Genomic DNA, 57,671 nt, shown 5'->3' with positions numbered 1-57,671 from the left:
TCAACTGCTGCTCGGCGCCGACACGCTCCGTCTTGACCCGCGTCTCCGACTGGCGGAGCATCTCCGCCCTATGCTGCTCAAACACACCAAGCAAGGCGTCCTCATGCTGCTTTATAATCCCATTGCCCTCAGCCCTTGCCTCCTCCATCGCAGCCTCCTGCAAATGTGAAATCTTATCATCAATCGTCAAGTACGTCACCCCACATTCCAACTCCGGAATAAACGGTCCATGCCAACTTCGCCGGCACAGCCTGCTATCCCCCGGAAACATTTACAATTTCAGTCCAATCGCCTCATTTACATAAGAAGTGATAAAATCTTTCTTACGCCCAGTCCCATGCCTGTCCGGAATCTCAATCAGCAGCGGCATGGTCCGCAAAAGCTTAATCTCGTCAATCAAATCCGGAAACTCCCTGCCAAACTTCTCCGTCAGCAGAATCACGCCGATGGACTTATCATTCATCGCATTCTCAATCGCCGTGCGAAGCTCCTCTCTCTCATGGACAACAATCCCGTCAACGCCCGCAAGCCTCATGCCTGTCAGCGTATCCACATTATCACTAATCAAATACATCTTCATCTTACAATTTACCCAAAATCATAAACGAAATAATCAACCCGTACAGGCAGACACCTTCCGCAAGACCAACAAAAATAAGAGATTTACCAAGGGCGCTGGAATCCTCGCTAATCGCCCCAAGCGCCGCGCTCGCCGCGCTGGCTACGGCAATACCGCCGCCGACACAAGAAAGCCCAGTAGACAGCGCAGCTGCAAGATACCCGAATCCGACCGCATTAGAAGCCGTCTGGGCCGCGTCTGCCGCCTGCGCCGGCGCGCCACCGAACAACATGATCCCTGCAATGGCAAACGCCCCGAAATAAAAGAATGCATTCACCCCGATTGCCCTCTTATAACGCTTCTTCGTCTTCTCTCCAATCAAAAAGTATCCAAAAGGAATGATAATACTAAGCACCAGCGCCGCAATAAGTAACAATTTCACCGTTAAAGTCATGACCTATATCCTCCTCATATCTATTTACTCTGTTTGTTAAATGGTTTAAATTCCCGTCCGCTTCCCTTATAGAAACGGCTGAACATCTCATAATATTCCAGCCGGAGCACCTGAATCCCGACAATCAGCCCCTCCAGCGCGCACACGATCACATTTCCCAAAATAACGCCGAACAGGTTTGGCGTCCCGTTCTCAGCCCCCGACAGCATCAGCACCACTTCCATAATCGCCGCATGGCTCACCGCAAACGCCCCGATACGCACATAGGACAGCGTATTGGAAAAATAACTCAAAAGCGTCTCGAACAGCTCGAAGAAGCCCTGGACCAAAAACATTGCCTTGCTCTCTTCCATCTTCTTATGGTTATGCTCCACCAGATTCGTAAGCGGCTCCTTGAACACGAAGAGCAAAATCGGGATTCCAAGGAACACAGCCATCATCACATTTCCCGGAACCTGATGCCCGGTCATATACAGCACGATCGTCAGCACCAAAAAACCATAGAAGACAAGTCCCGCAACGCCATTTGTGGAAAACCACAGATTCTCCGTATCATGAGACTTCGCCGCGTTGATGATCTGGAAAATCATCACCAGAATATTAAGGGCCATACCAAAGGCAATGGCAATGATGAACACCGTATTCAGCTGGCCGATGAAGGGCAGATTCGTCATAGCCTCAACAGGCCGCATCCAGACCGCAGGAATCAAATCCTCGAACCCAAAGACACTGCCGAACATCACGCCAAAGACCATGGAAAAAATACCCGCAATCGACACAATTCCCGCCAGGCTCATCTTTTTCTTGAGATAAACCAGCCCGCCGATCAGAAACAGACAGAAACCTTGTCCCACATCACCGAACATCGCGCCGAAGATAAACGTATACGTCAGGGCCACGAACATGGTCGGGTCCATCTCGTCATGGGCCGGAAGCCCGTACATCTTGATGAACAGCTCAAAAGGCTTGAAAAATCTCGGATTCTTGAGCTTCGTCGGCGGTTCCCCGAAGAACTTCTCCCGGTCTTCCTCCACGACGATGAATACCCGATCATCGTCCTTCGCTTCTTCCATCAGAGCCGCCACGTCGCCTTCACCCATCCAGCCGCAGAGAATATAATAATCTTCCTTCGTATCTCCCACGTCTGTGCGCGCCGCCATCTTCCGGACGTCAAAATTATTGGACAACTCTTCAAGACGTTTCCTTGCCCCTAAGATTTTTGCGGCATGGCTTTCTACCAGCTCCTCAATCTTGCGGTCAATCTCCTCCATCTGCCTGCGGTTTTCCTCAATATCCTTCTGCAAGCCAAGGCAGGCATCCTTAGGCGTCCCGATAAATTCCGAAGGAATCGTGATCCGCTCAAAATGCAGGGAATTAAACGCCGAATCTACCTTGCTGGTATCCACATTCGACACAAAATAACAGCCGTAGACATAATTCTCATTCCTCGTACCCTCTAAGAACACAGCCTGTAAATCGCCGAACAGGTACTTCTCTAATTTCTTATAATAATCCACCCCGATCCTGCCAAAACGAATCTTCATATACTTATAATGCATCGTCTTATGCAGATCCAAATCAAGAGGGGCAAAAGGCTCCAACACATTGAGGCGCTCCCGCACATCATTTTCCTTCTTGCCAAGCAGCTCCTTCTTCTCCTGCAGATCCAGATAATCATGGTTAATCTCCCGGATAAACGCAAGCATCTCATCCTTGGACATGGACTGGTCGAGACGCTCCGTATCCTTCGTCAAAAGAGCTGCGAACTGCTCCGCCTTTGCCAGCGCGTCCTTATACGGGTTCACCTCCACAAAAGGCAGGAGATTATCTGTCGTTTTAAGCTCAGTGACCGCATTTTCAAGCTGCATCTCATATTTAGACAGATATTTGTCGCACACGCGGTCGATATCCATTCTCGGGCCGCTGATGCTCAAAAACTTCATCTTAACAATCATTGCATCACACCTCCTAAGTATCCTAACGTTTCTCTTGAAGATAAACCGTAGCGGATACATTCAAGGGCAGTAGTTAGTTTATAAATCTCTTCTTCCTTTAAAAACAGATATGTATTCACAGTGGCAATCGAATAAGGGTCGCGCCTCCGGTCAATCATATACTGCTGCCGCAGACATTCCTTATACGTAGCCTCAAGCGTCTTCCCGCTGATATCCGCATATCTCCTTGCATAATAGGTTTCATCCAGCCGCTTCTCATACTCCTCTACGGTGGGAGTCTCCACAAGGCTCTTGAACTCATCTACACTAAGCCTGTACTGAACAGGAATCGTCATAGAATAAATATCCGGCGGCAGCTTATTATAGTACTTTTTTGCCCGGTAAATCCACTGGATATTCAACAGGTCAATCTTCATGCCGATATCCCGCACATACATTTCCCGCTCCTTGCCGCTAAGGATACGCCGGTTCTTCCTCCACATTTCGGAAAAATAATACAAGTCAAGAGTCAGGTCATAATCGAACAGCGTCGCCCCTTCCATCTCCCTGACAGCCTGAAGCGGCGCATAATATTCCGTACCCTTGAGGTTATCAATCAATTCCTCCACATTCCGCGACGTAATCAGCTTATCAATGGAAATCTGGGAATATTTATCAAAAAATTCCTTCTTATAAGCAATATCAAACGGCATATCATAGTGGTTAAATACAATACGGAGACAATAATTAATCAGGTCAATCTCATACCTCTTCCAGTATACTTTCAGGAACTTCTTCTGCTCCATCCCTGCAAACCGGAAAATCCTCGTATAGTCGTCAAACAAAGACTGATACAGAATCTTCTCCATGTTCCCCCTATGATACAGCGAAATGTCCATCTGTTCCACATATCTTGTATAGGCAGGTTTCCCTTTCAGATACTCAATGGCTTCCGGCACGCTTTTCAGATTCGCAATATTCTCATAATCCCGGCTGGTAAGAAGCTTCGCCTGCATCGCCCGTATCTTCGTGGTAAGCCCGCTGTATGACATCACATTTCCCATGCCCTACACCTCTACAATATGCGCCAGGATCTCTCTGGCATAGGCAGTATGGTTTTCCTCAAATTCCTTCTTTAAATTATCGATCGTCGAAGAATTCTTCTCCCTCTGCTCCTTGAGGATTCGCTCCATCTTCTCCTCCGCCTTCTGCCTGATCTGCGCTAACTGCTTCTGAGTCTTGTCCTCAAGTTCCCTGTCGAACTGATCTCTCTGAGCCTGAATCTTCTTCTCAATCTCACTCTTCTGAGCCTGCGCATGCTCCACAATCGCTTCCGCCGTTGCCTCGATATCCGCCAGTTTCTTAACAACCGTGTTCATTGAGCCGCCTCCATTCCTCTAAGATTCTTATCTGTGCAACATATCATATCTCTTACAGCCGCCCGCCGATACAGACAGACAAAAATAACATGGTTTTTGCCAGTATATCCCGCTGATTTGCACACAATTATAATATACTCCATTTTTTTCAAAATTCTATAGTAAAAATCAACAAAAAAACCTTTAATTGTTACGTTTTTCACACACTTATATTTAATTGACATTTTCCATCCCCCATTATAAACTAAGAAACATACAGAAACGCTTGAAAACAGGGGGAATCGCATATGCGTCTTAGAAATATACCACGCGCTGAAAGCGTGCTGAAGGAATGTAAAGAAGTTGTTAAAAATGAAGCGGACTGCCAGGGGAAATGGTGTGAAGTTTTCGGGAATACCAATCCAGTCCATATGGAAATCGGCATGGGGAAAGGGCAGTTTCTTCTGGCTCTTGCCGCACAGAATCCAAAGATTAATTATATCGGCATCGAACGGTACTCAAGCGTCCTTTTGCGGGCAGTGGAGAAACTTCATGAAATCCAGCCGCCGCTTTTAAATATCCGCTTCATCTGCATGGATGCCCGCAGCGTCACAGAAGCCTTTGCTCCCGGGGAAATCGACCGCATCTACCTGAACTTTTCCGACCCATGGCCCAAGGCAAGGCATGCCGCAAGACGGCTTACGTCCAAAGAGTTTCTCGCCCGTTACCATAATGTCCTGACAGATGGGGGTACGATAGAATTTAAGACAGACAACCGCCTGCTCTTTGATTTCTCCGTCACAGAAGTAAACGCTTCGACGGATTTTCGCCTGGATGGGTGTACCTACGATTTGCATCATGATACGGAAATGAACCAGGGGAATATTATGACGGAGTATGAAGAAAAATTTTCCTCACTTGGGAATCCGATTCATAAACTAATTGCCATACGGGAACACTAATTGTTTATAATTTTATTCACACTCCACCCTCCCCCCGCATATATAATATAGAAGAACTTATGTCTGGAAGCATGCACATGGGACACAAAAAAAGGAAGAAAAACCTCCGGCAGAAAATATGCGAATTCACCTACCACAGAAAAGGGCTCCACAATAAACTCCTCTGCCTGAAAAAATCCATGGATGAAGTATACCGCACCCTGAATCCCGGCTGCTGACTGGCAAAGAACATTCTGACAACAAGGAAGGTGTAATCAATGCAGCATTTAACATCCCAAAATTTCTCCACAGAGACAACACGGGGACCGCTTCCGGTCATCGTCATGTTCTACGCCGTCTGGTGTGGAAAATGCGCCATGATGAAACCCATCGTAGAAGAAATAGAGAGAAAATACCGGGGGCGGATTCGGTTCTGTGAGGTAGAAATCGACGAATCCCCTCTGCTCGCCGCCGATTACGATGCGGACACCGTTCCCACATACGTCTTTTTCCGGAACGGGAAATTCCTTGGCAGCATGCAGGGGATCATAGATGAAGACGTGTTTGAACGCCGCCTACAAAAAATCTTTAGAAATAGTTAAGTCTTATTTCATTTGCAAATACAGAAGAATGTGTTATATTAGGGGAGATTCAAAGCAGAATACTCAGACAAAAAGGGGGTATCGGTGGTCAAACACCAGACAATATGAAAAATATAAAAAAAATAATACCAATTATCACAGCAGCCGCACTCACCTGCGCCAGCCTTCCCATGGCGGCACAGGCAGACGGAGCTAAGGTTGTCACAATCGGGGCAAACCTGACAGACGAACAGAAAAAATCAATGTACGACTACTTCGGAACCACACCCGAGGCTGTGAATACCATCGAAGTAACAAACACCGACGAACGGAAATACATGGAGGGCATCGCCTCCGAAGCCCAAATCGGGACGCAGACCTATAGCTGTTCCTACGTAGAGCCCACCACCAGCGGCGGTATCCAGGTCAAAGTAGGGAACCTGACCTTTGTGACAAGCTCCATGATTGCATCCACCCTGCTGACCTCAGGTGTAGAGAACTGCAACGTCGTAGCAGCCGCCCCATTTGAGGTATCCGGCACAGGCGCACTGACCGGAATCATGATGGCATACGAGAAAGCCAGCGGAGAGACTTTAAGCGAAGAACAGAAGTCCGCCGCCACGGAAGAGCTGGTAACTACCGGCGCACTTGCCGACGCAATCGGCAAAGAAGACGCCGAGAAACTGATGAACGAAGTGAAAAAAGAAGTCATCGAGAATGACCTGACCGATGCCGACAAAATAAAGGATGCCGTTACAGACGCAGCAAAAGACAAGGGCATAACACTGACCGAAGAGCAGATGGCACAAATCAGCGCACTGATGAAGAACATTTCCCAGTATGACTACGATGTGAACTCTCTGAAACAGACCCTTGATAATCTGGAAGGCAAAGTCAATGACAGCGGATTCTTCCAAAACCTGTGGACTTCCGTAAAGAACTTCTTCACAGGCGGTTCCGATAATGGCGACGGCGGCATCATCAACGATACCAAAGACGAAGTACTTGGAGAAAACGCAGTAATCGACAGCACATTGGAAGCCTCCGGCAAAGACAATGAAGCCGACAAAGACGAGGACGAAGGCGGATTCTGGGATAAAGTGACAGGGTTCTTCAAGAATCTCTTCGGCGGCAGCGACAAAGACGAGGACGAATCCAAAGAAGACACCGAGAGCATGGAGGACGGCGAAGACAATACAGAAAATGCATCCGGCAATTCTGACAATACAGACCAATCCGGCGATTCTGACAATACAGACCAATCCGGCGATATGGCCGACAACCAAGCTCCTGATAACAGCAGCAACGGAATCACACCGACAGATGAAGAAACCGGAAATGATTCCGACGATTCGGCAAATGCCGCAGAAACAAGCAACAATACAGCCGATACCGAAAATGGTACAAATGCCGACGGAACCGGAACAGATACAGAAAACGCACAATAATGTATACCCAGGCATACCCTAATTTATGCCCCTGCCGGGGCAGGAGGCCTTCGTACACAAATTTAACAACAACCGACGCTATCCCGCTGTGGAACTGCCGTGAAACACCTACTTTCCGCCAGTTCCACAGCGGGATGTTATCTTGTGAAAATCTCTCTACCGAAATAAATACCCATACTTCCGCCTCTGCTGCAAAAGAACCGTAAACACCCGCTGCTTCACCTGCTCCGGATACACATCCTCCTTCTCCAGCAATTCCCGTACCTCCTTCTCCCCAAAAGAAAAGTGCATCCCATCTCCATACAACGTCTCAGCAATATCTAGCTGTTCTTCAAAAGAACGGCAGAAACTCTTTGCTTCCACCCTATGCATAAGTTCAATCACGTCCTGCCCCATCGGATAATCCATGGCCGTATCCGCAAGAAGCGCCGCTCCTTGATCAAAAATTGGACAGTAGCCATACCCCACGTCCCCATCCCACATTACGGCAATGTTATGCGTATGCCGATCCTCATTCAAGAATAACGCATCGACGGTCAATAGCTTACACATATATCTGCCAAAACCCGAAAGCCCGGTAATCCGTTCCACCTGCTCCACCACAAACTTCAATCGCTCTTCATGCTCCCTGATTCTGAAAATACTCCTGTACAGACTTTCTCCATAGTAACTGTAGAACAATCTTTCCAGCGTAATTATCTGCCAGTTCCCAGACTTCTTTGTTGAGGGCGCCTTCAAAAAATCCCGGCTTCTACATCCGGTATAACATTGATTCCTGTACCGGATTTTCTCCGTATCATACCTGACAAACTCTTCCCGTCCCAGAGACGAATATCCCAGTAAATGCGATACCATGTACTCCGCAAGCCCCTCATACCCCGTATAATCCGCTTTATACCAGTACTCCCCCTGATTCCACTTCAACTGATTCCCCTTAGAGGAATGCCTCGTTTCTTCCTTCCTGTCCTGCTCAAATAACTCTATCATCCATTACCTCTCAACCCGTATCCAGAAATCGTCCTCTGCCATCCTGCCTTCCGTCCTCTCGATAATCATCATAGGATCATAGAACGGAATATCATACTCACGGAGCACGAGCTTCATCTTATCCCGCGTAGGCGGAAAACATCTGGATTCCAGAAACTCTTCATACTGCTGATAAGATGGCTTCTCAATCTTCCCGAATGCACGCTTCAGCAGATGCCTCGTATAATTAACCACCTCCACATCCCGATTTCTCTCATCCACATCAATCACGGTACATAACTCATCCCGGAACATATAAGACAGCCTAAGCCTTGTCTTTCTCTCAGGTATCTTTCTCTCTTCCTCAATCTGAGGGTGTTCTCTCAAAATATTCACGAGTGTCACAATCGGTCCGCTAATCGGAGTCTTGCTGTACTCCCATCGCTCCACTGTCTTCTTTGAAACATTTGCAAACCTTGCAAAATCTTCCTGAGACAGTCCAAGTCTTTTTCGGCACTGCCTGATCTCTTCACCCGTCACCTGATGTTCCAATGCATACTTCTCCATTTTGCACCCTCCTTTCCTTACTTTGTCTATTTTTATTTATATTATACCCTCATTTTTAGGTTAATTCAATTATTTTGCTTATTTTTTATATTTACATCTCATAATCCGTTACATTTCACACCCACGCCATCTGTATAATAAAAAAGGTTGCTGCTTTGGCGTTAAGCTTTAGCAACAACCTTTTCCTGTTTTATTTTGGGCGGGCGTTTCCGTTCATATATTTCTGATATCTTCTGATATACATCTACATTTTGTGAGCGTAACAAATAGACTATGCTTAAGCCATTACAAATATCGTTTAAACTTTCTTGGCTCCGCAGAGTAATTGCCTGCTTCTGTTTTCGTTTATAGACTCTTGCCAATCTTTCACATAGGGAATTATTGGCTGGAACCCGTTTGTCATGCAGGAACAATAATTCGCTTTCTTTATATTCCCTTAACCGGAGAAATAGATTATACCCTTCCCTATAATACTCCGTCGGCGGCTCATCCTGATATTCTTTCTCCGCCTTGTTCAGGATTTCGTCATACCTTTTCTCGAATCCCTCAACAATTATCGGATCAAGTTCTTTCTCCCCCAACCCATTTCGGTAATGCAGCATCTCCTGGAACAATCCGTGCATCTCCTTGTTCCATTCCAGCTGCGGCTCATTCTGCTCGCTGCCGATCAGATAGCGGCAGTCATGCTGGGTACACTCCTGATGTTTTGTTCCATAATGGTAAAATGTCTTGTCATGGTCATGCAAGACAATCCCAACATAATTCTCCAGCGGCGTTCCTTCTATTCCTTTATGCCCTTTTTTCTCCCTGCCTATATAAAGTGCCACATCTGCAATCGGGGATGCAAGTATAAGGACCTGCGCACTGTGCCCATTTACAGATGCGTTTGTAAAATCTGCATTCATGACCGGAGACTGCATTAGTTTCTTTATAATCTCTTTTTTCTCTTCCGCTGTTTTCGCTGAAAATTCCCTGGTAAGACCATTGATCATGCCGTCGGACAGTTCGATCTCGCCTTTTGTCAATTCTGAGATTAGCTTTCTTATTTTTCCATGGGATACGTTGCATTCATTGCTCAGGAGAAAGGCAAGTGCCTTCACCGTCCCGTCATAGTTCACTTCATTGATATATCCTTCTGGAAATGGAGCATGTACACGGGCTCCGGTTCTTTTGTCACGGTATTCCTTTGTCGTATATTCCATGACCGCTACAGACATCTGGATGACCACTTTCTGTTTCCGAATGATTTTTCCCGTCTCATAATAATTCTCTTTATCCAGGTATTTTGCAGGTGCAGGGATTTCATGTGTCTCTGTTACGGCATGGAGCTTCCTGCGGTGTCCGGCATGGCCTGGCTGTCCGCCCGGTTTCCGGTCAGTTTTTACCCGGCTGTTCGGGATTTTTTTCCTGCCGGGTTTCTGCTGGGAAGAGGGGATGGATGAATTCTCAAAATCCATATTGACCTGCGCAGTCAGTTTTTGGTTCAGGCCTTTTTCTTCCTCCAGTTCAGCCCCTACCCTGTAGAATTCCTGTCTTATATCACGGCATTTATCTAATGCTTCATCTCTCTGGCGAACAACTTCCAGATTCTCTTTTTTGAGCTTTGCAATGAGACGGTCTTTCCTGTCAAGTTCTTTTTGGCATTCGTGGTAAAGATCATCATTTGCTTCCATCCATTGATTACGGACAGACCGGATCTCCTTACGTGCCTGTGCTAATTCTTGTTTTAATTCCCGGATATTTTTTTCAAGTTTCCGAATAATACTCTTATATTCTTCTTCTAATTTTTGGTATCTCTCGCCGGATTTAAATTCGGCGATCTGCTGTGCCAGTGATTTCACTTTGTACTGTAATGCACTTGTATATTCAAATGGATTCATCTGTAATCTCCTTTGATGAATTAGGGCGGGAATCTAATACCTGTGCCATCGTTCTGCTTAATTCTATTGTCTCTTCCAGTTGTAATGTCAGCATGGAAATATATTCTTCTTTCTGTTCAAGAAGCTCTTCCGAAGTCCGAATACATTTTTCCTGGATTCGGATTACATTTTCTGCTTCTTTAAGAGCATTCTCCAATTTAGAAATCTGTAATTCATATTTTTTTATAAGTGATGTTTCTTTACTCATTGCTGCCTCCGCACTTGTAATAAAAAAAGTATAGCAGAAACCTGGAAAAAAAGCGAATGAATGAAATCTGGCATTCGTCATTTTGCCAGGGATAAATTGTTGATTTTTCAAGACAAATGGATATTAAACCACGCAGAAAGAGATGTGAGAAGGGGGGGGTTTAAGACGAAAAACAGAAAAGAGGAAATGTTATCCACAAGAAATATCTGAGGACAAAATGTTAATAACATTTTGTCCTCAAATGTATCATTTACTGTGGATAAAATTTTTTTTAATTTCAGCACATTTACCAACACTTTCTAAAAAGCCTATTACTGGCGTGGGTGTGAAAAGTAACCATAATCCCCTGTCGGCAGTCTCCTTCCAATAAGGAAACAATAAGAATAATAAAGCCTGAGACAGCAAGCTCTCACGCCAGCTATCTCAGGCATTTTTTCACTTAGGAGTCAATATCCTCTAAAATTCAAAAATCGCAACCCCATACGGCGGCAGCTTATAAGCAAATGAAAACGGCCTTCCGTCACATTCTTTCTTCACGGCCTTATAAATTACAGGTCTTTCCTCGCCTTTCCCGCCATACTGCACATCATCACTGTTCATAATCAGTTTATACTGCTTCTTACGCGGCACACCCACTCGGTAATCATCCCGCGGCATCGGTGTAAAATTACATACAAACAGCAGATTCTTCTTCTTTCCTCTCGAATGTCTCACAAAACTAAAGATACTCCTGCTGGCATCATCCGCATTAATCCACTCAAAGCCTTCCCAACTGTCGTCCAGCTCATACATCGCCTTATTGCGCCTGTAAAGATGAAGAAGATCTCTCACCCAGTTCTGCATCTGCTTGTGTTCATCCTCCCCAAGCAAGAACCAGTCAAGTTCTCTCTCCTCGCTCCACTCCCGCAGCTGTGCGAACTCCTGTCCCATAAACAGAAGCTTCTTCCCGGCATGTCCCATCATAAACGCATAACCGACCTTCAGGTTCGCATATTTATCAAACCCAAGCCCAGGCATCTTATTCAACATAGAACACTTCAGATGCACTACCTCATCATGGGACAGCACCAGAATATAATGCTCACTATGGGCATAACTCATAGCAAACGTCATCTGGTTGTGATGATCCTTTCGGAAATAAGGATCTAGCTTCATATACTCCGTAAAATCATGCATCCAGCCCATGTTCCACTTGAGGCTGAACCCAAGGCCGTCATCCTCCACACTGCCCGTAACCATCGGCCAAGCCGTAGATTCCTCGGCAATCATAACCACCCCCGGATTCCGTCCAAGCATCACCGAGTTCAGATGCTTAAAGAAATCAATCGCCTCTAGGTTCTTATTGCCGCCATATTTATTCGCAATCCACTGCCCGTCCTGTTTCCCATAATCCAGATAAAGCATAGACGCCACAGCATCTACCCTCAGCCCATCCACATGGAACTGCTCTACCCAGTACAAGGCATTGGAAATCAGGAAATTACGCACTTCATTCTTCCCATAATCAAAAATCTTCGTCCCCCAGTCAGGATGCTCTCCTTTCTTAGGATCTGCATATTCATAAGTAGGCGTACCATCAAAATCAGCCAGTCCATGGATGTCCCTGGGGAAATGCGCCGGAACCCAGTCAAGGATTACCCCAATCTTATTCCGATGGAAATAATTCACCATCCATGCAAAATCTTCCGGCGTTCCATAACGGGAAGTCGGTGCAAAATACCCAATAACCTGATATCCCCAGGAACCGTCGAACGGGTGCTCCGCAATCCCAATTAGCTCCACATGCGTATACCCCATATCCTTCAGATACTTGACACATTCCTTCGCAAACTCCCGGTAATTATAGAACCCTTCATCTTCCCTTCCCGGATGGCGCTTCCATGACCCGATATGCGCCTCATAAATCGACATCGGCTGCTCCGTATGTTTCCATGTCTTACGGTTCTCCAACCATACATTGTCCGTCCATGCAATCTTCGTAAGGTCGGCAACCCTGGATGCCGTTCCCGGTCTTAACTCCGCATAATTACCAAACGGATCTGCTTTAAAAACAAACTCTCCCTGGAACGTCTCCACACAGAACTTGTACAGAGCATACTCCTGCACATCTGGAATAAAACAAGTGTATATGCCAAGAGGCTCTTCCCTCACCATCGGATTCGCTTCCATATTCCATTCATTGAAATCACCCACCACAGACACGGAACGCGCATGAGGCGCCCACACTGCAAAATACACGCCTTCCTTCTTGCCCTTCTTCACCTTATGGGCGCCGAGCTTCTTATAAATCTCATAATGATTGCCTTGCCCAAAAAGATACTGATCAAGTTCACCGATTTCATATGGTTTTGGTTTTTTTACTGCCATATAGTCATCCCTCACATTCTGTTGCGATATTACTCTTATTATACTTTAGACTGGAGCAAAAATAAAGGGTTTTGGCTAATCTTACCAGCCAAAACCCCTTTTTTCTTTCCGCGGACGCAAAATCAGATTTTAAAGTCTTCCTCTTTCAAGATAATCCTGTCAGATTCATCCGTACTCTTACCAAACACCCTTCTCGCCAGATGCTTGACATTCGCCTTCTGGGAATGCTCGATTGCTTCATCCATGATATCCTTGACCTCTGCAACCGAAACCGCATGATCCTCCCGCTGCATCACATCGATCCTGCTGTACAGTGCAAGGATTCCCATCTCATCCAGCTTATAGCCATTCTCCTTCGCATAAGTCTGCCCGAACGTAACCAGCTCGTCATTAATGAATACGGGAAGTTCCAGCCTGGAAGTAAACTTCTTCTTAAATTCCGGATTTGCCGTCAGAATACGCTCCAGCGGTTTCCTCTGGTCTTCCAGTACAAACAATAGCTCACCCGTCTTCTTCTCCATTAAGTGATTCAGTTCCTTAATCGTCCTGGAATTCAATTTACCAGCCTTCTCGATGATAATCGCACCGCCCCGAAGTTTCTGTATGATATTCGTCAACTCCTTCTTATTCAGCGACTCGCCGGTCACAATTGCCACCTTGCCCTGTTTCAGATTCCTCTGTTTCTGGATAGCCTTCACAATATCAACCGCAAGCACAGTCTTCCCGGAACCTTTTCGTCCAACTACCAACAGGTTGCCCGTCTTGGAAGTTCCCTCTTTCCTTGCTCTCCGGTCATTATCCAGTACCTCAACAAGCTGCTCGCTCATACCTCTGACCGGGACAAAATAGGAGAACAATTTCTTTTGTTCCTCCGTAAGACCCGCTTTCAGACCAATCTCACTGGTTGCGCTCAAATCATACCGGCCCGTAACAACGAATCCCGTATCAAACGGAACGCCTTTTCCTTTGGACTTCTTGATTCTAGCCTGAATCTCCGCCTCTGACGGTTCCTCGATTTCAAGCTCACCATCATCGTCGAATTCTTCCTCCTCGAAGTCCTCTTCCTCCTCAAGTTCTTCTTCTTCAAACTCTTCTTCTTCAAATTCTTCCTCCGAATCCTCCTCGAACTCATCTTCGTCGAATTCTTCCTCGTCAAATTCATCCTCGCCATAATCCGCATCAGAATCTTCGATGTAATCTCCTACATCATCAAACTCATCTTCGTAATCCTCTTCCTCGAAGTCCTCTTCCTCAAACTCTTCCGACTCTTCCTCGAAGTCCTCTTCTTCCTCAAAATCGTCCTCTTCCTCGAAATCGTCCTCCTCCTCGAAATCGTCCTCTTCCTCGAAATCGTCCTCTTCCTCGAAATCGTCTTCCTCGAAGTCCTCCGTTTCATCCTCCCCGAAGTCTTCTTCCTCAAACTCCTCAGACTCTTCCTCGAAGTCTTCTTCCTCAAACTCCTCCGTTTCGTCCTCGAAGTCTGATTCTTCCTCTCCGAAATCCTCTTCCTCAAACTCTTCCGACTCTTCCTCGAAGTCCTCTTCCTCAAACTCTTCCGACTCTTCCTCGAAGTCTTCTTCCTCAAACTCCTCAGACTCTTCCTCGAAGTCCTCTTCCTCAAACTCCTCAGACTCTTCCCCGAAGCCCTCTTCTTCCTCAAACTCCTCCGTTTCGTCCTCTCCGAAATCTTCTTCCTCGAAGTCCTCCGACTCTTCCTCTCCGAAATCTTCTTCCTCAAACTCCTCAGACTCTTCTTCTCCGAAATCTTCTTCCTCAAACTCCTCTGTTTCGTCCTCTCCGAAATCCTCTTCCTCGAAGTCCTCTGATTCTTCCTCTCCGAAATCCTCTTCCTCAAACTCTTCCGACTCTTCCCCAAAGCCGTCTTCTATATCGTCCTCTGCAAAATCAGCCTCATCAAAATCTTCTTCTATATCTTTCAGCGCTTCCGCCTCAATCTCTCCTTTTCCACCGCTGGCTTCTTCCGCAAATTCTTCCTCGAAATCGTCCTCCATCTCATATTCGCCGTAATCATCTACGCCAAGGTCATCCTCGTCAAAATCACCATCGTCAATATCCTCTTCCCCCTCCTGTCCTTGATATCTATTCTCAACGATTTCACTAATCAACTCTTCATCTGCTGCCGGTTCTCCGAAAATATCCATATCTCCGAATTCAGCTGAATTTCCTCCAAGTTCTTCCATCAACCTGACAATATCATCCGGAATCCTCTGCGTCTTACCGCCAGCCACAATAACCGGCTTATCTTCCGGCAGCTCCGCCGCAATATTTTCTTTCGTAGTCTGCTTAACCTTTTTCTTTTTTGCCGCCTGACGCTTCGGCTCTGCCGTTTTTCTTGCAGCTTCTTCTACTGCCTTCTTCGCTGCCTCTTCTTCCTCTGCTATCCGGGCGGCTTCTTCCTGTATCGCCTTTCTTAAAGCCTCTTCCTCTGCCGCCTTCCGAGTTGCCTCTTCCTCCGCTGCCTTTCTTGCCGTCTCTTCCTCTGCCGCCTTCCGAGTTGCCTCTTCCTCCGCTGCCTTCCTGACTGCCTCTTCTTCCGCTGTTTTCTTTGCCGCTTCCGCCTCAGCCGCTTTCCTGACCACTTCTTCCGCAGCCCTCACTTCCGCAGCCCTTCGTGCAAATTCCCTTGCAGCCCTTTCTTCTGCCGCCTTTTTTGCCGCCTCTTCCTCTGCCGCCTTCCGAGCCGCCTCTTCTTCTGCACTCTTCTCTACAACTTCCTTTTCTTCTTTCTCTGTCTCGGCTTTTTCCGCTACTTCTTCCTGTATCGCTTTTCTTAAAGCCTCTTCCTCTGCCGTCTTCTTTGCCGCTTCTTCCTCCGCTGCCTTTCTTACTGCCTCTTCTTCTGCCGCCTTTCTTGCTGCCTCTTCTTCCGCCGCCTTCCGAACAGCCTCTTCCTCCGCTGCCTTTCTTGCCGCCGCTTTCGCTGCCTTTCTCGCGGCTTTCCGGGCTGCCTCTTTCCGGATCTCCTCTTCCTCTGCCGCCTTTCTTGCCGCCTCTTCTTCCGCCGCCTTCCTCGCGGCTTCTTCTTCCTCTGCCTTCCGGGCCTCAGCCTCTTCCGCCGCCTTCCTCTCAGCAGCTCTTCTCAAAGCTTCCTTCTCCGCAAGCTTCTGCAGGCCTTCCGGCGTAATCCTCTGAGTCGCGCCTGTCTCCAGCGCCTTTCTCTCCTCCTCCGCCTTCCTTTCAGCCTCACGGCGTTCCAATTCCTTACGCAGACCGATCTCATCCCGCTCCCTGCGAAGCCTCTCATCGTCTTCCTCTCTCTGACGCTCAATCGCCTCCGCATTGGCCTTCTGCTTCGTCTCCCACTCCTGCAATATTTCCTCAATCCGCAGCTGGCCGGTCGCACGAAGCGCATCTGTCTTCTTATCTAATGGTCTTGGCGAAGGTCTTCTTGAAGCCCTGACAGCTCCCGGAGCCTGGGCTGCAGGGGCAGCCGGTTCCTTCCTCTCTTCCCTTACTTCCGCCTGAACCGGTTCCTTCTCTGGCTCCGGTTCAGCCTTCCTGGCATCTGCCCCACGCTTCTCTACAAGCGCGTCCATATGTATCTGGCCGGTCACTTGACGGATTCCCTCTTTCACCTTTGCAACCGTCTTCTCCACACTACGGATTCCATTGGCAAGCGCCATCCCATTGGCAAGCGCCTCCTGCAGCGTCGCTCCCTTCACGACCTTAGAAATGGACTTCGTCTTACCAAGTTCAGACGTATTCTGCCTTACGCTTGCTTCCCCTTCCGTAAGCTCATCCTTTTCTTCCTGCGCTTCTTCCGCCTCTAACGCCTCCTGATCTGCCCGAAGAGCCGTCTCCGTCACCCTCCTAAGCACCTCTTTTCTGACCGGAGCCTCCCCGCGGATCACTTCCTCCAACGGAACCGGCGTCTTCGCCGTAGTATTCCGTTTTGCAGCGCGGGACTTCTTAGAGGCTCCCGGACGTGAGTCATACTTCTCCTGCTGCAGCGGAGTCAGCGGCTTATACTGCATTTTCAGCTCCATCGCCTGATACACATACCGCCCCTCACTGAACCACAGAATCAGGTCGTCGCACTCCTCCAGACACTCCGCCGTCATCCCCGCCTCATGGTACAGCCTCGCCAGCTCATACGCCCACTTTTCGATATATTCCGCCTTCTTAAAATCCTCCAAAGCGGCAATCTGGTCGCTCAAAGGCGCACCCTGAGCCCTCAAAATCTTATATTTCAAAATATACTGATTCGGATCTTTCGGAGCCAGCTTCACAAACTCCTCATAACAATCCGCAGCCTCTTCAATATCACCAATCCGCAAAGCCAGAAGCCCAAGGCGATACGCGATCTTCCTGCTCCCCGGAGACCGATCGAACGCAACAAATAAAATATCCCGGCTCTTCTGGTATTCGCCGTTATACTCATAAATCTCACTTACCGTATTCAGAGTAGAAACATTCTTGACCCTCCGCCAGTCAATCGTGTCGGCAATCTCCATCGCCTTCTTGTACTGCTTCTTCTCCATATGCTCCTGCATCTGCTCTGTTTTCACCCTATATTCATATTTATCCAAACTTCTCACCTCAAAAAATTTGTTAAAACTGCAATATTCTACACTTTTACGTTTATCATTCTATCATACGCCATGTACAATGTCAAAAAAAAGCGCATTTTTTCTCCTACTATATAAGATATGCTTTACCACATGCAATGAGACAATACTTTTTACAATCGAGTAGGGAAGATTCCTCTTCCCCTACTCGCCGCGCGGGGTGCGTGCAGCAAAGCTGCCAATTATCATATGCGCCCCTGCACACACACAATAAAAGGCTGCCATATCGCTACAGCAGCCCTAATCTCTATGAAATTTTATTATATACATATATTAAGCGGAGGATTCCTCTTGATTCAAGTTCCCACTCACTCTCCTTATACCCTTCTATCCCATATACATTCCTTACGGAATCAATGGTTCCACCCCTCTGGTATAAATCCGATTCGTTAGCTAATGTCCCTTCCTGACATATTCTAACATCATTCAAATCTTCCTGAACTATAATGTGGTATCTTTTCAATATGCCTGCAAATGTGAATCTTCTTCTATATCCGGCTCTTTCTTCTCCGACTTTTTTATCTCATTCAAATACCGGCTTATCTCTGTCCTCTATAGTCAAGGCTTATTCTCTGGGAACCTTCATCTGCCATACCACTGACATATTGAGTAATTGTTTCTTTTACATTGTCCATTGGATTAAGCCTCCTTTTCTAAATATTATCCACTTTCTTTGGATTGGTTATATAATACCACTCCAGCCCATATTTGTCAACACTATTTTAAAATTTTATATATTTAATTTATTTATTCATTTATATATCTATAATTTTCTGATTTTTGTATTTATTTCTCACAATTTGCACAATATATCCATTTTAATTGTTAACCTTGTATTTTATATGGTTGACAAATTGTTTTTTATCCCATATACTACAAATTAATAGGAGAACCACCGTGCAGCGGTGCGGCACGCCAGACTCCCGCGCCTTGCAGGCGGTATGTCAGATTTCAATGCTTTGAAGCAATGTATCGGGTTCCCGCAAACCTCTCATAAAGTATCAAGTTCTCAAGTATCTTTCTTTAGGCGATACATGGGATTTCTGTATATACCGGTTCTCCTATTATTCTACATAAGAAAGGAGCAATGCTGCCGTCCCATGGCAGCCAAATACTATGAAAAATCTAATAACCAATACTTCAGGCAACACATCCCGGCATTTTACCACCCAAAGACTTGTCCTCATTGCAATGGTGACAGCAATTACCTGTATACTTGCACCATTCTCCGTACCGATTCCAATCAGCCCCGTACCGATTTCGCTTACGAATCTGGTTCTCCTAATCAGCGTCTATGTGCTCGGCTGGAAAGACGCTACCGTCAGCTTTCTCATTTACCTTCTGATAGGCGCTGCCGGATTGCCAGTCTTCTCCGGTTTCGCAGGCGGCCTTGGCAAAATCGCCGGGCCAACGGGAGGATATCTGGTAGGCTTCATCTTCATGACCATAATTGCCGGATTATTCGTCGGGCATTTTCCGGATAGACGTTCCTTAATCGTGATAGGCATGGCGCTTTCAACCGCCGTCACCTACCTCTTCGGAACCGCATGGCTTGCCTTCCAAATGGAGATTCCCTTCACTGCAGCGTTGTCCATAGGCGTACTCCCTTATCTCCCAGGGGATACCGCCAAAATAATCCTTGCTGTGGTCACAGGCCCGATTCTCCGTTCCCGTCTGCATTCCCGGATGACCAGTACTCCATTCGGCTAGAAATTGTACTCCTGAGCTGTCTGGTCCGCACCATTGCGTCGTTAAAAGTTCTAGTCGATGCACCTAAAAAGGAAGCCCCGCACTTGGAGCTTCCTTTTTAAATACAACTTAAAGAATCAAATCATCCACCTTCTGATAATCCTTCAAGCTATAGGCCTCGATAATATTTCCCTGAATCACATAGAGTGTATCTTCTATATAAATACCTCTCGGATTGCGCATTGCGTTTCCATTAATATCCTCTTCCATGTTACAGATAAATCCCTTATCTTCATCATACGAAAAGAGGAAATACCGCTGCCCGCCTTCCGTGTAACCGGAGAAACCAATCATATTCCGGTTAAAATCAACCAATGCCGACTTATAATCATAAGCCACATCCGTACTATATACATTTTTCAGTACATATGTGTCCTTCTCCTTCACATCCGTCTTATCCGAAATATCGAACATGGTAATCTTAGCGCCGTCCGTGGTCATCGTCTTTTCATCCACATTCATACCAATTCCCAAAAGACGGTCCTCCCCATAAAAATGAAGGTACTCTGAGAACCCCGGTATTTTAAGCTCTCCGATAATCTTAGGATTCTTCGGGTCGGAAAAATCCACGCTGAACAACGGGTCAGTCTCCCTGAATGTTACAAAATATCCCGTATCCCCCATGAACCGCGCCGAATAGATCCGCTCATCCTTCGCCAGATTCTCAATCGCCCCTATTTCCTCAAGTTCTCCATCCAGCACATACACCGAATTGGTATCATCGTCCGTCGTGACTACCCTGAGATTCCCCTCATGCTCATCAATGGAAAACGAATCATTCAGATAGCCGTCGAATTTCCCCTGCGCCTTAGCTTCCAGCTTTCCATCCTTGTACGCCACCTTCCGGATTGTGGTAACACAGCCGTTCCAATATCCCCACTCCGTCTCATAGAAGTAAATATTCTTATTGCTTACATAGACCTGGCCGCCCTTGGAGAAAATGGCCTTGCTGTCCATCGTCTCGTCCGGCTTCTTGAGGTTCACCGATGTAATCACCTCATACATATTCGCCTGTTTGATTGGAGGAAGATAAATATTCTTTTCTGAAACAGGCTCGCCGTTAATCAAAGGCACATACATCCTTGGCTCATTCTGCGCCACCTCTCCCCAGATGTACACCTCACTGAATAAATACAGGAAACCATTCACCATTCTCGACGAACGGTAATCCCCGCTCTGGGTCACCTTTCCTTCTTCCTTTGGTTCCTCCGGGTTCTGGATATCGTAAGTGACTGCTATCGTCACACCACTGTTGCCAATACCCCCATTAGTATAAAGAGGATCCACAAGCATATCTCCTGCGCCCTGCTGCCCGCAGACCACCACCATCTTCTTCAAATCCGGTACGACATAGAATTCCTGAATATACTCCTTTTCATCAACTTCAACGGATGCAGCCTTCTTCATCTTTCCATCCTTGGTATCAACGACGGCAATCTCACGCCCATTGTCTTCAAGAATATAGAGATACCTTCCATCCGTCTTCACAATATCTGCCTCGTCCACGCCCTCCTGCCGCACATTTGTCTGGGAGTAATCGGCAGCCATATCCCCGGCTTCCGCCGTTGCTGCCGGCGCGTCTATGGCGTCCTCTACGATTGCCATCTCCTCCCCGGAAGACTTTGTGCTGCCGGAACTTGCGTTTGACTCGGCTTCTCCTCCGGCGCTCTCGGCAATCAGCTCTCTTCCCATATCTGCAGCGTCCATCTGATACGACGCCTGCTCTTCTTCCATTTTCTTACGGTATGCTTCATAGTAATCATAGATTTGCTCATAACTTTCCGCTTGGGCAATCGTCTTACTGATGCTGATTTCCTCCTCGTCCTCTGAGCTGTTTCCCTTGTTATCCCTTACATTCTCCATAGTCACATGCTCATTTCCGGCGCCCAACATGCTCCACGCCGCAAACCCAACCACAGCCGTCAGGCAGGCAGCCGTCAGAAGCCCCGTCTGCCACGCTCCCCATCTTCTCCGTTTTCCCGGAGCCGCCCCTGCTCCCTTTGACGCCTCCTTCTCTTCAAGCATCCTTTCGACAGCATCCGGTTCAAGGCTCTTAGGCGCTTCCACATCCGCAGTCTTCTGCCTGATCAAATCTAATACTTCCTGTTCTCTCTTATCCATACAGCCGCCTCCTTAAACTCATCTCAATACACATTCCATCTTTTGCAGCGCACGGCTCCTCTTCGAGCGCACCGTATTGGGATTCAGCTTCAGCGCATCCCCAATCTCCTGACTGGTATATCCTCCGAAAACAGACAGGCCGACAATCGTCTGCTCCTCGTCCTCCAGAAGAAAAAATGCCTTCCGCACATCCAAAGCTACTCCTATGTCTGGCTCCTCCGAAGCCGCGGAAAATAACATTTCCTCATCGGAACGTGTCTCCTCCCTCGCCGCATTTCTCCACTTCTTCTTGCAAATGTTGGACAGAATCGTAAATATCCAGCTCTTAAAAGCATCCTCCTTCTTTAGCTTTCCGATATTCTCATAAGCCGCCACCACCGCCTCACTTACCGCATCCTCCGCATCCTGCGGATTCCTCAACATACACAGGGCAAACCGGTACAGGTCTTGATAAACCGTCTCATACATTTGCGCAAATGTCTTCGTGTCGCATCTCATATCTTCTCCTCCCTGCTTAAAACCGCTCTATGATTCCTTTCATAAATAAGAGTCAAAAAAGGGGGCTGCTGTTGCAGCCGCCCCATATTTTTTTCAAGTTATCCTCTATAATAATTAATCAGGCATCCCTTCCGGATAATTTCACGCTCTGCATCCGTCATATCACCCAGCTTCAGAGTAATCTCCTTCCATGACTCTCCTGCCCCGACCACATAAGCCTTAATCTTCGCCGCCTTCTCTTCCACAGCCTTTTTAATCTCCGGCACAAAGAGATAGTCGCCGTTTTTGAAGCTCAGCTTCTCATGGCCTTCCTCCGTAATAAACGGAAGCATTCCCCAGTTAATCAGGTTCGAGCGGTATCGTTTGGTGGCATACTCATTGGCGATATTCGCCCATCCTCCAAGAACCTTCTGGCAGGACGCCGCCTGTTCCCTCGCCGAGCCATCCCCCGGCTTCACTGCAAATATCGTACTACCAATCCCAAGATTCGTCCGGTCAATGTCCGGATACGTCTCATGAATCTTCTCCATCACAGGCCTAAGCTCGTCCAACGCTTCTACCGGACACTGCCCCTCTTCAATCGCCTTCTCTGCCTTTTGAACCTCTTTCGCACGCCCCACATACGCCGGGTCTTTCCTTGACAGCGCAAACTCTGCCAGACCAAGCGGGTTGGAACGATAGGAAGACGTCTCGCCGGAAGGAATCAGCTCATCCGTCGTCGTAACCGGGTCATGAATCTCAGACACCACTTTCAGAAGCAGGTTCTCGGGCAGTGGGGCCATCTTAGGCCAGTCCTTGATATTCGGGCCAAACTTAATCTTGACTGACGGGTCCGCCTCACCCTTGCTGTCAAATACACGGTTTGCATAAATCTTCCCGTCAAAATGATATTTCGGCCCCGTAAACTCCACATCCAAATCCGTTGCCGGAATCAGGAATCCCTTGTTCGCCGCCGTCGCCGCAATGGAACGCGCATCCATCAGCGCGACAGAGGCAATCTGACCGCTCTGCAGCTTGGAACCTTCACGGTTCGGGAAATTCCTCGTAGAGTGGCGGATAGAAAACGCATTGTTCGCCGGAGTATCCCCCGCGCCAAAGCAAGGCCCGCAGAACGCCGTCTTCACAATCGTTCCCGCCTGCATCAAGTCCGCGACCGCACCATTCTTCACCAGCTCCATATAAATCGGGGTACTCGCCGGATATACGCTGAATGTAAATTCATCCGCTCCGATATAATGCCCACGGATGATGTCCGCCGCCGCGCAGATATTCTCAAATCCGCCTCCGGCACATCCTGCAATGATTCCCTGCTCCACATATAATTTTCCGTCAACCACCTTATCCTGCAAAGTATAATCCACAGCGCCGTCAAGGCTTACCAACGCTTTCTGCTCTACGTCATGGAGTACGTCTTTTAAGTTCGCATTGACCTCCTCAATGGTATAGACGTTTGACGGATGGAATGGCATCGCAATCATCGGCTTGATTTCGCTCAGATTCACATACACCATGCCGTCATAATAAGCCGTCGCTCCTGGGTTCAATTCCTGATAGTCCTCCGCCCTTCCATGAATCTCATAGAATTCCCGAATCTTCTCATCCGTCTTCCAAATCGAAGACAGACAGGTTGTCTCTGTGGTCATAACGTCAACTCCAATACGGAAATCCGCACTCAGCTTCTCCACGCCAGGACCTACGAACTCCATGACCTTATTATTCACATATCCATTTCCGAATGTAGCTCCGATGATTGCAAGCGCCACGTCCTGGGGGCCTACTCCCTTCATAGGTTCGCCGTCCAGATAAATCCCTACCACGCCGGGCATCTTGATATCATAGGTCTTATTCAGAAGCTGCTTTACAAGCTCCGGACCGCCTTCTCCCATTGCCATAGTTCCTAAGGCCCCATAACGCGTGTGGCTGTCGGAACCCAGTATCATCTTGCCGCCGCCTGCAAGCATCTCCCTGGCATACTGGTGGATGACTGCCTGATGAGGCGGTACATACACGCCGCCATATCTCTTGGCACAAGTAAGCCCGAACATATGGTCATCCTCATTAATCGTCCCCCCCACCGCACATAAAGAATTATGGCAGTTGGTCAGCACATAGGGAATCGGGAACTTCTCAAGCCCGGACGCCCTCGCCGTCTGGATAATCCCCACAAACGTAATGTCATGGGAAGTCAGCTTGTCAAACTTAATCTGAAGCTGCTCCATGTTTCCGGATGTATTGTGGTCTGCAAGAATCCTATATGCCATCGTCTCCTTTGCCGCCTCGGCAGGAGATATCTCCCGCCCAGTCTTCTGGCTTATCTCTCGGGCGTCTTCCACAATCTCTGTTCCATTTAACAGGTATACGCCCTTATCATATAATTTCACCATATTTTCTTTCCTCCTGATATCATACAATCCATTAAAGACCTATCATCTATGCACGGCCGAATAACTCTCCATGTATTTCATATGATCTGCCACCATCATTGCAATCTTGAACGTCAGTGCATCTGCAAATACCCTGACGTCTAAGCCTGTCCGCTTCTGAATCTTCTCAAGCCGGTATACCAGCGTATTCCGATGGACATACAACTGCCTTGCCGTCTCGGAAATATTCAGGTTATTGTCAAAAAATGTATATACCGTAATCAGCTCCTCTTCCTCAAACTGATCTGCCGTATTCCCCTCGAACACCTCATTCAGGAACATCTCGCACAGAGAAGCCGGAAGCTGATGTATCAGGCGCCCGATTCCAAGCTCATTATAAGCAAGGATATTCTTGTCCGCATAGAATACACGTCCCACTTCCAATGCCATACCCGCCTCTTTATAGGACTTGGACACATCCTTCAATTCATTGATAATCGTCCCATATGCAATCCGGACGCTTACCATTGCCTCCATATTCAGTGTATCCACCAGCTCCCGTGCAATCTGCTCCAACTGTGGGTAATCATCGGTATTCTCCAATGCCCTGACCAGAATCACATGCTTCTCATCTACTGCCGTCACAAAATCCTTCGTCCCCGTGGCATACAGACCTTTCAGCGTCTCAAGAATCAGGTTCTCTCCTTCATTCTTGGATTCGACCAGGAACACCGACCTCCTGAGTTCCACAGGGATCTTCATCTTCTTCGCCTGATTATAAACATCCACCAACAGCATATTGTCCAGAATCAAATTCTGGATAAAACGGTTCTTATCCATCTTCTCCTTGTAAGCAAACAGAAGATTCTCCAACTGGCTGACTCCAAGCCTGCCCGCCATCTCCATCTGCGGACATCCCCCTTTCAGCACAAGGATGTAACATGGGTCCTCGTCGTCATGCACAAGAAACATCCCCAAATCTTTCTCTATGCGGAAAAGAAGCTCCTCCGCCGCTACCGTCGGCGCCGCTTCTCCAAAAGACGCCACAGCCCCGTCAAGCCCCGTCATCCTCTCGTTCGTCATGACAAGGCAGATTCCCTTCATATCCCATATCGCACATTCTAATCCGGTAATTCTCTTAATATCCTGTACTGCTTTATGTAGTATCTGATTCGATAACACTGGAAATCCCTCCTGTTCTTTGGCATATACAAGTTTTATTCTATCATAGGATGGCCGGGATGTACAAGAGTATCCTTTGTTTTCACACTGTTTTTTGGTTCTTGCGGAACGCATCATAAAAGCCAGACACCCATCGGTGTCTGGCCTCTTTGTCAGAATAAAATTACTAATTTGTGATTGTGTTCTCTGTCTCTTTATCGAATACATGGATTCTGTCAGCATCCAGAGCAAACTTAACGGTATCGCCTGTTCTTGCAGTTGTTCTTGGATCAACTCTTGCTGTCATGGTAGAACCTTCGTAATCGAAGTGCAGGTAAACTTCCGCACCAAGCATCTCGTATACACGGATCGTAGCTTCGATAATCGTGTTCGGAGACTTAGCAAGGAAATCTGGCTCATCATGTACATCTTCCGGACGGATACCAAGTACAACAGTCTTTCCGTCATATCCGCCGTCAATCAGCTTCTTAGCCTTAGCTTCCGGAAGCTCGATAGATGCCGGTCCAGCAATCAGAGATACCTTCTTGCCGTTAACCTTACACTTAGCGTCTACAAAGTTCATCTGTGGTGATCCGATGAATCCTGCTACGAACAGGTTGCACGGACGATCATACAATGTCTGCGGAGTATCAACCTGCTGAACAACACCGGCGCTCATAACTACGATTCTTGTACCAAGCGTCATAGCCTCTGTCTGGTCATGTGTTACGTAGATAATCGTTGTGCCCAGTCTCTGATGCAGCTTGGAAATCTCAATACGCATCTGTCCACGCAGCTTAGCATCCAAGTTAGAAAGAGGCTCATCCATAAGGAACACCTTAGGATTACGAACGATTGCACGTCCCATAGCAACACGCTGTCTCTGACCACCGGAAAGAGCCTTCGGCTTACGGTCTAACAATGCTTCCAAGTCAAGAATCTTAGCAGCCTCACGTACCATCTTATCAATCTGGTCTTTCGGAACCTTTCTCAATTTCAGTCCAAAAGCCATGTTGTCATATACTGTCATATGTGGATACAGAGCGTAGTTCTGGAATACCATCGCGATATCTCTGTCCTTAGGCTCTACATCGTTAACCATCTTGTCCCCAATCCATAACTCTCCTGAGGAGATATCTTCCAGACCGGCTACCATACGAAGTGTTGTTGACTTACCACATCCTGAAGGGCCTACGAAGATGACGAATTCCTTATCTTCAATCTCAAGGTTGAAGTCTTTTACAGCTTCAAATCCGTTCGGATATGTCTTATTAATGTGTTTTAATGATAAACTTGCCATTTTGGGTTTCCTCCATTTGAAATAAATATATTCTTTGTATCTGTGATACCGTCTTGCTTAAATAAAAGTATATAAAAAAAGTCCCGTTTCGGGTATACCCAAGTTGAACAATAATTTCACAAAATTTTATACAAGTTGACCAACGCCTGATAGATTTCCCGTTTACTGACTCCCCGGTCTTTCGCCACCTGCTTCATAGCATCCTTTTTCTCCATACCTTCGCCCATATAGAACTCCATATGTTCCTCGATGCTCATCTGCGCCCATTTGTCCCTCTCTCCTGCCTGAATCTCTGCGCGGCTCTTCCCTTCTATTACAATGACACATTCTCCTTTCGGCTCGTGTTCCTTATAATACAGGACGGAATCCGCCAGCGCCGACGCAAACACCGCCTCATGTTTCTTCGTCAGCTCACGGCATATACTGACCCTCCGGTTGCCCAACGAATCAAGAAGCGTCTCCAATGTCCTCACAAGCCTGTGGGGAGCTTCATACAGCACCATCGTCCGCGTCTCCTGCTTCATTTCCTCAAGAATTGCCTGCCGCTCCTTCTTATCTGCCGGAAGAAACGCCTCGAATGCAAATCTTCTGGTGGGCAGTCCAGATATGGTCAAAGCTGTCACACATGCGGCGGCTCCCGGAACTGCCGTCACGGCGATCCCAGCCTCACGGCACATCCGTACCAACTCTTCGCCGGGGTCTGAGATTCCCGGAGTCCCCGCATCCGTAATCAATGCAATATCCTCTCCGTCCAGAAGCCGCTCCACTAACTTGCGTCCTTTTTCTATCTTATTGTACTCGTGATAACTGGTCATAGGAGTCCTAATCTCAAAATGATTCAGAAGTTTGATGCTGTTGCGGGTATCCTCCGCAGCAATCAAATCTGCTTCCTTTAAAATCCGGATACAGCGAAACGTCATATCCTCCAGATTGCCGATTGGCGTCGCACATAGATATAATGTTCCTGGCATGGTAATTTCTCTCCTCTACTTCTAATTTTACTGCCGCATACCGTAAATTCCCAGCAGCTCCTCCGTATAACGCCCGTCCTTTTCATACACGACCAACGGCGGCTCCACCTTCATCCGGGGATTCCCGCCCCTTAGTCCTTCCACCAGTACCATATTCGGCTCCTTGTCAACATAGGGATGCACCAACCGCATCCGTTTCGGCTCAATCCGGTATGCCGACATCTTCGCCAGTATCTCCGGCAGCCGGAACGGTCTATGGACCATATAGAACCGTCCCTTAGGCGTCAGGAGCCTCGCGCTCTCCCGCAGCACATCGTCAAGCGTACACAACACCTCATGCCTTGCGATATACAACGCTTCATTCTCATTTTTCAAGCCATGTTTCCCTATCATATAAGGCGGGTTCACGGTAACGACCTGAAAAGAAGCCGCCCCGAACAGCCCCGATGCATTCCTGATATCTCCCGCCTCCACATCTACCTTATCCTCAAGCCCATTATACTCAATGCTCCTTCGCGCCATATCCACGCTCTCTTTTTGAATCTCAAGCCCTGTATAATGCTCCCCTTCATTCTTCGCTTCCAGCAAAATCGGCAAAATTCCAGTCCCCGTCCCAAGATCCAAAGCCCGCTCCTGCTTCTTTATCTTCGCAAAAGAAGATAGGAGAACCGCATCCATCCCAAAACAGAATTTCCCGGGGGTCTGTATAATCCCATACCCCTTAATCTGTAAGTCGTCCAGGCGTTCTCCCTCTTTTATATATCTGCTCTTCCTATTATCCATCACTTCATCATTCATCATCCAGCTTCGACGCCGCGTTCTTCTCTTCCAGCGCCCTAAGCTCCGCCAGTTCTTCCCGGGACAGCTTCATATCCTTCTTCCTCCGCCTCGACTTGAACCTAAGCTCCTTCGCCTTGTACTCGCGGATCTCCTTCTCGTCGTTATCAAGCGTCACAATCACCTTCACAAGCTGACGCAGCACATTCACCGACTGCACATCACCCTTCAGCCCATCCGGTGTCGTCACACGGTCCCCGTTAGACGGCAGGCGGCTGTTCAGCTCCTCGTAAGTCTCCTCCTCGTTGGTCAGGCAGCACATAAGCCTGCCGCATACGCCCGAAATCTTAGACGGATTCAGGGACAGATTCTGCTCCTTCGCCATCTTAATAGATACCGGGGCGAATTCTGTCAGGTAGGTATTGCAGCATAACGGACGCCCACATATTCCAATTCCGCCGCGGATCTTCGTCTCGTCCCGCACACCAATCTGCCGCAGCTCAATTCTTGTACGGAACACGCTCGCCAAGTCCTTCACCAGCTCCCGGAAATCGATCCTCCCGTCCGCAGTAAAGTAAAAAAGCACTTTATTATTGTCAAATGTATACTCCGCGTCGATTAGTTTCATCTCAAGTCCATGCTTGCGGATCTTCTCAAGGCATATGCCAAATGCCTCCTTTTCTTTTTCACGGTTCTTCTCTTCCTTGCGGATATCCTCCTGCGTCGCAATCCGGATCACGGACTTCAAAGGCTGCGTAATCTTATCATCTTCCACATCCTTAGGTCCCGTGACCACAGAACCAAACTCCACGCCTCTCGCCGTCTCGACGATGACCTTATCTCCCGTATTGACTTCATATTTTCCCGGCGCAAAGAAATAAATCTTCCCTGCCGGCCTAAACCTCACTCCAATCACTCTCGTCATTTGATTAATTCTCCTTCATTGTCAGGAACAAAAGCTCCATGACCAAATCAAAATTCACATTCGCCTTTAAGCGCGCCTTAGCCTTATCAAGACTGCTGATAATCAACTGGATTCCCTCGTAAGAACTCTTCCTCGCCTGCTCCCGGATATCGTCAATCTGATCCTTGAACACGACCGTATCCATGTCCCTCGTCGCCTTATACAGCAAAACATCCCGATACCAAACCGCGATGATATCCAGATAGTCCGTAATCTCCAACTTAAACGCCGTAACGCTGTTCACAGCCTCCACGATCTCACTCAGTTCCATATCATGGACATGCCGCAGAAGATGTACCGCCGCCTCGCGAATCTCATTAAAATGCTCCGAATTCGCAAGCATAATCGCATGTCCCATATTCCCCTGGGCAAATGCAGTACACAGATCCGCCTTGTAATCCGGCACTTTCAGACTCTCCATCAGATACTTCTTAATCAGCTTGTCCTTGATATAGCGAAGCCTCAGCATGACACATCTGGAGTTAATTGTAGGAAGAAGCGCCTCCGCATTCTCTGTCAGAAGCATGAGTACCGCATACTGAGGCGGCTCCTCAATCGTCTTGAGCAGTGCGTTCTGGGCCTGTGGAGTCATAAGATCGGCATGGTCGATAATATAGACCTTGTACGGTCCCTGATAAGGCTTTATCATAATCGTATTATTAACCTGTTCCCGGATGTCATCCACACTGATAGAATTCGGCTTCTCATGGGTGACTCTGATAATATCCGGATGATTGCCCGTCTCCGCCTGGCGGCAGGAATGACAGGTATTGCAAGGCTCCTCTCCTCCCTCCTCGCACAACAGCGTCATGGCGAAAAGATATGCCAGAAGCTTCTTCCCGGCGCCCCTTTCCCCATTCATGATGTACGCGTGGGATACCTGATCCATCTTCACTGCATTCTTGATATAATTGATTATGTCTCTGTGTCCTACCACATCTTTAAAGCTTCCCATGTTGTATTTCCCCTATCATCTCTTCTAAGCATCTAGTTCCGTCATGATTCAGGATTCTTTTGGTAATCCCATACCTTGCAAGGTTCTCTTCGGAATAATCCTCGGAATCTGCAAGAAAACGCCTGCACAGTTCCTTATAATCCGGGATCTTCCGTATCTCCTCCCGCCCAATGGCACGTTTCAGCCGTTCTCCGTCCTCCACTTCGATATAAAGCGGAACTACGTTATCCTCTCCATAGTATTCCCGCATCCTGCCATAAGATTCCAGCGTCCCGATTACAAGATAATCCCCACTCCCAAGCTCTACCTGCCCGTCATCGACCGTCGCATACCTCCATACCCCATGTACCGTATTGTAGGCGCGCTGCTCAATCACCCTGCCCTGCTCCTCGTATACATTTAATGTATCCTCCGACACAAAAAAGTATTCCACACCGTTTCGTTCCCCGTCCCGTTTCGGCCTGGTGGTGTAGGGCGTTATGGTCTTTAGTTCCGGCAAGGCTTCTTTGAGTTCTTTCTGCAAGGTATCTTTTCCGGAAGAGCTTTTTCCCATCATATAGTAAATCTTACCCATGCGTCAAAACCTCTATATAAGAATCCCTCTTCAAACCTTCAATCGAAAATCCCATCTCATAATACCATTGTAACACATTTACCGCCTCTTGTGATACCCTTTCTCCCGGAACAATGAAAGGAATTCCCGGGGGATACAGATATGCGTACTCCACTGACACATATCCTGCACAATCCCTCCAATGACGGGATTCCACCGGACAATCCATCTCTTGTATTTCCGAACTATTATATACCATATCAGGGGGCGGAAGGCAAGGAATATTCTTCCTTTTCCGCAAATCTCCCGCTGCTTTTTCCTCTCTGTGGACCTTTACATCTTCTTTCCAGTTCCTTTCCTCTGACGGATAAGAGCCGTCTATCTCCTTCAAGGCACAGCTAAGCCTTCGGAAACCTTCCGGCGTATCCCCGACGGATGTCATGGCAAGCGCATACCCGCCAGCCGACATCTCCATTTGAAGATGATATTTTTCCAGCAAAATCCGGGAAAGGTCCCTCCCCGTAAGTCCTGTATTTCCCGCAGAAATCACCAATTTAGAAGGATCATACCGATTCGTATGCACCAATTTCAGCCTCCTAAGCCCCGCCAGCTCTTCCCTGAGTCTTTGCAGATTCTTTGCATAAGGCACAAACAGCTCATCTCTTCTATTTTCGAGAAGAGCAATACAGGAATCTATACTTGCCATCAACACATAAGAAGGGCTGCTGCTCTGGAGCATATGAAGATATCTGCGAACCCTCTCCCGCCTGACAAGACTTCCATTCATATGCAGAAGGGCAGTCTGGGTCAATGACGGAAGCGTCTTATGCAGGCTGTGAATCACGATATCCGCACCTTTCCGGTTAGAATTCTCCGGAAAATATGGATGAAATCCAAAATGCGCTCCATGGGCTTCATCAACAATAACTGGAATTCCCTTCTCATGGACCGCTTCCGATATTGCTTCCACATCCGACACCACCCCTTCATAAGTCGGCGACACAATCACGGCTGCCCGAATCTTAGGATTCTTCTCCAAAGCGATCCTGACATCTTCCGCGGAAATCTCCGTATTCATATACTCAGACACATGAAATCCCGGCGCCAGATACACCGGGTTCAATCCATTCATCTCTATGGCATGATACACAGACTTGTGGCAATTTCTTGCCACAAGTATCGTATCACCTCTTCGCGTCACACCTGCAACGGCGCTCAGGATTCCCACACTGCTCCCATTAACGAGGAAATGTGTCTCCTCCCCATGGTACACCTTCGCCGCCCGTTCCTGAGCTTCTTTCAGAATCCCGTCCGCATGGTGAAGGTCGTCAAACCCTTCAATCTCCGTAATGTCAATAGCGAAGGCTGGCTCGTCTCCCAACATATTGAACCGCCTCTTATGCCCCGGCATATGAAAACCATAGTAATCCGACCTTCCATACTCCGATAGCCTGTCATATAAGCTGCCCATTATAACCTCTTCAGAAGCTCTTCTCTCTCCTTCTCAAATCCCGGTTTTCCAAGAAGCGCAAACATGTTCTTTTTGTAACTCTCCACGCCCGGCTGGTTAAATGGATTCACACCAAGAATATATCCGCTCACGCCGCACGCAAACTCGAAGAAATAGAACAACTGTCCCAATGAGAACTCGTCCTGCTTAGGAATCTTAACCACCAGATTCGGAACATTTCCATCTGTATGGGCAAGCATCGTCCCGTTCATTGCGCTCTTATTGACAAAATCAACCGTCTTTCCTGACAGATAATTCAAACCGTCCAAATCCACCGGCTCTTCTTCAATCACGATTTCCTCTGTAGATTCTTCCACATTCAGAACCGTCTCGAACATGATACGGCTTCCGTCCTGAATGAACTGCCCCATCGAATGCAGGTCTGTAGTAAGGTCAACAGACGCCGGGAAAATTCCCTTCTGATCCTTGCCTTCGCTCTCGCCGTAAAGCTGTTTCCACCACTCGGATACATAATGGAGGCTTGGCTCATAATTGGCAAGAATCTCCACTGCTTTGCCCTTCCTCAGCAAGACATTACGTACTGCCGCATACATTACCGCATCATTCTCCTCATAGGCATCCTTCAACGCATGCTCCCTCGCGTCTGCCGCGCCTTCCATCAGCTTGTCAATGTCTGCGCCGCTGACCGCAATCGGAAGAAGCCCAACTGCCGTTAATACGGAGAAACGTCCTCCTACATCGTCCGGTACAACAAATGTCTCATATCCTTCCTCGGTCGCCAGGTTTTTAAGCGCCCCTCTTGCCTTATCTGTGGTCGCATAAATCCTCTTCGCCGCCCCGTCTTTGCCGTACTTTTTCTCCAGCATTCCCTTAAAGATACGGAAAGCAATCGCAGGCTCCGTCGTCGTCCCGGACTTAGAGATGATATTTACAGAGAAATCCCTATCCCCGATTACATCCGTCAGATGCTTTAAGTAGGCGCTGCTGATGCTGTTGCCCACGAAATAGATCTCCGGTGTCTTGCGTATTTCCTTCGATACCATGTTATAGAAATTGTGACGCAGGAATTCAATCGCCGCCCTTGCGCCAAGATAAGAGCCTCCAATACCGATTACCAGAAGAACTTCCGAATCTCCTTTGATTCTTTCCGCAGCTTCCTTAATCCTTGCAAACTCTTCCTTATCGTAATCTACAGGAAGATCAATCCATCCAAGGAAATCATTCCCCGCACCTTCTTTGCCAAGAAGTTCGGCTTTCGCGTTCTCTGCAATCTTCTTCATTGATTCAATCTCATGCTCTGAAATAAATGTCTTTGCTTTAGAATAATCAAATGTAACTCTGCTCATTTTAGGGCTCCTTCCTTCTATGCGGTGAAATCTGCCGCCGGCATGTCTCCCGCTTATTATATGGTAATTTTATACATCTATTATTTTACCAAATCAGACGGCTATAATCAAGCCATAAACTTTTCGGCTCAGCACTTCCAGTGTCAATCGGAAAAGTAATATTTTTGAGCCAGCCATCTTGCCATGCTTCATATAATTATTTATAATGTAAGAACAATAAAGAGACAATTTCTACATAAGGAGGCACTATATTGTGGGAACAGATGAGAATCCAACCAAAGATAAAGCTACTGCAAATAAGAATGCCGCCAAATCACAAGAAACAACTTTTATTAGTAGAAAAGACCAATTAGTAGAAGAAGCGAGAAGTTTTAATCTTCTAAGCAATGTTTTTATGAGCGTTGCGTTAAACGACATTCCAGCCTGTCAACATGTTATCCGTATTATAACAGGTCTGTCCGACTTGGTTGTGAAGGAGGTAAGGTCACAGCACAGAATTTCAAAAATTACGGCACATGACGCCATCCTTGACATACTGGCAGAGGATAGCCACAGACGATTAGTGAATTTGGAAATCCAAAGAAAAGACACGATTGAACATGCTAGAAGAACCCGATTTTATGCAGCAATGATTGATAGTGAATGTTTACAAAAAGGAAAAGAATATGACCAAATGCCGGATGTCCATATCATATACATTAGTGAGACGGATTTATGGGCGGCAGGAAGAGCTCTCTATAAGGTAGAAAAGAAATTTAAAGGAACAGAAATTACGTATGATGATGGTATCTATGTAACATATGTAAACGCTGAGATAAACGATGGCAGCGATATTGCTAAATTAATGGATTATTTTAAGAAGGCTGATCCAGAGGATATGAGCCAAGGAGATTTGTCCGCAAGAGTCCATTTTTTGAAATGTGAGGAAGGAGGTTATCCGGAAATGTGTGAAGTTTCTGAAAAAATTTATAAGGAAGGGATCATCGAAGGTAAAAAGGAAGGGATCATCGAAGGTAAAAAGGAAGGGATCATCGAAGGTAAGAAGGGAACTGCATTTAATATGAAAAAAAAGGGATATTCAGATGCCATAATTGCAGATATTTTAGAAGTTGGTTTAAATGTTATACAACAATGGTTTGCAGAAATCTCCCCCAATTCCTGACACCTGCTTTAAACAGCGGCGGTATGTCACCTCTTCAATGGTAAACATACCGCCGCAGTCATTATACTCCCAAATCAGGCATCCATAATCAAGCCATAAACTCCTCGAGTATCCTCCTGATTACTACATCCCGGTTCACCTCATCTTCATTTTTTTCTTTTTTCGGCATCCGTTCCTTCTGCAATGTCTGCCGGCTTTGGGTGTTCTTTACTGAGCTTGACGGGGTTGGTGGCTCTGGCGAATCGATTACTATGGAATTCATGGCTTCCCCAGACGACTCTGGAATTGGGATTTCCACAATGTTCTCCCTGCGTTTTTCCCTTCCCTTCGGAGTTTCTATTTCCACCGACTCCTTTTTCCTGGTTTCCGATGCCCGAAATAATTCCGTTCCCTCACCCTGTCCGGGTTCTGGCATCCGAAATGCACTGATTCCGTCATTTTGTTCCGTCCCTTGCCCGCGAAAGCCTCCTCCTTTCCCCTGTGTCGATTCCGCCATGCGAAACGCATTTGCCACTTCGTCAACCCTCAGGTCAGCCGTCCGGAATGCATTGACCGCCTCATTCTCCCCTGTCTCAGGAGCCTGGAAAAACGATTCCCCAGCTTTCAATTCTGCCGCAAGAAATGCGCTGACTGCACTCTGTTTCTGTATCGGCTCATTTGACGCATATGTTTTTTCATCTGATAGTTTCTGGCTTTTTGCCGCATAGAGGCTGTCGTCCGCCTGCTCAAGATTCCTTACCGCAAATAAATCCTCCGGAGTTTCCTTCTTTCTCACCGCATATTTATCTGCGCCATTGGCCTGCCCATCGGCCGGAATTGCTCCAAACTCCGCTGACGAGCCATCCTGCGTCAATACCTTAATTTCTTTCTGGTAAGACTTCTCAAATCTGTGACGGCATACATTTTCCAAAAAATCCACCATATAATTCCGGACTGCCTCTAACTGGTATTTCTCATCTGTCAAAAGATGTACCAGATATACAAATGCAGCAAGCCCTCCTCCGACTGCTCCTGTCTTCCATACCAAATCACTCATCCCATTTACACCGTATTCAAGTCCTGCACCCACTGCTCCGGCAAACAGGCATAACGCTGCAGCCGCTTTCTCCATTCTCGTCCAACTGTGGAGACGTAATCCCAGCACCTTATACTCATACAGGTACTTTTCCACAAATACACTCACATTCTCTACTTTGTCACTGACCATGCTGGCGTGTTCAAATTTGGCACGTACCAGGCGCATCAGCGGATGGGTGCTTTTATTCATATTTCCCGCTGCACGTACCAAACGTTTCAAAGAGACGTTAACAATAAATTTACTCATAATCCCTACGGCTGTCAGGATTCCCATTAGCACGAATATCATGTGCCTGTCCAACATTGTTTCTAACATAAAAAGCCCTCCTTCTGAATAGAATTATAACTGAAATTCCAAAGGAGAGCTTAAAAATCGTTCTACAGATTCCGCAATCCGGGATGGGAGAATCTGTCATATCCCAACGGATTGTGAAACCTGTTCTTTCTATATAATTGTCAGTAATTCCTTTACAAGCCTTACACTGTGGGCGATTGCCTGTTGTTCAAAGGTGGGATAGTCTACATGGGCGCTGTTGTCAGCTTTGTCCGAAATGGCACGTATTATGACATACGAAACTTGATTCAGGTATGCCGCCTGGGCGATTCCCGCCCCCTCCATCTCCACACACAAGGGGTGGAAGTTCTTGACAATCCGCTCCTTTACCTCCCGGGATGCAATGAACTGATCGCCGCTTACAATCCTTCCGGTAAATGTGTGAATATCCGGATTCGCCTTCTCGCTCGCCTGTACAGCCTTCTTCACAAGCGTTTCATCCGCCGGGAAAGAAAGCACGTCCATCCGCGGCACCTGCCCAAGGGCATCGCCAAACTCGGAGGCATCCATATCATGATGCAGGGCGTCCGTCGAGATTACCATGTCCCCGATATCAATCTTCGCATCCAGAGAACCGGCAATCCCCGTATTGATCAGGACGTCCACTCCGAATCTATCCACTAGAATCTGGGCGCAGATTCCCGCATTTACCTTGCCAATCCCACTTCTTACGACCACGACCTCCTTGCCGCACAACATACCCTTACAGAATATCATAGAAGCCTTCTCTATGGTTTCCTGAACTTCCATAGCTTCCTTCAATGCCGCAACTTCGTCTTCCATTGCTCCGATAATTCCTATCATTGCCTCGTTATCCTCCTGTATCCATTCATTTTTATGGTTATTATAACGAAAAACGGGGATGATTTCAATTCAAAATGGAAATACTTTGTTCCAAAGGTATACAAAGGTATAAAAATCTTGATACTGCCATTTTAATTGTTTATAATATAGACATTAAATGAGGCATAGTTATTTATGCAGAGGAGAGATGACTTATTTATACAATTCTTGTACTTGAAGACGATTTAGAATTAAATCAAACGATTTGCACAGCTTTACAAAAAGAAAACTATCGTGTATATAATGCTTATACTTGTAAAGACGGACAAGCTATCGCAATCAATCATACCTTTGATTTAGCAATATTAGATATAAATTTGCCTGATGGCGACGGATTTCATTTTTGTAAATGGATAAAAGCACGAAATAATGTTTCGATATTGTTTCTTTCTGCACGAGATTTAGAAGAAGATATTCTAAATGGTTATGAAATAGGAGCAGATGACTATGTGACAAAGCCCTTCTCCATGAAAATTTTGTTAAAGAAAATATCCATTATATTGTCAAGGGAAGTTAAAAAAACAAACATATACGATGACGGTTTTCTAAAGATTGATTTTGAATTAGGAGTTGTACAGATTGAAGAAAAAAGTTGTCCTATTACGCCTACCGAATACCGTATTTTGAAAAAATTGATTGATAATAAAGGACAATTACTAACTTATTCTGTTTTGTTGGATTCCTTATGGGAAGAAGGAATTGAATTTATGGATAAGCATACTCTTGCAGTCAACATTAACCGTTTGCGAAAGAAAATTGAAACAGACAAACATAGTTATATTTCAAACATATACGGAATGGGATATATATGGAAATAATTTACATTCTTATTATTGTGTTGTTCATAGGGATTATTATAAGTCTATTATGGAAAAATCGCTGTCTGAAACACGATATTTATGACTTTACAGAAAAATTAGAAAATAGTTTAAATGAGTTATTAAACAGCAGAAATTTAAACAAAACAATCTGTGAACAAGATGACTTATGGGGCATGGTTTATGAAAAGCTATGTCGTATTTCTGATATGTATACGCATAAAAATCAAGAACTGTTCAAAGAAAAAGAAAATTTAAAAGAGTTAGTTTCTGACATATCCCATCAAACCAAAACACCTCTTGCGAATATTAAATTATATCAAGAAATGCTTTTCGACAAAGTAAATAAATCAGAAAGCACAGAGCATTTAATAAAAATGAGCAAGCAAGTGGATAAATTGGATTTTCTTCTTCAAAACATGATAAAAATGTCACGATTGGAAACTGGAACAATCAAAATACAGAAATCAAAACAGTTTATAGCAGAAACTCTTGCATTGGCGATTGGAGCAGTTGTTCCAAAAGCAGATAAGAAAAACATTCAGATTCATGTTACATATGATGAAACACTTCAACTTGAGCATGACAAAAAGTGGACAGCAGAAGCTATTTTTAATATTCTTGATAATGCAGTTAAATATACGAGCGTAAATGGCAGTATCAACATAGTCGTAAACAAAGAAACCATTTTCACAAAAATTAGCATTACCGATACGGGAAAAGGGATTCCTTTAGAAAGACAGGGAATGATATTCAACCGTTTTTACCGTGAGCCAGATGTTCATAATACAGAGGGTGTAGGTATTGGATTATATCTGGCACGAGAAATTATCTGTATGCAAAAAGGATATATTGAAGTTGAATCAGAATCAGGAAAAGGAAGTACTTTTCATTTATATTTCCCTAATTAGAACGCATGGAAAAATCACAGTTTTGTGATTTTTTCTTTTTGTGAACAGTTTGTGATTTTTCTATTCTATGATAAAAACAGAAACGGAGGAATGACTATGGAAAATATCATTGTAAAAACAAAGTCTTTAAAAAAGCATTATGAAGTCGGTACTCATACCGTAGTTGCTTTAAACGGAGTGGATTTTGAAGTAAAGGAACGGGAGTTTGTTTCTATTATAGGAAAATCTGGTTGTGGAAAAAGCACTCTTCTTCATATGTTGGGAGGTCTCGATTCTCCTACATCTGGATCAGTAATTGTAGATGGTATAAATCTATCGGAAATGAATCAGGAGCAACTTGCTCTTTTTAGAAGAAGAAAAATAGGTTTTATTTTTCAACAATATAATCTGATTCCAGATTTAAATGTGTATGATAATATATTGTTTCCATTAGAACTTGACGGAGTTAAAGCTGATAAAGAATTTGTACAAGAATTGCTGAAAACACTTCACATTGCAGATAAAACAAAAATGTTTCCCTCTATGCTATCTGGCGGAGAGCAACAGAGGGTTGCTATCGCAAGAGCATTAGCGACTAAACCTGCCATTATCCTTGCAGATGAGCCAACTGGCAATCTTGATACATCTTCCAGCCATGATGTTATAGGACTTTTAAAAATTGTTGCAAGAGAATATCAGCAAACACTAATTGTCATTACACACGATTTGGATATTGCACAAATGGCAGATAGAATAGTTAGATTACAAGATGGAAAATTAGTGGGAGGAAGTGATTCTGATGTTAGCAAACAATAATCGTCAGATAATAAACAAATTAGCTAAAAACACAGTGCGAACAAATAAGCGTCAATTTTCCATTCTATTTGTTACGATTATGTTGTCTGCATTTATGCTTTTTTCTGTTTTTACTGTAGGATTAACTTATTTGGACTTAAGCAGATTACAAAATTCTCGTCTATATGGTTCAGAATGGGACATTGTTATTATGAACGGATTTACGGCAAATCAGAAAGAAACTCTTATCAACAATTCCAAGATTGAAACAGTCGGTGTGCTGTCTTATTGCGGAAATGTAAAAAGCAGTGATATGGATAGTACAGTTAACGCTGCTTTCCTTTGGGGAGATGAAACATATTGGGAAAGTCAAAAAAGCCCCGTAAGAACCGAAATGGACGGACACTATCCACAGAAAGAAAATGAACTGTTAGCTACAGAAGAAGTTCTTGCCGAATGTGGAAAAAGTTCTTTGGAGATTGGCGATAATCTTTCGATAACTTATGAAGATAATACAGGTATTCATACAAAAGTTTTTGTTATCAGCGGAATTTGGAAAGGCTACGGCACAGATAAAGAAAATTTCTATGTTTCGGAAGATTTTTACAAGCAGACAGGTTATGATTTAGAATTAAGTGGAATTTTACAAGCGAAGTTTAAGAGCAATTATGTCACAGAAAAAACAATCGAAAATCTAAAAGATAGCCTCAAACTATCGTCAGCACAGGTTTTTCAAGCTACCGATTATATTGAAAAATCTTTGACAATCTTGCTTGCCGTATTCGGACTTGGTTTTATTATTTGTTTGAGTGCATATTTGCTGATTTACAATATTCTTTATCTATCGGTTTCTGGGAAAATCAGATATTATGGATTGTTGCAAACATTAGGGATGACAAAAAGACAGTTGGTTCAACTTATCAAAAAGCAAATAGCAGTTGTAGGAGTGACAGGGATTATTGCAGGAATAATTCTGGGTGTAACAATTTCCTTGACTCTTATTCCTCATGTAATAAAAGTTCTTGGAATTTCATTAGGAAATACGGGGGTACATTTTTATCCAGAAGTGTTGGTGCTGAGTGCGTTAGTATCAGGAATTGCAGTACTATGCGGTGTTAGAACTCCGATTCATATTGCTACGGATGTAACGCCTGTTGAAGCCACCAAATACAGGGATAACATTGAAATTGCCTATACAAAGAAAATTTGCAAGGGCAATTTGTATTGGTACATGGCGATAAATCAGCTTAGAAAAAACAAAAAAAGAACTATTGTTGTTTTTCTATCGCTTGCAACAAGTTTAATTGTATTTTTCTGCTTAACTACACTCATTGATAGTCAGGGCAAACGAACGGTATATCCCAACTATTGGAACGCTGATTTTATTGTATATAATGATACGCAGATAACAGACGATATATCCTCTTTACAAGCTGCTATTGATGATAAATTTGTATCTGATATAGAAGAAACAGAGGCTATAAAAGAGGTTCATGCTGTGAAGGGAGTTCCTGTTACTTTCCCATATTGCAAGAATTCTTTTTCTGATTTTTGGATAAAAAGTTATACGGAATTAAAACCATATTTGTCATACTCCGAAACAGCTTTGGAATATCAACAAAACCCTGAAAAATATTATGGTATGATAAAGGGAATTGACGAATCAGAGTTTGATTATTTGAATGATACACTTGGAAATATTATAGATAAGCAGGATTTTTTGAATGGGAAAACGGCAATTTTGCAATATGCAGGGTTTGAAATACCAGAAAAATGGATAGGCAGTACCATACCGTTTTTCATTGGTACGGAGAGACAGGAAATTGTAATTGGAGCTGTCAATTATGGAGACTATTATGGAGCAACTGCGAATATCGGGGCAAATCTGATTATCAGTGAAAAGTATATGGAAAGTTTAACTGCGAATCCATATATTTTAAGTCTCAATATTAAATACGAACAATCCTACGAAGTGGAAACAGAAAATAAAATAAAAAACATTATTGAATCAAGTTCATACAGTTCAGATTTGATTTGCCTTTCAAAATATGATGATATGAAAATAATTCAGGATTCGCAAAGTGGTATGTATGAAATAGGTACGGCAATTTTTCTTCTTTTGTTGTTGGTGGGTATGTTGAACTATATCAATACAATGGCAAGTAGTATGCAAAATAGAAAGTTGACTTTTTCAATTATGGAAAGCGTAGGTATGTCAAGAAAACAAATAAGAAAATTACTGATTCGGGAAGGAATTTTATATGCAGCCGGTTCGGTTTTTATCACGCTGACAATCGGAATAGGTATTACCTACTTTGTTTTTCAATCTATGAATTACATGAAAATACCTTTCATGCTGCCTATATTTCCATTGATATATGCAATTTTGCTTATAATGATGATATGTATTCTGACACCACTAATTACTTACAAAAAGCTTGTAAGAAATCGTTCTATCGTTGAGCGATTACGGGAATTTGAATAATGGTTTTATAGTTTGGAATCAGAGTTAAATAAAGAAAAGGGAATGTACATTTTTTTCGGTATCTTTTAATAGAGTATGATTATATACGCCGCCGCTATGAGTAAAACCATAACGGCGGTTTTTCAATGCCTATCGGCTATCTCTGTCAATGGATTTCTTACGCTGCCTTTGCGGCGGTTGCTGCTTGTTGCGTTCCTGTATCTCACGCAGATGTTTTAACACGCTCTGCTTTTCGGGCGGTCTGTGCTGTTCTTTAGCGGCGACTGTCGGTTTCCTGCTGACTTGGTATTCCCACTCGGCAAGGTCACGGTCGTACTGTTCTACAACGCTTTCCATTTCTCGGAAAGTCCGCATAAACACCTGCACATCGGGATAACCGTCCGCTTTGAGCGTATCGGGGATTTTATCTAACCTGTCGGCAATCTCGGCTTCGGTTTCTTTGATTTTTGCCTCCAACGCTTTTCGCTCTTTACCTTTGAAAAGCCCCTTTGTTTCGGCAAGCTGCTGTTTCAACTGTGGCAGAACTTTGTCCTGCAAGTTTTTAATTTTTACCGCCTTATCCTGCAACTTTATCATCAGGTTTCGCGTATGGTGGAACTCTGCCATATCAATATCAAGCGTTGGCTTGGGCGGCATATCTTTTTCCCGAATAAAGTTTTGCAGAAAATCTTTTGCCTTTGCTACAATCCCACGAAACAGATTGGGCAGCCAACCCTTGCACTTGATAGATTGGCTTGCTTTTTCGTGTATCTCGGACTGTTTGATTTCTAAAATCTTTGCTTCGGAAATACCCGATAACAACGCCATATCCGCTGTTCTGTTCCATTCCTGCCTTGCGGCGTTATCCGCTTCAATCTCGGCGGCTTTGGGATTGTTCTTGCCGATTTTCTTAGTGGGAAGATAAACGCTGTTCTTATCAAATACCTTTAACTGCTGCTTAGGATCGGAGATATGCCGATTGATAAGGTCGGTGTAAATCTCTTTTACCTCCCGAAGAAAAGGCTCGCTTTTGAATTTATCATCTTTCACGGTAAAGAGGTGGCTTTCGTAAACCTCGCCCTTTTTAATGACGGTGCAGCCTTTTCGTATCTGCCCGTCCTCCCCTGTGATTTCTTTCTTGGTGCGTACCCTTTTGCCTGCTTCATCATAGAACACGCTGCGTGTGGCTATCTTGATGTCAGGCTAAGGAAGCAGTTTTCTTTCGCTGAAGATAAGATGGATATGATAATTGGTTTTGCGTTTGTTGTGGTGGAGAGCTGACACGCACTCCACACCGTATCTCTTGCGGAACTCCTCCGTAAAATCTTCAAGGACTTCCTGCGGCTCGTATCTTGTATAAACTTCGGGCAGGGCGATAATCAATTCCCTTGCTTCGATACATTTCCCCTCTGTGCCGCTCCGCTTAAATTCCTGCTGGCTTTCCCTTGCAAGGCTACTCCAAAATTCATTGTCGGCGGTGTGGTAGGTGGCATAAAGGTTTTCCTGCCTTGCGTGGCTTGTGATATAGGATATTCTTCCCTTGACATTGTGTAGCTTCGACATCTGTAAAAATGAGTGTCTTGGTGTTAGTATATAAGAGTGGACAGGAAAAGTTGAACAATCTATACTATCAAGTGAAAGAGCAAAGGAGATGAAGGGCATGGCGAAAAACCAAAAATCTTACACTCTGGAATTTAAACAGCAGATCGTGGATCTGTACAATGCCGGAGGAACCTCGTATCCAAAACTGGAGCGTGAATATGGCGTAAATCGGAGTACTATCAGCGGGTGGGTAAAGCAGCTTTCCCCAATCAAAGTATCGGGGGAGGAAACGGTTACCCTCAGGGAGTATAAGGCTCTCCAGAAAGAGAACCAGCGCCTTAAGATCGAGAATGAAATATTAAAAAAAGCGACCGCCATATTCGCAAAAGAACAATAGCCGAAATTGTGGCTTTTATCCAGAACAACCTGGCTGATTACTCTGTGTCCCAGCTTTGCAGCGCCTTGAAATTCCCAAGGGGCACCTATTACAAGGCTCTGGTCCGTGTGCCTTCAAATAAGCAAAAAGAGTATGAAGAATTCGGCCGGAAAGTGAAACAGGCATATGAGGACTCAAAACAGAGATATGGAGCTGTCAAAATATGCCGCATACTGAATGATAACGGTACATCCTGCAGCGTCAAGCGGGTGCAGAGGCATATGGCAGAGCAGGGGCTGCGCTCTGTTGTAGTAAAGAAGTACAACCACCGTGCCAATCATGGCAGCGTCCCAGATGATAAGGTAAATATTTTGCAGCGTGATTTTGAAACGGAGACCATTAACCAAAAATGGTGTACGGACATTACTTACATCCATGTGCAGAAAGAAGGATGGACTTATCTGGCGTCTGTTATGGACCTATGCAGCCGCAAGATCATCGGGTATGCCTATGGAACATCTATGACGGCGGAACTGGCAGTCCAGGCAGTAAAGAATGCGTGCCTGAATGTCGCGGATACAGAGGGGATTATCCTGCACAGCGACCTTGGGAGTCAGTACACGGGTCGGGAATTTGAAAACTACTTGGCCAGCAGGGGAATCCTGCATTCTTTCAGCCGTAAGGGGAATCCATATGACAATGCCTGTATTGAGTCATTCCATTCCGTGCTGAAAAAGGAAGAAATCTATCTCCATGACTATCAGGATTCAACGGAAGCCCGCAGAGCAATCTTTGAATACATAGAGGGCTGGTATAACCGTAAAAGAATACACAGTGCTATTGGTTATATGACACCACAACAAAAGGAGGATGAAGAACTTAAAACAGCAGCATAACCTTTCAACTTTTTTTGTCTAAAGTATTGACATAGATCCATCTTGCCATATACTCCTTCCTCCCGTGACGGGCATACTCTTTTTGCAACCGAGAAATCGGTTGCCGCTGTTTCGGCGGCGTAAGCAGACGGACAGCGAAGAAAACAGCGGGCTGTTTTCTTCTGTATCATAGCGGCGGTGCATTGCCCGAAGCGATGATACAGTGCCCCCTGCAAGGGCGAAATACGCAGAGTACAAATCGAAGATTTGTGCGAGGGGTGTATTTCGCTCTCAAACGCCGAGGGCTTGGAGAATGCTTATTCTACTTTGCGGACATCGTTTTCATTAAGCAGGTTTCTTCCCTGATTGACGCTCATAAATCGCTCTAAAGTGTCCCTGCGGATAATCGCTTTTCTGCCGACTTTGAGGACGGGAAGTTTGCCCCAGTCTACCAACTTACGCATTGTATTTCTTCCGATACCCGTACATTCTGCTGCTTCTTCTATGGTTAAACCCATTTTGATGTTGCTCATTTTATCGACCTCCTTTCAAAATACACATTTTGCAACTATGTATCTGTAATTATACTTATTTTGCTATCCTTTGTCAACTTGTTTTGCAACTGATTAAGAAATATTTTTGCCTATTATTAAATTTATGGTTGCAAAATAGGTTTCGCTATGCTATACTATCAGCAATAGGAGGTGAAAACCTTGAAAAAAGAAATTGCATTCACCGCAAAACAGGTCGGTGAACGAGTAAAAGAACGCCGAACAGAATTAAACTTAACAATGCCCGAACTTGGTAAGCGTGTCGGAGTAAACAAATCTACCATTCAAAGATATGAAGCGGACGGTGTAGACCCGAAGCGTACAATGATTATCAACGGGCTGGCAGAAGCACTCCTGACCACTCCCGAATGGCTGACAGGACTTTCCGAAGATAAGGAATACGACAGCCGCACTTTATGTGCAAGGGATATGGAAGAACATATCAAAAAATATCTTGATACGGTTTCTTCTGTGGTAAAGGGCGAGCCGCACCAACAACTACTTACCACATTCCTCGGAAAGATGATTGACCTCTATACGGTTATGACTTATCACTTTGCAGACGCTATGGCTGAGGTTGACCGTGTAGCGGAGGACGAGGGCTTAAAGCAGTCCTTACGCCGCTATGCGATTGAGTCAGGGGCGATTATGGAAAGGGTTTACCGTAAAGAAATGGAACTTCCTATCGAGGATATGAAACAGTTTTTAGACGGGATTTTACATATCTACGATGAGGGACGCACCGCTGTAAAGATGGGCGACCTGTTCGGGATAGTGACAGCAGCCGAAGAAAGGGTTGCTGAAAAAGAAAAATTCCGTGGCACTTTGACAAGTGAAAATGCCGATTGACATTCATCGGCATAAGTGACACTATTACTTTACGCACACCATATGTCACAGTCCCGATTGCCACGGATAGAAAGGGGAAATTTATCTATGGCAAAAGGTTCTGTAAGAAAAAAAGGTAAAAAGTGGTACGCACGCTTCTACATCGAAGATGAAAGCGGCAGAAAAGTACAGAAAGAGTTTGTGGGAACAGAAAGCAAGTCTGAAACAGAAGCCCTGCTCAGAAAGGCGATTGCCGATTATGAGGAAAAGAAGTTTGTCGGGAAAGCCGAAAACATCACGGTTGGAGAAATGCTGGATATGTGGGTAGAGGAAGAACTGAAGCCCGGCAGTCTTAGCAACGGTACGGTTATGGCATATATGGCGGCAGTCAAAAAGATTAAGAAATATCCCATTGGCAGCCGAAAACTGAAAACCGTGACCGCCGACCATTTACAGGCGTTTATCGACCTTATGAGTTACGGAGGGGTAAACCCTGACGGTACAACTTCAAAACCGATGAGCAAAGGCTATATGCTGCGATTCTCGGCGGTGCTGCAAAATTCATTTCGTTTTGCTGTATTTCCGAAAAGGCTGATAACCTTTAACCCGATGCAGTATGTGAAACTGCGTGGCAGAAAAGAGGAAACCGATATTTTCTCGGACAGCGAAGAAGATGTTGCCCCTATTCCTACCATTACACACGAGGAATACCAAAAACTGACGGACTTCTTAATTGCAAAGAAACACCCTGCTCTGCTTGCGGTGCAGATAGCCTATTATGCAGGCTTGCGTATCGGAGAGGTCTGTGGTCTGACTTGGCAGGACATCAACCTTGACGAGCAGTATCTAACTGTAAGACGCAGTATGCGGTACAATGGCACAAGGCATAAGCACGAAGTCGGCACAACAAAACGCAGTAAAGTCCGTACCGTTGATTTCTGCGACACATTGGCAGACATCTTACGAAAAGCAAAAACAGAACAGCATAAAAACCGTTTCCGTTATGGCGAACTGTATCATCTGAATTACTGTAAGACGGTCAAAGAAAAAGGTCGTACTTATTATGAGGTTTACAGTCTGCAAAGAACGCAGGAAACGCCCGAAAATGACAGGGAATTATCCTTTGTCTGCTTAAAGGAGGACGGTGCTTTTGTTTCTGCAAGTGCAGTCGGTCAGATTTGCCGCAAGGCAAAGGCAGAGGTTGAAGGATTGGAGGACTTTCATTTCCACACACTCCGCCATACCTACACAAGCAATCTGCTTTCGGGCGGTGCAAAGCCAAAAGATGTGCAGGAACTTCTTGGACACTCTGATGTCAGTACCACAATGAACATCTACGCCCACTCTACCAGAGAAGCAAAGCGAACTTCCGCAAGGCTCTTGGACAGGGTTGTGGGCGAAGCATAAAAATTTCCCTTGTTTCGGCTCATAAGGGCAAAAACAAGGGAAAATACATAAGGTTTGAACATTTGATAGGCGGTAAGCCTTGAAAAATCAAGGGATTTCGGAAAATTGAATTTTTAATTTCAATTAAATTTATCAAAATTTTGCTTGTAACTATAGAAGTTCATTGTATAATATTAGTAAAGTAGATTAGGGTTCTTTTTAGATAAAGAAACATAGAATAAAATGTTAAAGGAGGAAGATGGACATGGAATTTACGCCATCTGGTGTCTGTTCACGGTTAATCAAGGTAGACGTGGACGGGGAGACTATTAAGAATGTTGAGTTTGTTGGAGGATGCGCAGGGAATACCCAGGGTATTGCGAGCCTGGTGGTCGGCATGAATGTACATGACGCGATTTCACGTATGGAGGGGATTACTTGTGGATTCAAGCCTACCTCTTGCCCGGATCAGCTTGCGAAGGCTCTTAGGCAGGCGATTGGGGAGGCCTAATAGACATAGGAGTTTCTTACAGATCACATAACTGAAAAAGGATACGAAGTGTAGCATGACTTCGTATTCTTTCAGGTTGTTTTTGTTCTCTTAATTTTTTTGGCGGGTTGCAGGAAGTACCGTCTACGACGACTTTGACTCGTCTCGTGAGCCTACGGTTTCTCAATGTAAGGTCGAAATTAAATTAATAGTTCCATCGTTTGCGCCGTAGACGGTACTTCCTACAACCCGCCTTGATTTTCCGCTATCTTTAGTTTTTTAGACTAACTCTGTCTTCAGATTGCAAATTTTCAATATTCAATTTTTAATTTTAGTATGTCGCTTTTAATATGTCGCTTTTAGTATGTCGCTTACTATTAGCCCTATTTGTTTTTTTACTCTTATACTTTGGACGAATGGTTCACTTACTCAATATAAACACCATCGGTAAAAGAACTACTCATATCATTACCAGCTGAATGAGTACAACGAACCCTATAATAGTAACCACCTTCTACTTCCAGAGTTCGATTTGAACTTACTCTATCCGAATTTTCATTCTGCTTATACCAACCATCATAATATGTCCATGATGTGTCACCTTCTTGAGCGCGTTCTACAAGAACAGATATTTTAGCGTATCTAACATCATGTTCAGCAATCGTTGTCCCTCCAGCATAGATTTTACCAGGACCTAACCGAACACACTTAGAATAGCCTATCATCAAATCTGCACCTCTTGTTAATGGTGTAGCATAGCCAGTTGATTCTTCATCATGAGTTAAGTATGAGCCATCCAAGATCGGTTCACCTGACGCTGCCTGTGCATTGTTTGCTGATATTAGTAGCATGCCAATTACCAACAAAAATGTGCAACATACAGATAACACCTTTTTTCTCACTCTTACACCTCCAATCCCATTTTAGTCCCTCATATATATAAACACATAACTTTGTAAAAACTGACGCAAATTTTATAAAAAATGCAAGCGATTTACAATTAATTCAAATTCTGATTGTTCTACAATACCTGTTAATAAGTATTTCAATCCCATTTCCTTAAAATCAGCTGACAATCTCACCTCCTCTTTCCCTGCAACCTGGTACTTCTTGATTTCAATCTCTCTTCCTTGTACTTCCATAAAATATTCGTCTATAACCTCATCTGCTACTCCATATCCAAAAGATTCTCTTTTATAAGATGCATTTATAAAAAAGACAAGTTTTCTACCATCATATTCATAATATAATTCTGCTGTTTGCATTACCTCATCTAATTCCATATTTATAAATTTCATATCCTCTGATACTAACACAACTTTTACTGGAACTACTCCAAATTCCTCAGTAATTCTCTGATATGCCTCCTCTTCATCCTCACTTACTAAGATTAAATTGTCATTACTAGAATTAACTTTCTCTACTTCTCTATCTCCCACCATCTGAGTCACCATTTTAATAATCTTCTCTGGTCCGCCCATACTTGTCACTCCCAAAGCCATTGCAAACACGAAAGCCGCGGCAACTCCAAAATACATCCGAATCCTTTTCTTCTTCCGAACAACTTTCCCTTCTCTCTCAGCCCTTGCCTCTTCCTCCATAACCCGCCTGCCTATCTCCAACGCTTTACGGTCTTCTTCAGACATATTGGCATAAAGATTATCTGGCTGTTTTTCCTCCTTTTCTTCCTCCGACGTTTCAACCTCTATCTTATCAAACTCTTCTATCTTACTGCTTATCTTCAAATACAACGCTTCCTTCATTCCAGCCGGAACATGTATATTGTCATCCTCTAAGAGCGTGACTTCCTCCTTCGCAGCCTTCTCAAACTTATCTTTTATCATCTGTTCCAGTAACTCATCATTATTTTTCATCATTATACCTCTCATTAATTGTATGCGACCTTCTATACTAGTATATCCCGAAATCTTATTCTTTCTCTTGACCAAACCGCGTCTAAACGTATAATATAATTATAACAGATATATCAAGCAGACAACGTTCTATGCTTTGTCAAGATTGGGAGGTCATTATGAAACGCATTATCTTAACTGGCGGCGGCACCGCAGGTCATGTAACACCTAATATTGCCCTTTTGCCACGGCTCAAAGAATTACAATATGATATTCACTATATTGGTTCTTACCATGGTATTGAAAAAGAACTTATCGAACAGTTCGGAATTCCTTATCACGGGATATCTTCCGGAAAACTACGCCGGTATTTCAGTATCCAGAATTTTACGGATCCATTTCGCGTAATCAAAGGGTTAGGCGAAGCTAAAAAACTGGTAAAGATACTGAATCCTGACGTTATCTTTTCCAAAGGTGGATTTGTCTCCGTTCCTGTCGTACTGGCAGGTAAGGGGCGTCATGTACCAACAATCATCCATGAATCTGATATGACGCCAGGTCTTGCAAACAAGCTGTCTATCCCTTCTGCAACGAAAGTCTGCTGTAACTTTCCAGAGACTTTATCACATCTTCCAGAAGGAAAGGCAATCCTGACAGGTTCTCCAATCCGGCAGGAATTATTGTCTGGTGACAAATATAAAGCAAAAGAATTCCTGAAATTTACTTCCGACAAACCTGTAATCATGGTTGTTGGCGGTAGTCTTGGCTCTGTGGCAGTCAACGAAGCAGTACGTGGTGTCCTGCCTGAACTTTTGAAGACATTCCAGGTCATCCATCTATGCGGCAAAGGAAAGATTGACGAATCACTCAGAGACATGGAAGGTTATGCCCAATTTGAATACGTCAAAGAAGAATTAAAAGATCTCTTTGCCTTAACAGATATCGTAATCTCCAGAGCCGGAGCTAACGCCATCTGTGAACTGCTTGCCCTCCATAAGCCGAATCTTCTGATTCCGCTTTCCGTCAATGCAAGCCGTGGTGACCAGATTTTGAATGCCCGTTCTTTTGAACGTCAGGGATACAGTGTCGTTCTGGAAGAAGAAGAACTCAGTAAAGAAGAGCTTCTTAATTCCATTCTATCATTATATAAGAATAGAGCTTCTTATATAGATGCCATGAAGAATTCTCCGCAGCAGAATTCTATTGATACAATTATCGACCTGATTGAAACTGCCGTTAATAAATAATATTCCAAACCATTCGTTCCGTATAAGCACATATAAAAGTACATATTGTCGAAAAATGTCGATACTTTAAGTATATAAAACAGGTGTCGGTACCGGCACCTGTTTTACGCTTTGTTCAAGTGAGCATACTCCTCTGCGTAATTTTCACGTATCCATTTCTTTGCCCGATACAATATACTGTGCAGAACATCCAACGTCACTTCCATATTCTCCGCAACTTCTTTTTGCGGCTTTTCTAATACATATGTAATCGTAATAGCTTCATACCACCTTGGGTTCTTCTCGTACAATGCCTCAAATATTCCTTTCTTCAATTCCACAAGTTGTTGATTTTTGATCTTCCTCTCAAAAAATTCTTCCGGATTCACCACTGACTCTGAGAGTAACACCTCAGCTTCACCCTCCATCTCTTCCACCAGACATTCCCTCTTCCGATCTCTTTTCAGATTCAGAGCCATATATTTTGTCGTCAGAAGCAGCCACGCCTTGGCTGCTTCTTTCTCCACATTATCCATATTTGTAAATAACTTCATAAATACGTTCTGTACAATCTCTTCTGCTGAATGGTGATTTCCGGAATATTTTACTGCCGCCTTATATACTCGATCAAAATTTTCCTCGTATATTACATTAAAGTCCGCTTTTGTTATTAACTCAGCTTCCACTTACTTCTCATCCTTTGCATCCTTAAACTATTTTATCTTAGCCAGTAATTCCTCTTTATCCTCATCGGTCAGCTTGCCTATCTTCCATCCTAATCCAACACCGTCATTCTTATACCTTGGAATCATGTGAAGATGGAAATGAAAAACAGTCTGTCCTGCCGCTTCTCCATTATTCTGGACTATATTATAGCCGTCACAGCCAAGAATATCCGTAAGTTTTGTGATCATCTTCTTTGCTAATATCATTACTTTTGCTGCCAATCCATCATCAAGTTCATATAGATTCGCATAATGCTCCTTTGGGATAATTAATGCATGTCCCTTAGAAGCCGGACCGGCATCCAATATTACCCGAAAATCATCGTCCTCATACAAAGTAGCCGTAGGTATATCTCCATTTGCAAGTTTACAGAATATACAATTTTCATCCTTCATATCTATATCATCCTTTCTTAAAAATAATAATTGATTATTTCATCCGCCAATGCTAAACTGTTAATTCAGAAAGGCGGTAGATATTATGTTTTCAGCAACAGATTACGACAAATTACAACAAATTATGGAGGAAAGTTCTGACAAAAAAGAACTTCTCACCAGACTTCTGGAATCTCATCGAATGGAAGTCAGCGCTATCAGCCACGAAATCAGGAATCCTTTGACTCTTGTCTACAGTACACTTCAATTAATTGAAGCACAGCATCCAGAAGTCCTGGATTTCTGTCACTGGGATTCCATGCACCAGGATATTGAATATATGACTCAGCTTTTATCGGAACTCTCTTCCTATAATAATGGAGAGAAGCTGTCCCTTTCTCAAACAAATACCGTAACATTTCTCAAAACCCTCGTTCTGTCGTTTGCTTCTTCAGTTCTGGATACTGATATCGAATTCACATCCAGAATTGCATCTGACCTGCCGCCAATCATGGCTGATACGTTAAAATTGAAACAAACTCTTCTGAACCTCCTGAACAACGCCAAGGATGCTGTCCTTTCATGCCCAGATTCAGAATCTCCCGCTATCCGTCTTGATGCAGAACATATTGGGCAGACACTCCATATAAAAATCTCTGATAATGGTTCAGGAATTGATACCAAAGATGTCCCTACCATCTTTGATCCCTTCGTGACCCATAAAAGAAGCGGAACCGGTCTTGGTCTTGCAATCGCCAGACGGATTATTACTGCTCATAATGGCTCCATCCAAGTAGAATCAATTCTCGGAAAAGGTTCTGTCTTTACCATTGTTCTTCCAATATAGAAGCACACCTGACAGAAATCCTGTTACCAGACCGCCTACATGCGCCAAATTATCCACGCCGCTGCTGGAGAATCCATAATACAGGCTAATTGCTATCATAACCAGGATTCTCCTGCCAGAAATATCCCCAATATGTCCACGGTTACGCATTGCTACATATAATAATGCACCAATGATCCCGAAAATCGCTCCGGACGCACCTGCAGATATAGAATAGTCCATTGTCTGGATATCATACCATGCAGATAGGATGTTACCGCCCAAACCACTCAGAATATAAATCAAAAGGAACTTGATCCCCCCGATCTCAATCTCCAGATTCCATCCAATTAATACAAATGTTACCATGTTATTCATCAGATGTTCAAAACCAAAATGCAGAAACATACTGGTAAAAAGACGATAATACTCTCCATCCTCTAAAACCTTTGGAATGAACATAGCTCCATGTTCTAATAGGAACATTCCATCCTCCGTCATACCTTGCAAAGAAAGCACAAAGAATACGATTACGTTAACTGCCGCCAATACGACAGTACATGGAGCATATATTCTATTTTTATGCAACACACATTCACCTTCTAGTATATGTTTTCATTATTTCTGCATAGTATACCACATTTTTCCTGATATAGTAACCTCTATTACCTACTTTTTCCTTTAATTATTCTACACGAATACGTTTAACTTCTTTGCCGCTGGAACGTCGTTTTTAGCCACGACCCTTCCTTCCTAAATCTGACAAAAATATTGTAACATATCTAAACAACAAAGTCATTATCACTTTTGGTAAAAATCCTTCATGAAAAATCCTCCTCTTCGATATGCAGCCCATCCCAATCTCCCCATCTTGACTTCCTACGCCTGTTCAGAAGTCTTTTTACCGGAGTCCACAAAGTGTCAGATTCTCTAAAAATTGAACTACCAAGCTCCTGTTCTGTAATCCAGTCTCTCTCCTGCATATTCTCTTCCTCTTCTTCTTTGACTTTATCAATGCCCCCGTCCTGATTTTCTGTCACTCCATAATCCTCCTGCGGATTCTGCAAACATTCTGCCACTATCTTCTCCAGACTATAATTTTCATCCATAGTCTTTTTGTGCAAGAGAAAGACCATACGAATACATTCTTGATCCTGATAATCTGCCTGCTTCACAAAATACTCGGTTAATCCGTGAAATTCCTCCCACAACTCCCCCTGTGCCAATGGATAATAGCAAAAAAAATATTTTCCTTCTTCATAGAAGATATATTCTGGTTTCAGTAGAATACAGTGAATATTTAATAAAAATGTTTCTACCTCCTTTAAAGCACTTCTAAAATCTTTAAGAAACGTTTTTATGTCTTCTGCATTTATTTTACTTCTTTCAAACATAGCTCTCATAGAAAGCTTTCCACTGACATCATAATCATAATAACTCTTCTCATTAATCCCTCTTCCACCCATCTTTAATATTCCATTTAGATTATTTGCTTTCAACATTCGGACTTGATAGTCTTCTTTGTAAAAACTCTCTTCCTCAATCGTAATCTTACGTTCCATCTCTGTATCCTAACCTCCATTTCCTAATCCTTCTCTCTGGCTCCGTAATCGCAGCTCTTTTCATAATCGAAACCTTCATATATTTTCTTGACGCTCTTGCAATGACTTCTATCTCTTCTTTTTCCATCTTAACTGATACGTACATATCAACAAACATAATGCATTTACCTTTCGTCCTTTGATAAAAAAGTGTCTCTAATTCTCCATCCTTAATTCCATCTTTTTCTCTCGTCTTTGTGCTTCCCACAACGGCTGTCTCGTATGCGGCGCCAGATAATATGTTCTTGTCATGATAATAAAACGCTGTCAAAATACATCCCATAATTAGAAACAGCACCATAGGCATAAGAAATGACATTTCTACCGTCATACTTCCCTGAACGTGAAACTTTTTCACCCATCTATCCCTCCTGTAAGTATGCTGCACAGATATCCGATTGCCAGAAACGGTACAAATGGAAGCTTATATTTTCTTGACATTTTCTTTATTAATAGGCAAATAACTGCTGCTGCCCCAAGGAATAGAAATGCTGCCGAAAGAGCCTCTAATAACTTCCATATTCCAAGATAAATCCCTAAAATAAATATTGCCCAGCTATCACCATACCCCATTCCTTCTCTGGTAATTCTGCTCACCAGCAAAAATAGCGCTCCAACTGCAATTCCTCCGGATATCACCCAGATATCTCCTTTTCCTACAAAAACCTGATATCCCAAAGCAGCCAAACTTCCCAATACCAGAATAAAAACAGGAATCTGTCTGGAATGTATATCCATAACTGCCAGACAAACCAGTACTCCCATACAAATAATCTGACTTATCGTCCACACCTAGAACACGCCCCTTTTCCAATAACCTCTGACAACGGAACTGCATAGACTGTTCGTTTTAATCCACTGCAAGACAGAGAACTATGGTAACGGTTTCCTGTATCTGTAATATACACTCCGCTTCCACCGTTTCTCATACAATACTCACATGGATAATACTTACCTCCACTTTCATTCCGTAGATTTTCAATACCTTCTGATGGAATCATATGGATGGATAATTCCAGATAAGTACAGTGATAGTCTTTATGATAGACCATTCCCGTCTCTGTAACGTAGACTGTCTCCTCGTCATCTTTGTCAAATCCCGGCTTTTCGTACCCAACCCACGCCTTAATGCGGATTTTTTCCTGATACTTCACAGGCGGTACTCCAAACATCGGAATCGGCAGGCGCACTTCATATGTGACCATCACTTCTCCGATTCCAGTCCGCGGAGAAATCCGTGAACCGCTGCATTTAATCCCTCCACTCCCTCCCACAACAATACTTCTGTCCAGACGCTTTGCACCGACCGCCTCTACAATATCATGTTCCAAATGTGAAGGCATAACCATCGTAACCACATAAGTCTCTTCTGCCGCCCTTTTTCCCGCATACTGCAGGCCGGCACGCATGGCAGTCTGAACCGCCATGATTTCCATCAGGTATATAAGCGCCACTACTGCCAGAAAAAAGATTGGAACAGCCATTGCAGCCTCCACTGTTATACTGGCTTCCTTAAAGGCGGATACAGATACCCTTCCGAACAGATAAGAATTTCTTGAATGTGAGGGGAGTGTTTTATTTTTCATCGTACGAATCCTTCTCCTTTCTACTATATTTTACCTGTCTGTTTTTCAGGGTTAAATTCCGATACCCGGAAGGGCATCTGTATCCGCCTTTATATTGATACCCATCACTGGTAGCCATAATATGTCTTGAACTGATAACGAATTTCCCTTCGTAAGCTGCATACCGAACGGATTTGCATTTTGCTGACACAGAGATCTGCACGGAAATACGTCTGCCCATGAAGTTTCCTCATATTCTGTTCTATCACTCCAAGCCCCCGCAACGCCGCCGTTTCCTTCTTCTCCAAAAATAATAGCATACGGAGATATTCCGAATATCCAAGACCATTCTCATCATCCATCCCTTCACTTCGGTCCTCCTCCGTGCCTAGTGTAAGCAGTTTGGAAAACTGCAGCTGCCAGCTCTCCTTTGACTTTACCAACGGCACTCGATTCCCATTCAGCAAAGACCGTACATCCATAATGGATTCTCCGTAAGCCCATGCCATCAAGATTCCCTGAGCTGCCGCCTCCGTAATTGCAGGAACTGCAAGAAGCGTACACAGCGCCATTGCCGCTGTCTCGGCTTCCGCCCTCATTTCACTGTCCGTCTGGATATACGCATAATTCGGGACAAATCTGAACAGAACTATTTTTCTGGCTACGGATTCCAGATTCTCTTTATCACTGTCTTTTCCTGCCAGAACATACTCTAATTCATAGTCCAGAAATCCCGTATGTTCCTCATCCGTAAACTTTGTAAAATGCTCCAACAGATACTCTCCGAACAGCACGGCGGATATATTCCCAGACTCTGCCGAAACATCTGAAAAATCGCCATATCCTCGGTTCCGTTCTCTGGCGTCAAGCATTTCCCTGCTCTCCACACGTTTTTCCGACACAGTCTGGTCTCTCGGCATTACCAATGTCAATATAGGAGACTTCTTCA

55 protein-coding genes and 1 pseudogene (2 of these 56 cut by a window edge) are annotated in these 57,671 nt (G+C 44.6%); 17 read left to right on the top strand and 39 right to left on the bottom strand.

The window, feature by feature from the left end; translation table 11 throughout:
* From AC6I3O_RS00595 to AC6I3O_RS00570, 6 genes are all read right to left on the bottom strand, one after another.
* On the bottom strand, window positions 1–190 hold the 5' end (the start) of the coding sequence (locus AC6I3O_RS00595; RefSeq protein WP_497853392.1) for a V-type ATP synthase subunit E. Its footprint begins 398 nt before the window's first position; 190 of the gene's 588 nt are visible here — the first part of the coding sequence; it begins with the start codon at window positions 188–190; the stop codon falls past the left edge of the window.
* An 81-nt stretch (window positions 191–271) separates the two neighbouring features.
* On the bottom strand, window positions 272–580 hold the full coding sequence (locus tag AC6I3O_RS00590; RefSeq protein WP_497849319.1) for a V-type ATP synthase subunit F: 309 nt from the start codon (window positions 578–580) through the stop codon (window positions 272–274).
* Between the two features lies 1 nt (window position 581).
* Window positions 582–1,013 (bottom strand): ATP synthase subunit C, encoded by a 432-nt coding sequence (locus AC6I3O_RS00585; protein WP_497849318.1) that lies wholly within the window; start codon window positions 1,011–1,013, stop codon window positions 582–584.
* 20 nt (window positions 1,014–1,033) lie between these two features.
* Window positions 1,034–2,968, bottom strand: a complete 1,935-nt coding sequence (locus AC6I3O_RS00580; protein ID WP_497849317.1) for a V-type ATP synthase subunit I — start codon at window positions 2,966–2,968, stop codon at window positions 1,034–1,036.
* Window positions 2,965–4,011, bottom strand: coding sequence for a V0D/AC39 family V-type ATPase subunit (locus AC6I3O_RS00575; RefSeq protein WP_497849316.1), 1,047 nt, complete (start codon window positions 4,009–4,011; stop codon window positions 2,965–2,967). Before AC6I3O_RS00575 ends, AC6I3O_RS00580 begins: the two co-directional genes overlap by 4 nt.
* A 3-nt stretch (window positions 4,012–4,014) precedes the next feature.
* Window positions 4,015–4,326: a hypothetical protein gene (locus AC6I3O_RS00570; RefSeq protein ID WP_497849315.1), complete on the bottom strand. Its 312-nt coding sequence runs from the start codon at window positions 4,324–4,326 to the stop codon at window positions 4,015–4,017.
* Window positions 4,327–4,613: 287 nt separating this feature from the next.
* Here AC6I3O_RS00570 and trmB point away from each other — a divergent pair, with 287 nt between their 5' ends.
* From trmB to AC6I3O_RS00550, 4 genes are all read left to right on the top strand, one after another.
* Complete coding sequence (trmB, locus tag AC6I3O_RS00565; RefSeq protein ID WP_497849314.1) at window positions 4,614–5,267, top strand: tRNA (guanosine(46)-N7)-methyltransferase TrmB; 654 nt, start codon at window positions 4,614–4,616, stop codon at window positions 5,265–5,267.
* A gap of 77 nt (window positions 5,268–5,344) precedes the next feature.
* Window positions 5,345–5,485, top strand: coding sequence for a hypothetical protein (locus AC6I3O_RS00560; protein ID WP_497849313.1), 141 nt, complete (start codon window positions 5,345–5,347; stop codon window positions 5,483–5,485).
* A gap of 39 nt (window positions 5,486–5,524) precedes the next feature.
* Window positions 5,525–5,848 carry a thioredoxin family protein gene (locus tag AC6I3O_RS00555; RefSeq protein WP_497849312.1) on the top strand — a complete coding sequence of 108 codons (324 nt, stop codon included), beginning with the start codon at window positions 5,525–5,527 and terminating at the stop codon, window positions 5,846–5,848.
* Window positions 5,849–5,952: 104 nt separating this feature from the next.
* Window positions 5,953–7,275: a DUF1002 domain-containing protein gene (locus AC6I3O_RS00550; RefSeq protein WP_497849311.1), complete on the top strand. Its 1,323-nt coding sequence runs from the start codon at window positions 5,953–5,955 to the stop codon at window positions 7,273–7,275.
* A 156-nt stretch (window positions 7,276–7,431) separates the two neighbouring features.
* Here AC6I3O_RS00550 and AC6I3O_RS00545 read toward each other — a convergent pair whose 3' ends face one another.
* The 7 genes from AC6I3O_RS00545 to AC6I3O_RS00515 all read right to left on the bottom strand — a co-directional run bounded on the left by AC6I3O_RS00545 (window position 7,432) and on the right by AC6I3O_RS00515 (window position 18,354).
* Complete coding sequence (locus AC6I3O_RS00545; protein WP_497849310.1) at window positions 7,432–8,262, bottom strand: hypothetical protein; 831 nt, start codon at window positions 8,260–8,262, stop codon at window positions 7,432–7,434.
* Between the two features lie 3 nt (window positions 8,263–8,265).
* Window positions 8,266–8,808: a helix-turn-helix domain-containing protein gene (locus AC6I3O_RS00540; RefSeq protein WP_497849309.1), complete on the bottom strand. Its 543-nt coding sequence runs from the start codon at window positions 8,806–8,808 to the stop codon at window positions 8,266–8,268.
* Window positions 8,809–8,969: 161 nt separating this feature from the next.
* Window positions 8,970–10,688, bottom strand: a complete 1,719-nt coding sequence (locus AC6I3O_RS00535; protein ID WP_304523303.1) for an IS66 family transposase — start codon at window positions 10,686–10,688, stop codon at window positions 8,970–8,972.
* The gene (locus AC6I3O_RS00530) at window positions 10,675–10,935 is read right to left on the bottom strand and encodes a hypothetical protein (RefSeq protein ID WP_305085201.1); all 261 of its coding nucleotides are present in this window, start codon (window positions 10,933–10,935) and stop codon (window positions 10,675–10,677) included. The genes AC6I3O_RS00535 and AC6I3O_RS00530 overlap by 14 nt, the downstream gene beginning before the upstream one ends.
* Window positions 10,936–11,391: 456 nt before the next feature.
* Window positions 11,392–13,302: a 1,4-alpha-glucan branching protein GlgB gene (gene glgB, locus AC6I3O_RS00525; protein WP_497849308.1), complete on the bottom strand. Its 1,911-nt coding sequence runs from the start codon at window positions 13,300–13,302 to the stop codon at window positions 11,392–11,394.
* A 122-nt stretch (window positions 13,303–13,424) separates the two neighbouring features.
* Window positions 13,425–17,816 carry a hypothetical protein gene (locus tag AC6I3O_RS00520; RefSeq protein ID WP_497853391.1) on the bottom strand — a complete coding sequence of 1,464 codons (4,392 nt, stop codon included), beginning with the start codon at window positions 17,814–17,816 and terminating at the stop codon, window positions 13,425–13,427.
* A gap of 322 nt (window positions 17,817–18,138) precedes the next feature.
* Window positions 18,139–18,354, bottom strand: a complete 216-nt coding sequence (locus tag AC6I3O_RS00515; RefSeq protein ID WP_497849307.1) for a hypothetical protein — start codon at window positions 18,352–18,354, stop codon at window positions 18,139–18,141.
* Between the two features lie 653 nt (window positions 18,355–19,007).
* Here AC6I3O_RS00515 and AC6I3O_RS00510 point away from each other — a divergent pair.
* Entirely contained in the window at window positions 19,008–19,601 is a 594-nt protein-coding gene (locus tag AC6I3O_RS00510) for a biotin transporter BioY (RefSeq protein ID WP_497849306.1), read from the top strand.
* Window positions 19,602–19,709: 108 nt separating this feature from the next.
* Here the strand turns inward: AC6I3O_RS00510 and AC6I3O_RS00505 are convergent, their stop codons facing one another.
* From AC6I3O_RS00505 to AC6I3O_RS00450, 12 genes are all read right to left on the bottom strand, one after another.
* Window positions 19,710–21,761 (bottom strand): beta-propeller domain-containing protein, encoded by a 2,052-nt coding sequence (locus AC6I3O_RS00505; protein WP_497849305.1) that lies wholly within the window; start codon window positions 21,759–21,761, stop codon window positions 19,710–19,712.
* 18 nt (window positions 21,762–21,779) lie between these two features.
* On the bottom strand, window positions 21,780–22,259 hold the full coding sequence (locus AC6I3O_RS00500) for an RNA polymerase sigma factor (RefSeq protein ID WP_497849304.1): 480 nt from the start codon (window positions 22,257–22,259) through the stop codon (window positions 21,780–21,782).
* A gap of 98 nt (window positions 22,260–22,357) precedes the next feature.
* Window positions 22,358–24,643 carry a hydratase gene (locus AC6I3O_RS00495; protein ID WP_497849303.1) on the bottom strand — a complete coding sequence of 762 codons (2,286 nt, stop codon included), beginning with the start codon at window positions 24,641–24,643 and terminating at the stop codon, window positions 22,358–22,360.
* Between the two features lie 42 nt (window positions 24,644–24,685).
* Window positions 24,686–25,804, bottom strand: coding sequence for a PucR family transcriptional regulator (locus AC6I3O_RS00490; protein WP_497849302.1), 1,119 nt, complete (start codon window positions 25,802–25,804; stop codon window positions 24,686–24,688).
* A gap of 166 nt (window positions 25,805–25,970) precedes the next feature.
* Window positions 25,971–27,083, bottom strand: a complete 1,113-nt coding sequence (locus AC6I3O_RS00485) for an ABC transporter ATP-binding protein (RefSeq protein WP_497849301.1) — start codon at window positions 27,081–27,083, stop codon at window positions 25,971–25,973.
* A gap of 116 nt (window positions 27,084–27,199) precedes the next feature.
* On the bottom strand, window positions 27,200–28,054 hold the full coding sequence (gene rsmI, locus AC6I3O_RS00480) for a 16S rRNA (cytidine(1402)-2'-O)-methyltransferase (protein WP_497849300.1): 855 nt from the start codon (window positions 28,052–28,054) through the stop codon (window positions 27,200–27,202).
* A 27-nt stretch (window positions 28,055–28,081) separates the two neighbouring features.
* Entirely contained in the window at window positions 28,082–28,855 is a 774-nt protein-coding gene (locus AC6I3O_RS00475) for a tRNA1(Val) (adenine(37)-N6)-methyltransferase (RefSeq protein WP_497849299.1), read from the bottom strand.
* Window positions 28,845–29,756, bottom strand: a complete 912-nt coding sequence (locus AC6I3O_RS00470; protein ID WP_497849298.1) for a PSP1 domain-containing protein — start codon at window positions 29,754–29,756, stop codon at window positions 28,845–28,847. Before AC6I3O_RS00470 ends, AC6I3O_RS00475 begins: the two co-directional genes overlap by 11 nt.
* Window positions 29,757–29,760: 4 nt before the next feature.
* On the bottom strand, window positions 29,761–30,750 hold the full coding sequence (holB, locus tag AC6I3O_RS00465) for a DNA polymerase III subunit delta' (protein ID WP_497849297.1): 990 nt from the start codon (window positions 30,748–30,750) through the stop codon (window positions 29,761–29,763).
* Window positions 30,737–31,324, bottom strand: a complete 588-nt coding sequence (locus AC6I3O_RS00460) for a nucleoside/nucleotide kinase family protein (protein ID WP_497849296.1) — start codon at window positions 31,322–31,324, stop codon at window positions 30,737–30,739. The genes holB and AC6I3O_RS00460 overlap by 14 nt, the downstream gene beginning before the upstream one ends.
* The gene (locus tag AC6I3O_RS00455; RefSeq protein WP_497849295.1) at window positions 31,317–32,774 is read right to left on the bottom strand and encodes an aminotransferase class I/II-fold pyridoxal phosphate-dependent enzyme; all 1,458 of its coding nucleotides are present in this window, start codon (window positions 32,772–32,774) and stop codon (window positions 31,317–31,319) included. Before AC6I3O_RS00455 ends, AC6I3O_RS00460 begins: the two co-directional genes overlap by 8 nt.
* On the bottom strand, window positions 32,774–34,120 hold the full coding sequence (locus tag AC6I3O_RS00450; RefSeq protein WP_497849294.1) for a glucose-6-phosphate isomerase: 1,347 nt from the start codon (window positions 34,118–34,120) through the stop codon (window positions 32,774–32,776). Before AC6I3O_RS00450 ends, AC6I3O_RS00455 begins: the two co-directional genes overlap by 1 nt.
* Before the next feature lie 253 nt (window positions 34,121–34,373).
* On the opposite strand from AC6I3O_RS00450, the gene AC6I3O_RS00445 reads away from it, so the two are divergent.
* Window positions 34,374–35,282: a PD-(D/E)XK nuclease family transposase gene (locus AC6I3O_RS00445; RefSeq protein ID WP_497849293.1), complete on the top strand. Its 909-nt coding sequence runs from the start codon at window positions 34,374–34,376 to the stop codon at window positions 35,280–35,282.
* A gap of 88 nt (window positions 35,283–35,370) precedes the next feature.
* Here the strand turns inward: AC6I3O_RS00445 and AC6I3O_RS00440 are convergent, their stop codons facing one another.
* Both AC6I3O_RS00440 and AC6I3O_RS00435 read right to left on the bottom strand, forming a co-directional pair.
* Window positions 35,371–36,675: a hypothetical protein gene (locus AC6I3O_RS00440; RefSeq protein ID WP_497849292.1), complete on the bottom strand. Its 1,305-nt coding sequence runs from the start codon at window positions 36,673–36,675 to the stop codon at window positions 35,371–35,373.
* A 129-nt stretch (window positions 36,676–36,804) separates the two neighbouring features.
* A complete protein-coding gene (locus tag AC6I3O_RS00435) occupies window positions 36,805–37,497 on the bottom strand; it encodes a 5'-methylthioadenosine/adenosylhomocysteine nucleosidase (protein ID WP_497849291.1) in 693 nt (230 codons plus the stop codon).
* A gap of 194 nt (window positions 37,498–37,691) precedes the next feature.
* Here AC6I3O_RS00435 and AC6I3O_RS00430 point away from each other — a divergent pair, with 194 nt between their 5' ends.
* The 4 genes from AC6I3O_RS00430 (at window position 37,692) to AC6I3O_RS00415 (ending at window position 42,524) form a co-directional block, all read left to right on the top strand.
* A complete protein-coding gene (locus AC6I3O_RS00430; protein ID WP_497853390.1) occupies window positions 37,692–38,354 on the top strand; it encodes a response regulator transcription factor in 663 nt (220 codons plus the stop codon).
* Entirely contained in the window at window positions 38,345–39,265 is a 921-nt protein-coding gene (locus AC6I3O_RS00425; protein ID WP_172509309.1) for a sensor histidine kinase, read from the top strand. Before AC6I3O_RS00430 ends, AC6I3O_RS00425 begins: the two co-directional genes overlap by 10 nt.
* 96 nt (window positions 39,266–39,361) lie before the next feature.
* Window positions 39,362–40,060: an ABC transporter ATP-binding protein gene (locus AC6I3O_RS00420; RefSeq protein WP_497849290.1), complete on the top strand. Its 699-nt coding sequence runs from the start codon at window positions 39,362–39,364 to the stop codon at window positions 40,058–40,060.
* A complete protein-coding gene (locus AC6I3O_RS00415) occupies window positions 40,044–42,524 on the top strand; it encodes an ABC transporter permease (RefSeq protein ID WP_497849289.1) in 2,481 nt (826 codons plus the stop codon). Before AC6I3O_RS00420 ends, AC6I3O_RS00415 begins: the two co-directional genes overlap by 17 nt.
* A 129-nt stretch (window positions 42,525–42,653) precedes the next feature.
* Here AC6I3O_RS00415 and AC6I3O_RS00410 read toward each other — a convergent pair.
* Window positions 42,654–44,066 (bottom strand): annotated as a pseudogene (locus tag AC6I3O_RS00410) (MobA/MobL family protein).
* Between the two features lie 97 nt (window positions 44,067–44,163).
* Between AC6I3O_RS00410 and AC6I3O_RS00405 the strand changes: the two are divergent.
* Both AC6I3O_RS00405 and AC6I3O_RS00400 read left to right on the top strand, forming a co-directional pair.
* The gene (locus AC6I3O_RS00405) at window positions 44,164–44,442 is read left to right on the top strand and encodes a transposase (RefSeq protein ID WP_497849288.1); all 279 of its coding nucleotides are present in this window, start codon (window positions 44,164–44,166) and stop codon (window positions 44,440–44,442) included.
* A gap of 8 nt (window positions 44,443–44,450) precedes the next feature.
* Window positions 44,451–45,317 (top strand): IS3 family transposase, encoded by an 867-nt coding sequence (locus AC6I3O_RS00400; protein WP_497849287.1) that lies wholly within the window; start codon window positions 44,451–44,453, stop codon window positions 45,315–45,317.
* A gap of 296 nt (window positions 45,318–45,613) precedes the next feature.
* Here the strand turns inward: AC6I3O_RS00400 and AC6I3O_RS00395 are convergent, their stop codons facing one another.
* The gene (locus AC6I3O_RS00395; protein ID WP_004612412.1) at window positions 45,614–45,829 is read right to left on the bottom strand and encodes a helix-turn-helix domain-containing protein; all 216 of its coding nucleotides are present in this window, start codon (window positions 45,827–45,829) and stop codon (window positions 45,614–45,616) included.
* A 180-nt stretch (window positions 45,830–46,009) separates the two neighbouring features.
* On the opposite strand from AC6I3O_RS00395, the gene AC6I3O_RS00390 reads away from it, so the two are divergent.
* The 3 genes from AC6I3O_RS00390 to AC6I3O_RS00380 all read left to right on the top strand — a co-directional run bounded on the left by AC6I3O_RS00390 (window position 46,010) and on the right by AC6I3O_RS00380 (window position 48,572).
* Window positions 46,010–46,696 (top strand): helix-turn-helix domain-containing protein, encoded by a 687-nt coding sequence (locus AC6I3O_RS00390; protein WP_497849286.1) that lies wholly within the window; start codon window positions 46,010–46,012, stop codon window positions 46,694–46,696.
* A gap of 87 nt (window positions 46,697–46,783) precedes the next feature.
* Window positions 46,784–48,082 carry a tyrosine-type recombinase/integrase gene (locus tag AC6I3O_RS00385; protein ID WP_497849285.1) on the top strand — a complete coding sequence of 433 codons (1,299 nt, stop codon included), beginning with the start codon at window positions 46,784–46,786 and terminating at the stop codon, window positions 48,080–48,082.
* A 244-nt stretch (window positions 48,083–48,326) separates the two neighbouring features.
* Window positions 48,327–48,572 carry a TIGR03905 family TSCPD domain-containing protein gene (locus AC6I3O_RS00380; RefSeq protein ID WP_497849284.1) on the top strand — a complete coding sequence of 82 codons (246 nt, stop codon included), beginning with the start codon at window positions 48,327–48,329 and terminating at the stop codon, window positions 48,570–48,572.
* Between the two features lie 404 nt (window positions 48,573–48,976).
* Here the strand turns inward: AC6I3O_RS00380 and AC6I3O_RS00375 are convergent, their stop codons facing one another.
* Window positions 48,977–49,453 carry a hypothetical protein gene (locus tag AC6I3O_RS00375; protein ID WP_497849283.1) on the bottom strand — a complete coding sequence of 159 codons (477 nt, stop codon included), beginning with the start codon at window positions 49,451–49,453 and terminating at the stop codon, window positions 48,977–48,979.
* A gap of 72 nt (window positions 49,454–49,525) precedes the next feature.
* Entirely contained in the window at window positions 49,526–50,428 is a 903-nt protein-coding gene (locus AC6I3O_RS00370) for a DUF4367 domain-containing protein (RefSeq protein WP_497849282.1), read from the bottom strand.
* Between the two features lie 155 nt (window positions 50,429–50,583).
* On the opposite strand from AC6I3O_RS00370, the gene murG reads away from it, so the two are divergent.
* On the top strand, window positions 50,584–51,651 hold the full coding sequence (murG, locus tag AC6I3O_RS00365; protein ID WP_497849281.1) for an undecaprenyldiphospho-muramoylpentapeptide beta-N-acetylglucosaminyltransferase: 1,068 nt from the start codon (window positions 50,584–50,586) through the stop codon (window positions 51,649–51,651).
* Between the two features lie 104 nt (window positions 51,652–51,755).
* Here the strand turns inward: murG and AC6I3O_RS00360 are convergent, their stop codons facing one another.
* Complete coding sequence (locus tag AC6I3O_RS00360) at window positions 51,756–52,316, bottom strand: RNA polymerase sigma factor (RefSeq protein WP_497849280.1); 561 nt, start codon at window positions 52,314–52,316, stop codon at window positions 51,756–51,758.
* 27 nt (window positions 52,317–52,343) lie between these two features.
* A complete protein-coding gene (locus tag AC6I3O_RS00355) occupies window positions 52,344–52,751 on the bottom strand; it encodes an HIT family protein (protein ID WP_497849279.1) in 408 nt (135 codons plus the stop codon).
* 85 nt (window positions 52,752–52,836) lie between these two features.
* On the opposite strand from AC6I3O_RS00355, the gene AC6I3O_RS00350 reads away from it, so the two are divergent.
* Window positions 52,837–53,577, top strand: coding sequence for a sensor histidine kinase (locus tag AC6I3O_RS00350; RefSeq protein WP_497849278.1), 741 nt, complete (start codon window positions 52,837–52,839; stop codon window positions 53,575–53,577).
* Here the strand turns inward: AC6I3O_RS00350 and AC6I3O_RS00345 are convergent.
* The 6 genes from AC6I3O_RS00345 to AC6I3O_RS00320 all read right to left on the bottom strand — a co-directional run.
* Complete coding sequence (locus tag AC6I3O_RS00345; protein WP_497853389.1) at window positions 53,530–54,144, bottom strand: rhomboid family intramembrane serine protease; 615 nt, start codon at window positions 54,142–54,144, stop codon at window positions 53,530–53,532. The genes AC6I3O_RS00350 and AC6I3O_RS00345 overlap by 48 nt on opposite strands.
* A 233-nt stretch (window positions 54,145–54,377) precedes the next feature.
* Window positions 54,378–55,118, bottom strand: a complete 741-nt coding sequence (locus tag AC6I3O_RS00340; protein ID WP_497849277.1) for a DUF6382 domain-containing protein — start codon at window positions 55,116–55,118, stop codon at window positions 54,378–54,380.
* Window positions 55,108–55,515, bottom strand: a complete 408-nt coding sequence (locus tag AC6I3O_RS00335; protein WP_497849276.1) for a TadE family protein — start codon at window positions 55,513–55,515, stop codon at window positions 55,108–55,110. Before AC6I3O_RS00335 ends, AC6I3O_RS00340 begins: the two co-directional genes overlap by 11 nt.
* Entirely contained in the window at window positions 55,512–55,922 is a 411-nt protein-coding gene (locus AC6I3O_RS00330; RefSeq protein WP_497853388.1) for a prepilin peptidase, read from the bottom strand. The genes AC6I3O_RS00335 and AC6I3O_RS00330 overlap by 4 nt, the downstream gene beginning before the upstream one ends.
* Window positions 55,923–55,936: 14 nt before the next feature.
* Window positions 55,937–56,743 carry a TadE/TadG family type IV pilus assembly protein gene (locus AC6I3O_RS00325; protein WP_497849275.1) on the bottom strand — a complete coding sequence of 269 codons (807 nt, stop codon included), beginning with the start codon at window positions 56,741–56,743 and terminating at the stop codon, window positions 55,937–55,939.
* Between the two features lie 104 nt (window positions 56,744–56,847).
* On the bottom strand, window positions 56,848–57,671 hold the 3' portion of the coding sequence (locus AC6I3O_RS00320) for a DUF5702 domain-containing protein (RefSeq protein ID WP_497849274.1). Its footprint extends 577 nt past the window's final position; only the last 824 of its 1,401 coding nucleotides appear in the window; its start codon lies beyond the right edge, outside the window — the gene reads right to left on this strand; it ends in the stop codon at window positions 56,848–56,850.

It is taken from the genome of Sporofaciens sp. St.21A7, assembly GCF_059728535.1.
Note: the sequence above shows the minus strand (reverse complement) of the source record. Positions and strands in the feature narration are given on the sequence as shown.

Bases quoted from the DNA above. Each gene is read 5' to 3' on its own strand.
- AC6I3O_RS00395 (WP_004612412.1), bottom strand. From the start codon at position 45,829: ATGAGCAACATCAAAATGGGTTTAACCATAGAAGAAGCAGCAGAATGT.
- AC6I3O_RS00485 (WP_497849301.1), bottom strand. From the start codon at position 27,083: ATGGCAAGTTTATCATTAAAACACATTAATAAGACATATCCGAACGGA.
- glgB (WP_497849308.1), bottom strand. From the start codon at position 13,302: ATGGCAGTAAAAAAACCAAAACCATATGAAATCGGTGAACTTGATCAG.
- AC6I3O_RS00325 (WP_497849275.1), bottom strand. From the start codon at position 56,743: ATGAAAAATAAAACACTCCCCTCACATTCAAGAAATTCTTATCTGTTC.
- AC6I3O_RS00380 (WP_497849284.1), top strand. From the start codon at position 48,327: ATGGAATTTACGCCATCTGGTGTCTGTTCACGGTTAATCAAGGTAGAC.
- rsmI (WP_497849300.1), bottom strand. From the start codon at position 28,054: ATGCCAGGAACATTATATCTATGTGCGACGCCAATCGGCAATCTGGAG.
- AC6I3O_RS00475 (WP_497849299.1), bottom strand. From the start codon at position 28,855: ATGATGAATGATGAAGTGATGGATAATAGGAAGAGCAGATATATAAAA.
- AC6I3O_RS00500 (WP_497849304.1), bottom strand. From the start codon at position 22,259: ATGAGATGCGACACGAAGACATTTGCGCAAATGTATGAGACGGTTTAT.
- AC6I3O_RS00470 (WP_497849298.1), bottom strand. From the start codon at position 29,756: ATGACGAGAGTGATTGGAGTGAGGTTTAGGCCGGCAGGGAAGATTTAT.
- trmB (WP_497849314.1), top strand. From the start codon at position 4,614: ATGCGTCTTAGAAATATACCACGCGCTGAAAGCGTGCTGAAGGAATGT.
- AC6I3O_RS00385 (WP_497849285.1), top strand. From the start codon at position 46,784: ATGGCAAAAGGTTCTGTAAGAAAAAAAGGTAAAAAGTGGTACGCACGC.
- AC6I3O_RS00535 (WP_304523303.1), bottom strand. From the start codon at position 10,688: ATGAATCCATTTGAATATACAAGTGCATTACAGTACAAAGTGAAATCA.
- AC6I3O_RS00460 (WP_497849296.1), bottom strand. From the start codon at position 31,324: ATGGGTAAGATTTACTATATGATGGGAAAAAGCTCTTCCGGAAAAGAT.
- AC6I3O_RS00355 (WP_497849279.1), bottom strand. From the start codon at position 52,751: ATGAAGGATGAAAATTGTATATTCTGTAAACTTGCAAATGGAGATATA.
- AC6I3O_RS00585 (WP_497849318.1), bottom strand. From the start codon at position 1,013: ATGACTTTAACGGTGAAATTGTTACTTATTGCGGCGCTGGTGCTTAGT.
- AC6I3O_RS00350 (WP_497849278.1), top strand. From the start codon at position 52,837: ATGTTTTCAGCAACAGATTACGACAAATTACAACAAATTATGGAGGAA.
- AC6I3O_RS00450 (WP_497849294.1), bottom strand. From the start codon at position 34,120: ATGAGCAGAGTTACATTTGATTATTCTAAAGCAAAGACATTTATTTCA.
- AC6I3O_RS00560 (WP_497849313.1), top strand. From the start codon at position 5,345: ATGGGACACAAAAAAAGGAAGAAAAACCTCCGGCAGAAAATATGCGAA.
- AC6I3O_RS00425 (WP_172509309.1), top strand. From the start codon at position 38,345: ATGGAAATAATTTACATTCTTATTATTGTGTTGTTCATAGGGATTATT.
- AC6I3O_RS00520 (WP_497853391.1), bottom strand. From the start codon at position 17,816: ATGCAGGAGCATATGGAGAAGAAGCAGTACAAGAAGGCGATGGAGATT.
- holB (WP_497849297.1), bottom strand. From the start codon at position 30,750: ATGGGAAGCTTTAAAGATGTGGTAGGACACAGAGACATAATCAATTAT.
- AC6I3O_RS00530 (WP_305085201.1), bottom strand. From the start codon at position 10,935: ATGAGTAAAGAAACATCACTTATAAAAAAATATGAATTACAGATTTCT.
- AC6I3O_RS00550 (WP_497849311.1), top strand. From the start codon at position 5,953: ATGAAAAATATAAAAAAAATAATACCAATTATCACAGCAGCCGCACTC.
- AC6I3O_RS00570 (WP_497849315.1), bottom strand. From the start codon at position 4,326: ATGAACACGGTTGTTAAGAAACTGGCGGATATCGAGGCAACGGCGGAA.
- AC6I3O_RS00370 (WP_497849282.1), bottom strand. From the start codon at position 50,428: ATGATGAAAAATAATGATGAGTTACTGGAACAGATGATAAAAGATAAG.
- AC6I3O_RS00435 (WP_497849291.1), bottom strand. From the start codon at position 37,497: ATGATAGGAATTATCGGAGCAATGGAAGACGAAGTTGCGGCATTGAAG.
- AC6I3O_RS00415 (WP_497849289.1), top strand. From the start codon at position 40,044: ATGTTAGCAAACAATAATCGTCAGATAATAAACAAATTAGCTAAAAAC.
- AC6I3O_RS00505 (WP_497849305.1), bottom strand. From the start codon at position 21,761: ATGGATAAGAGAGAACAGGAAGTATTAGATTTGATCAGGCAGAAGACT.
- AC6I3O_RS00575 (WP_497849316.1), bottom strand. From the start codon at position 4,011: ATGGGAAATGTGATGTCATACAGCGGGCTTACCACGAAGATACGGGCG.
- AC6I3O_RS00330 (WP_497853388.1), bottom strand. From the start codon at position 55,922: ATGGGAGTACTGGTTTGTCTGGCAGTTATGGATATACATTCCAGACAG.
- AC6I3O_RS00420 (WP_497849290.1), top strand. From the start codon at position 39,362: ATGGAAAATATCATTGTAAAAACAAAGTCTTTAAAAAAGCATTATGAA.
- AC6I3O_RS00405 (WP_497849288.1), top strand. From the start codon at position 44,164: ATGGCGAAAAACCAAAAATCTTACACTCTGGAATTTAAACAGCAGATC.
- AC6I3O_RS00590 (WP_497849319.1), bottom strand. From the start codon at position 580: ATGAAGATGTATTTGATTAGTGATAATGTGGATACGCTGACAGGCATG.
- AC6I3O_RS00580 (WP_497849317.1), bottom strand. From the start codon at position 2,968: ATGATTGTTAAGATGAAGTTTTTGAGCATCAGCGGCCCGAGAATGGAT.
- AC6I3O_RS00495 (WP_497849303.1), bottom strand. From the start codon at position 24,643: ATGGTGAAATTATATGATAAGGGCGTATACCTGTTAAATGGAACAGAG.
- AC6I3O_RS00455 (WP_497849295.1), bottom strand. From the start codon at position 32,774: ATGGGCAGCTTATATGACAGGCTATCGGAGTATGGAAGGTCGGATTAC.
- AC6I3O_RS00340 (WP_497849277.1), bottom strand. From the start codon at position 55,118: ATGGAACGTAAGATTACGATTGAGGAAGAGAGTTTTTACAAAGAAGAC.
- AC6I3O_RS00540 (WP_497849309.1), bottom strand. From the start codon at position 8,808: ATGGAGAAGTATGCATTGGAACATCAGGTGACGGGTGAAGAGATCAGG.
- AC6I3O_RS00440 (WP_497849292.1), bottom strand. From the start codon at position 36,675: ATGTTAGAAACAATGTTGGACAGGCACATGATATTCGTGCTAATGGGA.
- AC6I3O_RS00545 (WP_497849310.1), bottom strand. From the start codon at position 8,262: ATGATAGAGTTATTTGAGCAGGACAGGAAGGAAGAAACGAGGCATTCC.
- murG (WP_497849281.1), top strand. From the start codon at position 50,584: ATGAAACGCATTATCTTAACTGGCGGCGGCACCGCAGGTCATGTAACA.
- AC6I3O_RS00510 (WP_497849306.1), top strand. From the start codon at position 19,008: ATGAAAAATCTAATAACCAATACTTCAGGCAACACATCCCGGCATTTT.
- AC6I3O_RS00555 (WP_497849312.1), top strand. From the start codon at position 5,525: ATGCAGCATTTAACATCCCAAAATTTCTCCACAGAGACAACACGGGGA.